Consider the following 55,635-nt stretch of genomic DNA (forward strand, 5'->3'; position numbering starts at 1 on the left):
CGGGTCACGGTGGACGGCGCGATGCTGCATGTCCGGGACACTCCGGCCACCCGGCCCGGAGCCGAGCCGGCGGTCTACGTGCACGGTCTCGGCGGCTCCTCGCAGAACTTCACGGATCTGGCCGGCCTGCTCGCCGACCGGTTCGACGGCCAGGCGGTCGATCTGCCCGGCTTCGGCTACAGCGACCCCAGCCCGCGTTACTCGATCCCGTCGTTCGCCGCGACGCTGATCGACTATCTCGACGCGTCCGGTCGTGGCCCGGTCCACCTGGTCGGCAACTCGCTCGGCGGGTCCATCTCGGTGCGGGTCGCCGCGCTGCGCCCCGACCTGGTCCGCACGCTCACGCTGATCTCCCCGGCGATGCCGTTCCTCGACCCGCGCCGCACCGCGCAGGGCCCGATGCTGCCGCTGCTGGCCCTTCCCGGCGCGGAACGCCTGATGGCCTGGGGCCTGACCCGGATCACCGCCGAGCAGATGGCCGAGCAGGTGCTCGCCGCCTGCTTCGGCGACACCAGCAAGGTGCATCCGCAGCGCCGCGTCGAGGCGATGGAGGAGATCCAGCTGCGCTACACGGTCGCGCACTATCCGCGGGCCTATCTGGGCACGCTGCGCGGCCTGGTGGGCAGTTTCCTCCGGGCCTACCTGCCGGGCGTCAACTCGCAGTGGCGGATGGCCGCCCGGGTGCAGGCGCCGACGCTGGTGATCGGCGGCCTCAACGACAAACTGGTCGATCCGCGCGTGCCGGCCCAGGTGGCCAAGACGATTCCGGACGGGCGGCTGCTGATCCTGCCCGGGGTCGGGCACGTCGCGCAGATGGAAGTGCCACGGCTGGTCGCCCGCGCGATCGTCGGGCTGCTCAAGGACGTGGGCTCGCCCGTGGCGTGACCGCCGCTCCGCCGTGGCCGGGTTGGTCAGGGCGTCGTTCGTCACGCCTGATCCGGTCGGGCACCTGTGGATCGCGCTCGTGTGCGAGGCTCGTGCGCGATGATCGCTCCTGTCACCTCGGTCCACGAACCGGAAGAACGGCCGCAGGCGAACGACCGATGGCGCCAGTGGTGGCTGGCCCTGTTCTCGATCACCCTGGTGCTGCTCGCGGTGATCACGGTGGCCTACCGCAGGTCCGCTCCGGCGGCCTCCCCGGTTGCCGCGCCGTCCACCGCTGCCCCGTCGTCGGACACCGTCTCGCCGTCTTCGCCCGCTCCGTCCGCCCCGCCGTCGGCCGCCGCGCCGATCGAGGAGCCGGCGTCCTCCGCCTCGGCTCCGCCATCGGCCACCACACCGCTGATCGACCCCGAGGCCCTGCAGATCTCCGGCGCGGTCCCGGCTCACGGTTCCGGCGATTTCGCGTACGCGACCAAGCGCGGCCCGATCCTCGGAACCAGGGGACAGCTGCGCCGCTTCCGGGTCGCCGTGGAGAAGGGCAGCGGCGAGGACCCGGACGCGTTCGCCGCCCAGGTGGTGAGCACCCTCGGCGACCGGCGCAGCTGGATCGGCAACGGAACCCTGCGCCTGCTCATGGTCGACGGGAACGAGCGGGCCGACTTCACGGTCTTCCTCGCCACCCGGGACACAGCCGGATCGAAGTGCCAGGCGGGCGGGACGAACATCCGGATCGGCGGGGTGCCGTACACCTCCTGCCGGATCCCCGGCGCGGCCATCATCAACCTGGACCGTTACCGCAAGTCGTCCAAGCCCTACCTCAACGCGAAGATCTCGTTGGCCGTCTACCGCAACTACGTGATCAACCACGAGGTCGGTCACGAGCTCGGCCATCACCACGAGGGATGCCCGAAAGCCGGCGGCCCCGCCCCGGTGATGGTCCAGCAGACCCTGACGACGCGCGGTTGCGTGCCCTATGCCTGGCCGCGCCGCGACGACAAGCCGTTCACGGGGCCGGCGCTGGCGCGCTGACCTGCGCAGTCGGCCGAACGTCACGGCCCACCCACCCTGGGGGAGCCACCGCTGATCAGTATGGCGGGAAATCGGTGACGCTCGCTGACGGCCTGTGGACAACGTGCTGGTGTGGATGACCGTGCGACCCGCGATCCGGCGTGGTGCGGGGTTCTTCCGGTGGGGAATTCGATTCTCCTGTGACGGACGGCGAGTCGTGGCAGGCTGGCCCTTGTTATGGCAAACGCGACAAATGCCTCCCCTGATCCGGCGACCGGCGCGAGCCGGTCCGCTGCCGGACGGCGTGCCCGCACCGAGCCGGCCCGGGCGAAGACGTCCGGGAAAGGCGTCGTCACGGCGCAGGCCGACGCCGCCGAGAAGCCCACCCGTACGCGGAACGCCGCGGCCGGCCAGCCCAAGCCCTCGGCCTCGCGCACGGTGGCGTCCAAGTCGGCCGCCGCCGCTGCCAAGTCCGCGGCCCCAGCCCGCCGACCGGCCGCCGCCAAGTCCGCCGCCAAGTCCGCCGCCAAGTCCGCTGCCAAGTCCGCGGCCGATGGCAGCGCCGCCGTGCGCAAGTCCGCGGCTGAGGGCAACGCCATCGTGCGCAAGTCCGCGGCTGAGGGCAGCCCTGCCGTCCGCAAGTCCGCAGCCGAGGACAGCCCTGCCGTGCGTAAGCCGTCCGTCAGCGCCGGCGGAGAGGTCTCCACAGCGCGCAAAAGCACCGCCGGCAAGACGGGAAAGGCGCTTCCCGCCCGGGAAGCGGCTGGTGGAGCCGGCAAATCGTCGTCCGGCCGGCCCGGCGGAACGGCGGAGAACCGGTCAGCCCGGCGCCGGGCCGCGGCGCAGGACACGCCGGCCGGCGGTCGGACCGCAGCGGATGCCAAGGCGACGGCGGCGCGTGCCCGTAAGAGCCTGCGCACCGGCGAGGCGGGCGGCCGTGCGGTGGCCGCCGAGTCCGGGACGGGCCCGCGCGCCCGCAAGACGATCGCCCCCGGGGAGGGTGCGCCGGCGCGGAACCGGGCCGTGGCGGCGGAGACGAGCACAGCGTCGCGACCTCGCAAGACGCTCTCCTCGGAGGTGCAGCCGGGTCAGGCCGGTACGCCGCGCAAGACGATCGGCCGTGGCGTCGACGCGCCCCGGCCGGCCATGCACGCGGCCGAGGATCGGGAAGTTTCCGGCGGCCGGCATCGGCGCAGCGTCGAGCGCTGGGATGCGAGCACCGGCCGCCACCGGATGTCGGCGGAGAACCCGTCGGCCCGGCACCGGGCCGAACAGCACCCGTCCCACGGCACGGGCGGGTCGCGACTCGGTCCGGCAGACGACCGGGAGCAGCCGCCACCCGGTGCCCCGCAGCAGAATCCGAACGACGGCCCGGCGGGTCCACCGCGGCCGGGGCCGCCCTCCGCCGCGCCGGCCCGGCATGCCCAGCCACGGCCGGCGCGTCCGCCGGTGGATCCGGAGACCGGGCTCCCGCCGGGCATGACCCGCGGGATCCTGGAGTTGGCGGCGGAACGACTGGCCGCCTCGCGGGCCGCGCAGCCCGCTGACGGCGAGGAGCCGGAAGCCGAGGAGCCGGAGCCGGCCGAGCCCGAGGCCGAGGAGACGCCTCGCCCCGCTGGCCGGCGGGGCGGTCGTTCGGCCGGCGGCTCCGGGTTTCGCGGCGCGGCTACCCCCGCGGGGGGCACCCGCCCGGGCTCTGGTTCCCGGCCGCCGCTGGCGTCCCGGCCGCCGGCCGGTCCACCCGAGGCCGTCCGCCCGCCGACCACCCCGACCGATCCGGCGCTGCGTTCTTCACCGACCGGCGCTGCCGGCGTGCCTGTCGACGTCCGGCCGGAGGACGGGCCGCAGCTCGTCCGGCCGATCCGGGCCGATCGGCAGGCGCCGCCCGGGCCCGGCCGGGCCGTCGAGGAACCGCAATGGGACGAGCCGTCCCCGGCCGGGATCGCAGGCCAGCAGGACCGGCCGAGCCGTCGCCGCCCGATCGTCCGACCAGCTCCGGCAGCGATCGCCCCGGCCGGCGTCACGCAGGGAGCAGCCGGTCTCACGCACGGAACAGCAGGACTCACGCAGGGAACAGCCGCTGCCTACCCGTCACCGCCGGTGGAGACTCCGGTCGCAACCCCCGTGGTGCCGGCTCGATCGGTGATCGCGGACGCGGGACCGGCATATGCGGCGCCGGAGCCCGCGGCGGGCGCGCTCACGACGTACACCGGAATCGATCTGCCGCAGATGCCGGCGAGCGCGCCGGACATCGTCGAGTTCACCCAGGTCACCACGGATCACGAGACCGAGGACGAGACCTGGTTCTGGTCCACGGCGGAGCATCCGGCCGGGCTTCCGGAGAGTGTCCGCCTCCCGGCCGGCATCCCGGAGGGCCTCTGGCATCCGGCCGAGCAGGAGCCGGTCCACGACGACCAGCCGACGCACGAGCAGCCGGTCCACGACGACCAGTCGACGCACGAGCAGCCGGTCCACTCCGAGGCTGTGACGACGGAGGAGGCGGAGGCGCCGGTCGAGACCCGGGAGAGCCCGGTTCCGCACCAGCCGCTGCCGATCGCCGCCGCCGGCGAGGCCCCGGTCGTCGAGATAGACCGGACCAGCCCGCCTCCGGACGTCGACGGACCCGCGGCGATCCCGGCGAGGCTGACCCCGTCCGGCCGCCGGCTGCGGCGCCGTCGCCGCCGGGTGACCTTCATGGCGTACCTGATGGTCGTCGGTCTGGTTCTGATGGTCGGTCACGAGTTGCGGGACCGGCGGCAACCGGCGGTGGTCGACCGCGCGGCCGAGCCGATCGGCGCCGCCGCGCCGCAGGTCACGCAGGTGACGGAAGAGCCGGATCAGGTGGGCTCGGTGCAGGGGGAGAGCCAGGCCGCCGAGACGTCCGGCAAGGCGGGCAATTTCCGGTACGCCGACACGCGCGGCGCGACGTTCGGAAAGTCCGGGCAACTGCGCCGGTTCCGGGTGGCCGTCGAGGAGACCGTGCCCGAGGTCGAGCCGGAGGTGTTCGCCAGGGCGATCGACAGCACCCTGAGTGACAAGCGGAGCTGGATCCGGAGTGGGAAGGTGCGGCTGCGCCGGGTGCCGGAGTCGGCCCGGGCGGAGTTCACGATCTATCTCGCCTCGGCGGGCACGTCGGAGAAGATGTGCGCCGCTGGTGGCCTGCACACCGAGGGTTTCACCTCGTGCCGCGTCCCCGGCCAGGTGATCATCAACGCCGAGCGCTGGGCGAACGCGGTCCCGGACTACGACGGCGAGCTGTGGGAGTACCGGCAGTACGCGATCAACCACGAGGTGGGTCACGAGCTCGGGCACGGGCACGAGAGCTGCCCCGGCAGGGGGAAACCGGCGCCTGTGATGCTCCAGCAGACGTACGGCCTGGACGGTTGCACCCGCAACGCCTGGCCCTACCTCGACGGGAAGCGGTACGAGGGTGAACCGCGCCCCTGAGCCTCCGCGGTTTATTCCTGGATCCCGCATGTCGGGCCCGTGGCCGACGTCATGCGCATCTCCGTGGCGAACGAGCGACAATGGGCGACGATCCTTACCACCGAACCCGGGGAGTGAACTGTGGCTCTGCCCCCGCTGGTCGAGCCGGCCGCCGAGCTGAGCGTCGACGAGATCCGCCGCTATTCGCGACACCTGATCATCCCCGATGTCGGGATGGACGGGCAGAAGCGGCTGAAGAACGCCAAGGTCCTCGCCGTGGGCGCGGGCGGCCTCGGCTCACCGGCGTTGCTCTACCTGGCCGCGGCCGGGGTGGGCACGCTCGGCATCATCGACTTCGACACCGTCGACGAGTCCAACCTGCAGCGCCAGATCATCCACGGCGTCTCCGACGTCGGCACGCCCAAGGCGGAGTCGGCGGCACGCAGCATCGCGGAGATCAACCCGCTGGTGAACGTGATCATTCACAACACCGCGCTGGACCGCGACAACGTCAAAGAGATCTTCAGCCAGTACGACCTGATCGTCGACGGCACCGACAACTTCGCGACGCGGTACATGGTGAACGACGCCGCGGTGCTGCTCGGCAAGCCGTATGTGTGGGGTTCGATCTACCGCTTCGACGGCCAGGCCTCGGTCTTCTGGGAGGAGCACGGTCCCTGCTACCGGTGCCTCTACCCGGAGCCGCCGCCGCCCGGCATGGTCCCGAGCTGCGCCGAGGGCGGCGTGCTCGGCGTGCTCTGCGCGTCGATCGGCTCGATCCAGGTCAACGAGGCGATCAAGCTGATCACCGGCATCGGGGAGCCGCTGGTCGGCCGCCTGATGGTCTACGACGCCCTGGAGATGGAGTACCGCAAGATCAAGGTCCGTAAGGACCCGAATTGCGCGCTCTGCGGGGAGAACCCGACAGTCACCGACCTGCTGGAGGACTACGAGGACTTCTGCGGCGCGGTCTCCGAGGAGGCGCAGGAGGCGATCACCGGTTCGACGATCACCGCCCGCGAGCTCAAGGACTGGCAGGACAGCGGCAAGGACATCTTCCTGGTCGACGTCCGCGAGCCGGCCGAGTGGGAGATCAACCGGATCCCCGGCGCGACGCTGATCCCCAAGGGCGAGATCCTCTCCGGCGAGGCGCTGGCGAAGTTCCCGCAGGACCGGCAGATCGTGCTGCACTGCAAGTCGGGCGTGCGCTCGGCGGAGGCGCTGGCCGCGCTCAAGGCGGCCGGCTTCAAGGACGCCGTCCACGTCCAGGGCGGCATCGTCTCCTGGGTCAACACGGTCGACCCGTCCCTGCCGTCGTACTGAGGTCCGCGGGCCGGCGCTCCTTCACGGATGCGCCGGCCCGGAAACACTCTTCGGTGTGACAAGTGCTGTCCGGATCACGGCGGCGAATCACAGAATCGGCGGGTAGCGTCTCTATCGTGGTCGATACCGATGCCGCGATCGGATACGTCGTGGCCCATGGTGACCCGGTCGAGCGTGCGCGCTTGTCGTATCTGCGGACCGGTCAGCCGGCGTCTCCGGAGATCATCGACCGGATCGCCGGCGGTCAGATGTCGGAGGGCGGCTGGCCCGCCTCGGCCGACGGGCAGGTGCCCTCGGTCGACGCCACCTGCTTCCGCCTGGGCGAGCTCGACGATCTCGGTGGCCTGCAGGCCGGCCCGGTCGCCGAGCGCGCGCTGCACTGGCTGGCCACCGCTCAGCGCCCCGACGGCACCTGGCAGGAGCACGAGTCGCTGGCCGGCGAGGCCCCGGCGTGGGCGATGCCCGGTGACCCGGAGGCCACGCTCTACCTGACCTCGGCGGCCGGTTTCTGGCTGACCGCGGCCGCCGTCGAGATCGACTCCTACCAGACCCGCGGCCGCTATCAGAACGTGCTGACCTCGGCGGCCGGGTTCGTCGCCGCCCAGATCCGGCCGGACGGGACGTGGCCGTCGTTCCTGGCGGCCGGCTGGCACGCCGCCGGCCTGTTGCACCAGCAGCAGTATTTCTACGAGTCGTCCCGGGTGCAGCTGGTCCTGGGCGAGCGGCTGCCCGACATGGCGCCGGCCGACGTCGCGCAGATGGCGGCCGCGCTGCGCCGGGTCAACCTGGGCGACGACTGGCTGCTGCGCAACGCGCGCAAGAGGCTGGCCGAGACGCAGCGCCCGGACGGCGGGTGGGACAGCAACGAGGGGCCGGTCTTCGACGTCAACATCACGCTGACCGCGTTGCGGGCCTGCCGCTGACCTCCCGGCGGGCCCGGTGGGAGCGAGCCGGCCGGCGAAACGCCCGGCGCGACCTCGCGGCGGGGCCGGTGGGAACGCGCCGACCGGCGAAACACCCGGCGGGCCGGTGAGCATGCGTCGCCCGGCGATCATCGTTGACCGGCCGGGCGAGCGCGTGCGTCAGACTTGGAAGCCGCGGTGCCGCCGCACGAGCTTGCGCAGCATGAACACGGTCTGCGCGATCGTGGCCAGGTAGAGGATCGGCCACCCCAGCGACAGGATCGCGGACTGCACGCCCACGCTCTGCTGACTCCAGGCGTAGATTCCGCCGCCCAGGATCGCGAGCAGCACGATCAGCGGCATGACGTAGGCCGAGCCCTTGCCCTTCTCGGCGTTCGCCTGCGCGGCCCAGTTGTCCTTGTCGCTCTGGGCGAGGAACTGCGTCCACGCGGACACGAAGTGGCCCATCCGGATCCACATGTACAACTCGGCCGGGAGGAACAGCGCCGCGTAGAGCAGGTCCGACGCGCTCTTGTCCTTCATCGCCAGCGCGAGCCGCAGGTTCAGCAGCATCGCGATGGCCGGCGGGATCAGCCAGATCGGGTTGAACACGAACGCGTGAATCGACAGTGCCGCCATCAGCAGCAGCAGGAAGCCGATCCGGGACCCGATGTTGAACAGCATCGCGATGTTCTCGTACCAGCGCAGGCGCAGGTTCGGGTGCAGCGGCTGACCCTTGTTGTCACCGCGCTGACCGGGCCAGAAGAGGTCGATCGCGCCGAAGTTCCACTTGACCTGCTGACCGTGCAGGGCGCGCAGGTTCGTCATCGGGCCGACGAAGGCACGGGCGGTCGCGCTGATCTTCGTACTGAATCCGGCGTCCTTGATCTGGAGGGAGAGCTTGCTGTCCTCCACCTCGCTGTCGCGCACCCACGGCGCCTGCTGGTGGTGGCGGACCATCACCATCTCCAGCGCGCGGATGCTGAACAGGCTGCACTGCCCGCCCAGCACCGCCATGTTGCGGCCGCGCAGGAGGTTGTCCATGTTGAACGCGCCGAACTGCGCCCGCTGGCCGGCCACGAGAAACCGGGCCATCAGCCCGCGGTACCGGCTCTTGTCGATCGTGTAGATGGCGCTCAGCCCGCCGATGCGCGGGTCGTCGGTCATCTCCAGCTCGAGCCGTTCCACGGTGTCGCGGGCGAGCGTCGTGTCGCCGTCGACGCCGAGGATGTAGTCGCAGCCGCGGGACAGGAAGTAGCCGTAGTTGAGCGCGCCCACCTTCTTGTCCGGGTTCACGCCCATGTCGTGGACGTGGACGGTGGTGACGAACTCCTCGCCCTTGATCGTCCGGGTGTGCCGGCCCTCGAACGAGCGGGCGATCTCCGGGGTGTCGTCGTCGGTGTTGTTGATGATGACGTGGATGACGTCCGGCAGCCGGGTCTGGGCCAGGATGCTCTTGAGGACGTCGCCGATCGTGTCCTGCTCGTTGTAGCAGGGGATGATGCAGCTGATCGTCGCGTGCCGCGGTTTGGCGGCGGCGATCTCGTCGGACACCGCCTCGGCGTGTTCCAGCAGGGCCAGCTGCGGCACGGCCGGCGGCAGCGCCAGCGGTCCCGCCTTGGTGCTGCGCGGGACGAGGATGCGGCGGTCGGTAGCTCGGCGAAGGCCGGGACTGGTCTCGGTCATCGTGTGGCGCCATTCGTGAGCAGTGGCAGCGTCAGGGTGTCCAGCGCTGTCGAGCGGTAGTACGTGTTCGCCTTGGGGGCGGTCTCCACCAGCAGGTCCAGCCGGATCGTGAGCGTGAGCGCCGTTGCTCCCGCGGTGGCCGCGGGCAGGGTCACCACGGTGTTGTAGGGGTACGGCGGCGTGACGTCGAACGTGCCCTTGTCGGTCGCGGCCACCACCCGGTTCGTGCCGTCGTCCTGGGTCACCTGGAACGTGCTGACGGTGACCCGGTGGGTGCTGTCGGCGTCCTCGATGTGGGCCGCGACGTTGATGGTCTTGACGCCGTCCGCGGTGTAGAGCTTGGCGTTGTCGGAGGTCCAGTACGTCAGCTGGACCGTGAAGTTGCCCTGTTTGACGCGGTGGACGGCGCTGCCGGTGTCGAGCGCGCCGCTGGGACGGGCCGGTTTCGCGGCCGTCGTGGCGGTGCCGGTCGCGGCCGGTGACGCCTTGGCGGCGGGGCCGCTGGTCGTCTTCGTGCCGGCCAGCGGTTTGCTGCTGCTGGTCAGCTCTTGGAGGCTGGCGCAGCCGGTGAGGCTGCCGCACAACACGGCGGCTGTGACGACAGCCGCCGCGCTTCGGGGGAGGCGCACTGGGGACCTCTTCGCTGGGGGGATCTGCTCATGGCGTACGGGGGACAAGCCCTTGATCGGTCCTTGGCGGGCCGGGACAAGGGTTCGTGCGGAATCACCCCGTCGGCATGCGGTCGTTGCGGGCCAGGGGTCGCCGGGCCAAGTCGGCGACGGGTACCGGCACTTGAGCAGTCCTGCCGCGAGAGGAGCCGTTCGGCTGCGGCACGGTGGCCGAACGGGTGCAGAGAAACGACCGCGGCGGGCTCGGGGCCTGCCGCGGTCGCTGTTCGCCGCTGTGCTGTGTTACGTGATCAGGGGCGGCCGAGCGCCCGGTACTCCCAGCCCGCGGCCCGCCACGAGGCCGGGTCGAGGGCGTGCCGCCCGTCGATGATCTTGCGGGACGTTACGACCTGGCCCATCATCTCCGGGTCGATCTCGCGGAACTCGGTCCACTCGGTCAGCAGCACCACGACGTCGGCGTCCATCGCGGCGTCGAGCGCGCTCGTGCCGTACTGCAGCTCGGGGTGTGCCTTGCGGGCGTTGTCGTTGGCGGCCGGGTCGAAGACGGTCACGATCGCGCCCATCCGGTGCAGTGTCGCGGCCACGTCGAGTGCCGGCGCGTCGCGGATGTCGTCCGAGTTCGGCTTGAACGCGGCGCCCAGCGCGGCCACCCGCTTACCGGTGACCTCCCCGCTGGTCAGCTCCAGCACCAGGTCGACGGTGCGGGCCCGGCGACGGCGGTTGATCCCGTCGATCTCGCGCAGGAAGCCGACGGCTTGACCGACGCCGAGTTCCTCGGCCCGGTGCGCGAACGCGCGGATGTCCTTGGGCAGGCAACCGCCGCCGAAACCGAGGCCGGGGCGCAGGAACTTGCCGCCGATCCGGTCGTCGTAGGCGAGCGCCTCGGCCAGGTCGGTCACGTCGGCGCCGGTCGCCTCGCAGACCTCGGCCATCGCGTTGATGTAGGAGATCTTGGTGGCCAGGAACGAGTTCGCGGCCACCTTGACCAGCTCGGCGGTCTGCAGGTCGGTCACCTTCACCGGCACCCCCTGGGCCAGCACCGGCTGGAACGCGCTGCGCAGCCGCTGCTCGGCCCACTCGGAGCCGACGCCGAAGACGAGCCGGTCCGGTTTCATGGTGTCCTCGACGGCGAAGCCCTCGCGGAGGAACTCCGGGTTCCAGGCCAGCTCCACCTGATCGCCGGCCGGGGCGGTGCGGCGGACCAGCTCGGTCAGGCGGGCCGCGGTGCCGACCGGCACCGTGGACTTCCCGACGACCAGGGCCTTGCGGCGCAGGTTCTGGGCGAGGGCGGTGACCGAGGCGTCGACGTACGTCATGTCGGCCGCCTCCGAGTCCTTGCGCTGCGGCGTGCCGACACAGATGAAGTGCACGTCGCCGAACTCGGCCGCCTCGGCGAACGAGGTGGTGAACCGCAGCCGGCCGCTGTCCAGCGCCTTGGCGAGCATCTCCGGCAGCCCGGGCTCGAAGAACGGCACCTCACCGGCGCCGAGCTTCTCGATCTTGGTGGTGTCGACGTCCACGCCGAGCACCTCGTAGCCCATGACCGCCATGCAGATCGCGTGGGTGGCGCCGAGATAGCCGGTGCCGATGACGGTGAGTCGGGGAAGCTTGCTCATATGTCTGTGCTCCTTCAGGCGCAGTCGACGTTGGCCAGGCCCTCGGCGGCACCGACGACCTTGTTGTCGCAACTCAGGCGGTTGTCCTCGACCGGGGCGAAGTGGAACCCGAATCCGGAGCCGTTCACCTGAGCGAGGTTCCCGGTGAAGGTGTTGCCGCGGCCCCAGCCCTTCGCCACCACGTGGGTCTGGAACCCGTCCACGGGGCTGTTCGTGCCGGTGTTGTCGCTGATGGTCCAGCTGTTGCCCTTGACGTCGACCCAGGAGTCGGCATCCTCGGCCAGCGCTGACCCGTCGAACGTGTTGCCGGTGACCGTTCCGCCGGTCGTGCCCTCCTTGACGTCGACGGATTCGGCGGTGGTGGCGCTGATCCGGTTGTCCCGCACGACGTTGCGGTCGCTGTTGTCGGGCGCTCCCGCGGTGATCTCGGTCCAGTTGGAGACGGCCGAGCCGATGTAGACGCCCTCGCCGTACTTCGCCCGGCGCAGCCCGGTGTTCGCGATGGTGTTCTTCTCGACCACGTTGTCGCTGGAGAACTTGCGCAGGTGGATGGCCTCGTCCCCGATGTTCGTGACGGTCAGGCCGGAGATCACGGAGTGGTTCGTGCCGTCACCCATGACCCCCTTCTGCGCGTTGCGGACGGTGAAGCCGGTGACGTGCCAGTAATCGGCGCCGTCGAGGTGCAGGGCGTACCCCTTCTTGACCCCGCCGCCGTCGAGCACCGCGGACGCCGTTCCGCAGAGCGTGATCGGCGTCTGCGCGGTGCCCTTCGCGGTCGCCGTGAAGGTGCCCTCGTAGGTGCCGTCGGCGAGCTGGATGCTCGTGCCGGGGGTCGCCTTCGCGAGCGCTTGGTCGAGCTGCTCGGCGGTGCTGACCTGCACGGTCGCCTGAGGACAACCTTGCGAGGCGGCACCGCTCGCGGGGGCCGCCGGTCCGGTCGCGAGTGGACCGGTCGGCACCGCGAGCGGGTCGCCGGAGCCGGCCGTGGTCGAAGGCCGGGCGTCCCCGTCCGGTTTCGGCTCGTCGTTCGACGAGCAGCCGCTGATCAGCACGGCGGTGACCGCACCCAGCGCGGTCCAGCTCGCCGCGCGCCGCCGGGTCCGGGCGCTCACCGTCCGGCCCCTGCTCCGACGGTCAGCCGGACGGTGACCTCGCCGGGCAGCGCCTTCTTCTCCTGGCCGCTGAGATCCTTCAAGGTCAGGGAGTTGGCGTACGGGTTCACGACGCCCCCCGACCGGCGCCGCCGGATGCCGAGGATCGCCGAGAAGATGATCAGCGCCAGGATGCCCGCCCAGAGCATCGTCATCGGGCTGGCGTAGTGCCTGAAGCGGACCCAGAACGAGCTGGTGTCGTGCCAGGCGCCGATCTGGTTGTGGTCGGTCTTGACGTCGCCCTTGGCCCGGGACGTGTCCAGGGCGCTCGGGCCGACCCCGGCCACCACGTTGTACGACATCGTCGAGCCGTCGACGTCACCGACCATCGACACGCCGTGGTTGCCGGCGTCCTGGACGGTGTTGCCGCGGACCGTCGCGACGGCGCCGTTCACGTAGATGGCGTTGTCCGTCCCGGTGATCACGTTGCCGGTCACCTCGGCCTTGTCGACCCCGGTCCGGATCGCGATGCCCTGCCGCACCTGCTCGAACAACTGGTTGCCGCTGATCGCCACGTTGGTGGCGCCCTCGCGGGCGACGATGCCCATGTCGCTGCCGTACACCCGGTTGTTCTGCACCGAGACGTTGAGGCCGCCGATCACCTCGATGCCGTACCGGCCGTTGTCGCGGGCGACGCTGTTGGACACCGAGTTGTTGCCGTAGCTGCCGACGAACTCGCCGGAGGCGGACGCGTCGGTGGCCAGCGGCAGGCCGTTCACGGTGAAGCCGTTGCCGCCGTTCTTCTCCGAGGTGCTGTCGCTGACCCGGACCTGCTGCGCGCCGCGGGACAGCACGAAACCGTCGCCGCCGTTGCCGGTGGTGGTCAGGCGGCTCACGTCGATGCCGGTGGCGAAGCGGTGCAGGACCAGACCGTCCAGGGCGCTGCCGGTCACCGAGACGTCGGTGATCGTGACGCCGTTGGCACTGGAGATGAACATGCCGTACGCGTTGCCAGTGATCTTGGAATGGGTGATCTCGGCTGACACATAGGACTGCCCGGGCACGTCGAAACGGGTGTCCGGGACGGCCAGATCGCCGCTGGGCTGCGCGAAGACGTCGCCGGCGCCGGGGTTGCTGGTGCCCGCCTTGCGCTCCTCCTTGGCCTGCTCGCGTTCGGTCTTGGAGAGGTGGTTCGGCCCGTCGACATCGCCGGTGTTCGGCCGGTCGGTGCCGGTCAGGCTGACCCCGCCGGTCCGGCCGCTCCAGAAGCCCAAGTTGCTGACCTCGGCGTACGTCATGTCGAACTGCCCGCCGATCGCCCGGATGTAGGCACGCCCGTCCTCGACGCTGGTGTCGGTCTGCTTCGTCCGCGGGTCCCAGCTCATCACCGTCGTCGGGCTCTGCGCGCTACCCGTCAGCGAGATGACGCCACCGAACGAGACGATCGACACGAACCCGTCGGACGTGCTCGCCATCCGCAGCACCAGACCGCCCGGATTGGACAGCTGGAGCTTCGCGCCCGAGTTCAGGTAGAGGTTCTCGGTCAGCAGGTAGCTTCCGTCGGTCTGCCGCGTGAACGTCTGCGGCGCGAGTTTGAGCAGATCGGTGACGGTGTACGGCTCCCGGCGCTGGGTGAGCACCAGGGTGTATCCGTCGCCGGTCGCCAGGCGGTAGGGCGTGGTCCAGCCCTGCCCGCGCATCGCCGCGACAGCGGCCACGGCGCGTACCTGGTCGAGCCGGGTGTCCTCGGCGGCGACCAGGGCGGCCTGGCGGTCCGCGGCGTCGGTGCCGGTGGTCTCGGCGGCGTGGGCCGGGGTGGCCAGGGTCAGGCCGGCGACGACGGCCGCCACGGTGCTGGTCAGGAATCGAATCTGCATGGTCAGGCCTCCGCTCCCGCGGTCGCGCGGTTCAGGGTGGCGGCGTTCTGCCCCTCGCCGCCGATGCTGTCCGCGGTACGGGTCAGCCAGCCCTGCTTGTTCATGGTCACGAACGCGTACAGCTTGATGGGCAGCGCGATGAAGATGACGACCAGCGCGGTCACCGGCAGGAGCAGGATCTCCTGCGGGTGCCGGCGCAGGTGCGAGTAACCGCGCAGGCCACGGCCGAGCAGCAGCCAGATGAGCGTCAGCGCGATCGAGTGGACGGTCAGCTCGAGCCGGCTGAAGATCAGGTAGGCGAGGGCCATGCCCATGGTGACCGGGGTCAGCAGGATCTGCAGCACGGTCAGCTTGGTGACCATCGGCACCCGCCACAGCCAGCCCTTCCAGACCGCGGTCAGATAGCAGCGGTACGAGTTCCGGCTCCACCGCACCCGCTGCTTCACGAACGCGCTGAACGAGGACGGGAACATCGACAGGGCCTTGGCCGACGACTGGTGCACGGTCTTGTAGCCCTGGGCCAGCACCAGCCAGGTGAGCCGCCCGTCGTCACCGGCGATGCAGCGCCGCCCGAGGAAGAACTCGTCCTCCAGGTGCTTGAGCACCGGCAGGATCGCCGAGCGCCGGTACGCCGCGGTCCGCCCGGAGAGGCAGGCCACCGCCCCGGCCCGGCCCATCGCCGGCACGTAGTCGTAGTACCGCAGGTTGACCAGCCAGTCCGCGATCCGCCGCCAGATGCTGGTGGTGCGCTGGTACACGTTCTGCTGGGTGCCGACCCCGCCGACCTGCGGGTCTGCGAACGGCATCTGCACCGCGTCCAGCAGCCCGGGCAGCCAGCGGGTGTCCGAGTCGACGAGCACGACGAGCTCGCTGCGGGCGGCGCGTATGCCGACGCCGAGCGCGGACCGCTTGCCCCGGTGGGCGAACGGGATGATCCTCAGCCGCGGGTCGCGGACCTCGGCGAGCCGCTGCAGCACCTCGGTGTCCTCGAGATCCGGGACGATGATGATCTCGGCGGGGTTCTGTGCCAGCCAGGTCTCGAGGCATTCGAGCAGGATCTCCGGGTCCTCGCGATAGGCCGGGACGACCACCGACACCGAGGTGCGGAAGTCGTTGACCGTCGGCCTGGCGAACCGGGACAGCACGGCGCGGTAGATCCAGAGGAACCAGACGAAGATTCCGGCGAGTCCCAGCGGCATGATGTCACGCCAGCTCAGCTCCCCGACAGTTTCCACGATTGCGGACCAGATGACATCGAAATAGTGGGACACGATTTTCCTAGGTGCCTCGAGGGGAACTGAGGGCAGCTTCCATCGACACATGTAATGCAATGGGTCGACGGTGCGGAGGCGACCGGGTGTCCCGAGCGGCAATGCTCGCGAATTCAGGTCACGGGGGTGGGGGTCTCGGTGGTCGGCATCGGCGACTGTTTCACCGATGTTTCCTGCCCGGATCGGGGAAGGGATCCGACCTGAACAGCCATTCTCGGCTGCCGCACCTAAGATCCTTGCGCTCGACTTTTCCCTGGCCATCCACCGAATGGTCGGCTTGGCACAAGATCTGTGGTCATCGTTCAGTGGGCTTTCGGGTCGCCCCGGAAATCGACCGATGCGGTTGACCAGGGCAATGACCCCCGTACGTGGACAGCTGCCTCAACCGTTCGGTGAAATGCCGCTCGGCCATTCGGGAATCGCTCCTTTGTGGAGCCGATTTCGGATGTAATCAGGGCATCAGCTTCGGGGTCGGATCGGAACGGTCATCGAGGCAGGTGACGCATATTCAGGACCGGTGACCCAGGTCGCGCCGGAAACGTGGATCCAACACATGAGAAAGGTCCGGTGACAGTCGAATGACCGTCACCGGACCGGACGTGCGGGTGCGGGGCAGCTCAGCCCCGGGTGTGACCGTTCCCGGTCACGACGTACTTCGTCGAGGTCAGCTCGGGCAGGCCCATCGGCCCGCGGGCGTGCAGCTTCTGCGTGCTGATGCCGATCTCCGCGCCGAAACCGAACTCGCCGCCGTCGGTGAACCGGGTCGACGCGTTGATCATCACGGCCGCGGCGTCGACACCGGCCGTGAAACGCCTGGTCGCGGCAATGGACTCGCTGACGATCGCCTCGGTGTGACCGGTGCCGTGCTGCCGGATGTGGTCGAGCGCGTCCTCCAGCGAGTCGACGACAGCGACCGCGATGTCGGCCGACAGGTACTCCCGGTCCCAGTCCTGCTCCGTCGCGGCGACCACGGCGTCGCTGTGGCCGGCCACCCGGGCGTCACCGTGCACGGTGACGCCCCTCGCGGCGAACTCCTCCAGGACCAGGGGCAGGAACGAGTCGGCGATCTCGGCGTGGACCAGCAGCGACTCGGCGGCGTTGCAGACCGAGTTGCGCTGGGTCTTCGAGTTGATCGTGATGGCCAGCGCCTTCTCCAGGTCGGCGGCGGCGTCCACGTACACATGGCAGTTGCCGACACCGGTCTCGATCACCGGCACCGTCGACTGCTCCACCACGGTCCGGATCAGGTCGGCGCCGCCACGCGGGATCAGCACGTCGACCAGGCCGCGGGCGCGCATCAGCTCCTTCACCGAGTCGCGCGTCGTCGCGTCCAGCAGCTGGATCGTGTTGGCCGGCAGGCCCGCGTCGGCGACCGCCTTGCGCAGCACCGAGACGATCGCCGCGTTCGACGAGAAGGCCGAGCCGGAGCCACGCAGCAGCGCCGCGTTGCCCGACTTCAGGCAGATCCCGGCGGCGTCGGCCGTCACGTTCGGCCGGCCCTCGTAGATCATGCCGACCACGCCGAACGGCACCCGGACCTGCCGCAGCTCCAACCCGTTCGCCAGGGTCGAGCCGCGCACCACGTCGCCGATCGGGTCGGGCAGCGCGGCCAGCTGGCGCAGCCCGTCGGCCATCGCGACGATCCGCGCCGGGTTCAGCGCGAGCCGGTCGATCATCGCCTCGGAGATGCCGTTCCCGCGCGCGTTCGCGACGTCGACGCCGTTCGCGTGGACGATGTCGTCGGTCCGCTCGACCAGCCGATCGGCCATCAGCAGCAGAGCCGCGTCCTTCTCCGCGCGAGTGGCCGCGGCCAGATCGATCGCGGCGACCCTGGCGGCCGCAGCCTGCTCCAGCACGCTCATGACAAGCCCTTCTTCGCTGTACGTCGTCAGAGGAGAACCAGGTCGTCGCGGTGGACGACCTCTCGTTCATATCCCGGCCCGAGCGCGGCCGCCAGTTCCGGAGTGGAGCGCCCGAGCAGCGCCGGCAACTCCACCGCGTCGTAGTTCACCAGCCCGCGCGCCACCGGGGTGCCCGAACCCGCGTCGACCAGGTCCACCGGGTCGCCGGCCGCGAACGACCCGTCCACCGCGGTGATCCCGGCTGGCAGCAGCGACTTGCGCCGGGCCACCACCGCGGTGACCGCGCCCGCGTCCAGGTGCAGGCGGCCGCGCGGCGCGGTGGCGTGCGCCAGCCAGAACAGCCGGGCCGCCGGGCGGCTCGCGGCCGCCTCGAAGAGCGTGCCCACCTCGTCACCGGCCAGCACCCGCCCGGCGAGCGGCGCGGCGGTCAGCACGACCGGGATGCCGAAGCCGGTGGCGATCCGCGCCGCCTCCACCTTGGTGACCATGCCGCCGGTGCCGACACCGGACCGGCCCGCCGAGCCGATCGCGATGCCCTCCAGATCGCTGTCGCCGCGGACCAGCGGGATCATCCGGGCGGACGGGTCGGCCGGATTGCCGGTGTAGAGCGCGTCCACATCGGAGAGCAGCACCAGCAGGTCCGCGTCGACCAGCGCGGCGACCAGCGCGGCCAGCCGGTCGTTGTCGCCGAACCGGATCTCCTCGGTGGCGACCGTGTCGTTCTCGTTCACGATCGGCAGCGCGCCCAGATCGAGCAGCTTGCGCAGCGTCCGGTACGCGTTGCGATAGTGCGACCGCCGCGTCACGTCGTCGACCGTGAGCAGCACCTGGGCGACGGTCAGGCCGTGCCGGGCGAAACCGGCCGTGTAACGCGCCATCAGCAGGCCCTGACCGACCGCGGCCGCGGCCTGCTGGGTGGCCAGGTCACGCGGTCGTCGTGGCAGATGCAGCGGGGCCAGCCCGGCGGCGATCGCGCCGCTGGAGACCAGGACCACCTCACGACCCTCGCCGGTCAGCCCGCCCAGGGTGTCGACCAGAGTGTCCAGACGCTGCTCGTCGATGCCGCCCGCCGCCGTGGTCAGCGAGGAGGACCCCACCTTGACCACGATCCGGCGCGCACCGGTCACCACTTCCCGCACCCGGCCCATTCTGCTCGGCCGCGCGGCGATGACCGGCCGCAGATCCCATATCGTGGCCGGTGATGACACCGGAGGAGTACGTCGAAGCGGTCCTCGACCTGGTCGAGCGGATCCCGGAGGGCCGGGTGATGTCGTACGGCGCGATCGCCGACGCGCTGGCCGACCGCTCCGGCCGCAACTCGCCCCGCCAGATCGGGGGCATCATGTCCCGGCACGGCGGCAGCGTCCCGTGGCACCGGGTGGTGAACAGCACCGGCCGGCTGCCACCCGGCCACGAGCGGGAAGCCCGGGCGCTGCTGCTCGCCGAGGGCGTACCGTTGCGCGGCGACCGGGTAATGATCGACAAGGCCGGGTGGAGTCCTGATGCAGACCGGACAGGCGAGTAAGACGGCGTACGCGGCGGCGCGGTATCGGGCCGCCCACCAGGTGCTGGAGCACGGCTCGATCCTCAGCGACCCGCTCGCGCTGCGGATCCTCGGGCACGAGCCGGAGGAGCTGCTCGGCGACGCGCCGCGCCGCGGGATGCGGCTGTTCATCGCGGCCCGTCACCGGTTCGCCGAGGATCACCTGGCCGCGGCGGTGGGCCGGGGCGTGCGGACAGCGGTCGTGCTCGGTGCGGGGCTGGACACGTTCGCCTACCGGAACCCGTTCCCCGAGCTCACCGTGATCGAGGTCGACCACCCGGACACGCAGGCGTGGAAGCGGGACCGGCTGGCCGCGACGGGCATCGCGATCCCGAGCAACGTGCGCCATGCCGGTGTCGACTTCGAGCGCGAGAAACTGCGGCTGGAACTCGACGGGCCGGCGTTCTTCCTGTGGATGGGCGTCGTGCCGTACCTGACGATCGAGGCGTTCACCGAGACGCTCGGCTTCATCGCCGGCCGGGCGGGCAACGAGGTGGTCTTCGACTACGCGCAGAACCCGGACCGGATGCCGGCGGACCGCCGCGCGGCGCTGGAAGCGCGCGCCGCCCGGGTCGCGAAGATCGGCGAGCCGTGGCTCACGTTCTTCGAGCCGTCCGAGATCGCGGAGCTGCTCGGCTCGCACGGCTTCGCCGACGTCGAGGATCTGGGCCCGTCCGGCCTGGCCGCGCGCTTCTTCGACCGCCCGGACGTCCCGCCGGAAACCCCCGGCGGCCACGTCCTGCACGCCCGCCGCCCGTAGACCCGGGCCGCAACGTCCACGTCCTGCACGCCCGCGCGCACGTCCTGCACGTCCTGCACGTCCGCGCGCGTATAGACGGGGCCGCGAGGTCCGCGCCGGGCCCGGCAGGCTGCGCGGGCCCCGGTTCCGGCTGGTGCTCATGGGCGTTATTCGGGACGAATAACGCCCATGAGCACCAGCCGGCAAGGCCGAGCCGCGTAGCCTCCGGGATCAACGGCGGGCATCGCGTCCGGGGTGACCGCGCCCCTCCACGGAGGCCGCCCTTGTGGGCTGAGCGTTCAGGGCGCGCCGGCGCCCTGCTCGGCCCGGAAGGGTCCCCGCGGGAGCGACGGTCTGTACCCCGGCGGAGGCAGGCAAGGAAGATCTTGAAGTTGATCTTCGGTGGGTTCCCGCGAACGCGCCGGAAACCGCGCTAGGCGAGGCCGGCGAAGGCGGCGGTGGCGCGCATCTGCCAGTCGAAGAAGCCGCGCCGATCGTCCTCGATCGTGTTGTCGAGCTGGCCGAAGAGCTCCGCGCTGATCGCGCCGCAGAGGTGGATGAACCCGGAGATCCCGCCGCCGACGAGGTAGGGCGGCACGTCCGGCCCGAACTGTTCGGCGACCGCGGCCAGCTCCTCGCCGAAACGCCCGGCGGGCTGGGGCGGGAACGTGGTGATCCGCCCACTCTCCAGACCGGATCGGATCGTCTCGGCGAGCGCCATGATCACCCGCGTGGCCGGCACGATCGTGTCCTGCGGCGCCTGGTAGCCGGGCACGGGGCTGCCGTATATCAGCGCCCACTGGTGCCGGTTCGCCAGTGCCCACTCGCGCACCGCGTGACCGATCGCGACCCAGCGCTCGGCCGGCTCCCCCTGACCCGCGGCGGCCTGCTCGGCGGCCTCGCCGACGGCGTCGTACGCGTCGATGATCAGCGCGGTCAGCAACTCGTCCCGGCTGGCGAAGTAGCGGTAGACCGCCGACGACGCCATGCCCAGATCGCGGGCGACCGCCCGTAACGAGAGGTTGGCCCCGTCGGTTGCCAGATGGCGCCGGGCCACCTGCTTGATCTCTTCGGTCATCTCGGCCCGGACGCGGGCGCGCAGGTTGGCGGCGTTCATGGATGCCAGTGTGCCACAACGAGAGCACTGCTCTTGCACGTCGGCGAAACGTGTGGAACAGTTGTCCTCAACGGAGAGCACTGCTCGCAAAGGAGAACATCATGCACGTCGTCGTCGGTTCCGGCCCGATCGGCTCGAACGTCGCCCGCATCCTCGCCGAGCAGGGCGAGCAGGTGCGGATGGTCACGCGCAGCGGCAGCGGGCCCGAGCATCCGCTGGTCGAGCGGGTCGCCGCGGACGCCTCCGACGCCACCCGCCTGACCGAGCTGACCCGGGGCGCCGAGGTGCTCTACAACTGCGCGAACCCGAAGTACACCGAGTGGGCCGACAAGTGGTTCCCGATGAACGACGCGATGATCGCCGCGACGAAGGCGGCCGGCGCGGTCTACGCGATCACCGGCAACCTGTACGGCTACGGTCCGCAGCCCGGCGGCCGGATGACCGAGGACACCCCGCTCGCGGCCACCGGTCGCAAGGGCCGGATCCGGATCAAGATGTGGAAGGACGCGCTTGCCAGTGGGGTGCGCACAGTGGAGGCGAGGGCGTCGGACTACGTCGGGGCGGGCGCGGTCAGCACGATCTCGACGGTGCTGCTGCCGGCGATCAATTCCGGTCGCGCGGCGTGGGCCCCGGGCGACGTGGACGCGCCGCACACCTTCACCTACACCGGCGACATGGCCCGGACGCTGGTCACGCTGGCGCGCGACGAGCGGGCGTACGGGAAAGCCTGGCACGTCCCCTCGGGCCCGGCTGTCAGCATGCGTGAGCTGGCCGCGCGCTACTGCACGGCGGCCGGGGTGCCGCAGGTCACGGTGCGCAGCCTGCCGCGGTTCGTGATGCGCACGGCCGGGCTGGTCGTCCCGATCGCCCGTGAGGTGGCCGAGATGGACTACCAGTTCTACGCGCCGTTCCTGATGGACAGCTCCCGCACCGAGAAGACGTTCGGCCTGGCCCCCACCGACCTGGACGTGGCGCTGCGGGAGACCGCCGACGCGGCCGAGGCGACCGCCGCCCGGCGGATGTGACCGGACCACCGCCCGGCGGAGGTGACTACAGGAGCAGGCCGACGCCGCCCCGCCTCGGATCACCGGCGGCGCCGGCCTGGCCGACCGCCGTCACCCCGCCGAAGTAGTGGTTGAGGTCCGGCCACTCGACGACCTGCCAGCCGGCCGATCGCAACGCCTCCAGCTCCTCCGGCGGGCAGCCGTGCTCGGCGTGCACGGTGTCCTCGACGGCGTGGAATCGGGGCCGGGCGATCGCGCCCGCCACGTCCAGGTCGTCGACGAGCACCCCGAGCAGCGTGTCGACCAGGGCGGTACGGATCCGCGACGCCCCCGCCGACCCGGCCGCCACCGCGAGCGTGCCGTCCGGCGCGATCACCACGAGCGGGCACATGTAGGACGACATCCGCCGCCCCGGCACCAGCTCCTCGGTGAGCAACTCGCCCTCGCCGAGCATGGAGTTCAGGTTGATGCCGAGCCCGGGCAGCCACACCCCGGCGCCCAGCCCGAGCGTCGTGGTGATCACGCAGGCGTTGCCCTCGGCGTCGACCACCGACACGTTCGTGGTGTCGCCCAGCCGTTGCGCCCCGAGGTTGCGCAGGGCGGCCGCCACCCCGACGGCCCGGCCGGGGCGGGAGAGGTCGGCCGGCAGCGCGCCGATCGTGTCCACGGTCCGGTTCAGGTCGTGCCGGGCGCAGACCCGGTGACCGGCGAGGGTGGCGTGGTCGACCGGGACCTCGTTGACGCGGTAGCCCGCCAGGTCGGCCGGGCCGATCGTGCCCCCGGCCGCGCGGACCGTGGAGACCAGCAGGTCGGCGTGCTCCCCGGTGTAGAACACGCCGGGCCCATCGGCCGCCAGCGCGTCCATCGCGGTCGCCAGGCCCTGGTGGAAGAGCAGCTCGTCGCTCTCCAGCAGGCGCCCCTCCGGCTGGTAGGAGGCCGCGCCCTCGCCGTAGGCCAGCGCCGGCGCGCACGACTTCAGTGTGCGGGCGTGCGCGGCCGGCAGCAGCACCCCGGTCCGGGCCAGGCCGGCCGCCGGGGCGACCACCTCCTGCCAGGGCAGCCGCCCCCAGCGCTGGTGCACCTCGCCGAGACCGGCCGGGACGCCCGGCACGGCCACGCTGGCCCCGCCGATCGAGTAGATCTGTGGCAGCCCGCCGAAGAACACGTCGACCGCGACCATCGGCTCCGGTTTCCGGTCGCCGTCCAGGCCCGGCACCGCCACGAAGAAGTCCAGGCAGGTGACCTCGCCGGTGCGCGCGTCGAAGTAGGTGGCGAACCCGCCGCCGCCCAGCCCGGTGTAGATCGTCTCGGCGACACAGCAGGCCAGGACCGCGGCGACCGCCGCATCGGCGGCGCTTCCGCCCGCCTCGAGAATCCGCACTCCGGTGCGGGTGGTCGCCGGATGGCTCGCGGCGACGCCGGCCGCAACGCTTCCCATGCGAGCGAGCGTAGGCGGCAAGACCCGATCATGGTTACGATGCGCGTCGATGACCCCCATCGGTCCCCCTCCCGTGGTAACCCGGCCGAGTGTCCTGCCCCGGGGGGTTTTGGCTGGTTATGCCCTCGGATCGCTGGTCACCGGGGCTTTCGGGACAGTGCCCGGTTTGCTTCTTCTGCCCTATCTGACGGACACGCTCGGTGTCGCGGCGGGCGTGTCGGGCCTGCTCGTGCTGCTGCCGAAGGCGTGGGACGTGCTGGTCAACCCCCTGGCCGGCCGGATCTCTGACCGGCGCGGCTCCCGGCGCCCGTTCCTGCTGGTGGCGGGCGTGCTGCTGAGCGTCCTGTTCGCCGCCGTCTTCGCGGCGCCGTTCGCCGGCGAGGGCGTCTCCGCGGCGTACGTGGCCGTTGCCTTCCTGCTGGCCGCGACCGCCTACGCGTTCTTCCAGGTGCCCTACGTCGCGATGCCGGCCGAGCTGACCGACGGATACGCCGAGCGGACCCGCCTCATGACCTGGCGCGTCGCCGTCCTGGCCTGCGCGATCCTGATCTCCGGCGCCGTCGCGCCCCTGGTCGTCGACGCGACCGGCGGCGGCCGCGCCGGCCACCGGTGGTCCGGCCTGTTCGTCGGCCTGCTCATCGCTGTGGGCACGCTTGCGACCTTCGCCGGTACGAGGAAAGCCCCGTCCCGCACCGCGCAGGCCGCCGAGCCGAGCCTCTCCGCCCAGCTGCGCGTCGCCTCCGGGAACGCGCCGTTCCGTGCGCTGCTGCTCTGCTGGATCGTGCAGGCCGCCGGGATCGGCACGATGCTGGCCGGCGTGCAGTACTTCGCCGACCACGTGATCCACCAGAAGGCCGGCGGCACGTTCCTGTTCGCCGCGTTCGTCGGCCCGGCTCTGCTCGTCATGCCGCTCTGGACCCGGGTCGGCAGGCGGCACGGCAAACTGCGGTCGCTGATCGCCGGCTCGCTGCTGTTCGCCGCCGGCGCGCTCACCCTGCTCGCCTCCCCGGCCGTGCCCCCGGTCGTGGTCTACCTGCTCGTCGCCGTGGTCGGCGCCGGATACGCCGGCCAGCAGGTGTTCGCGATGGCGATGCTGCCGGACTGCATCGCCCACGACACCGCGCGCACCGGCCGCCGCCAGGCCGGCGTGTTCACCGGCCTGTGGACCGCGGGGGAGACGCTCGGGTTGGCGCTCGGACCCGGCATCTACGCCGTTGTCCTGCAGCTTTCCGGGTACGTCTCCTCGGCCACCGGGGAGGCCGCCGCGCAGGACTCCACGGCCCGGCTCGGCGTGCTCCTCGGCTTCACCGTCCTGCCGGCCATGCTGGTGGGCGTGGCTGTCCTACTTCTGCGTGGTTACCGCGAGGCAGGCGTTCCGCTACCGTCCGAACCATGATCGATGCGCTGCCGGAGAACGGCGTTCCCGGCGACCGGATCCTGGCCGAGCTCCACGCCCTGCGAGCCGGTGACCTGCCGACACACGGCGGGCGGCTCTTCGCTTACGTCTACGACCCGGCCGTGGACGGTCTCGACGAGCTGGCCCGGCAGGCGTACGCCGTCTCCGCCTCGGTCAACGGCCTCGACCCGACCGCCTTCCCGTCGCTGCTCGCCATGGAGAACGCCCTGGTCGGCGCCGCCGCCCGGCTGCTCGGCGGGGACCGTGCGACGGTCGGCAGCGTGACCAGTGGCGGCACCGAGTCGCTGATCCTCGCGGTGAAGACCGCACGCGACGCGCACCCGTCGATCCAGCATCCGCGCCTCGTGGTCCCGTCCACGGCGCACGCCGCGTTCGCCAAGGCGGCCCACTATCTGCGGGTGGGGCTCGACGTCGTACCGGTGAAGGATCTTCGTGCCGACCCGTCGGCAATGGCCGCGGCGATCGGCCCGGACACCGTGCTCGTCGCGGCGTCCGCCCCCTCCTACGCGCACGGTGTCGTCGACCCGATCCCCGCGCTGGCCGCACTCTGCGCGGAGCGAGGCGTCCGGTTCCACGTCGACGCCTGCTTCGGCGGCTGGATTCTGCCCTACCTGCGCCGGCTCGGCGCCGACCTGCCGTCGTTCGACCTTTCCGTGCCCGGCGTCACCAGCATCTCGGTCGACCTGCACAAGTACGCGTACGCGCCGAAGGGCGTCTCGATCCTGCTGCACCGCACCGAGGAGTTGCGCCGCCCGCAGTACTTCGCCTACGCCGACTGGCCCGGCTACCCGATGATCAACCCGGTCATCTCGTCCACCCGCTCCGGCGGCCCGATCGCCGCGGCCCTGGCCACGCTGCGCTCCATCGGCGACAACGGCTATCTCGACCTGGCCGCCTCGACCCGGTCGGCGGTCCAGATCCTTTCGGACGCGGTCAAGAACACTTCCGGCGTACGTCTTTTCGCCCCGCCCGAGACCAGCGTCGTCTGCCTCGCCTCCGACGGCGTCGACCTGTTCGTCCTCGCCGACGAGTTGGCCGCGCGCGGCTGGCACACCCAGCCGCAGATGGCGTACCGCTCGCTGGAACCGACGATCCACCTGACGGTGACCGCCGCGGTCCGCGACACGGCACCGTCGTTCGCCGCCGACCTGTCCGCCGCGGTCGCCGCCGCTCGGGCCCGTGGGCCGGTCGAGGTCCCGCCGCTGCCCCCGCTCACCCCGGAGATGATCACCCCGGAGTTCGTCGCGGGCCTGGCCGAGGCTCTGGGCCTGGGCGCCGGCGACTTCAGCCGGATGGCTCAGGTCAACGCTCTGCTCAACGCCGCCCCGCCGCAGTTGCGCGAGGCCCTCCTGACCGGCTTCCTCAGCCATCTCCAGCGCCCTTCGTCCGAGTGACGCAATGACGCGATATTGCGTCATTGCGACCGTCGACGCTCTGCGGCCGCCGGGGAAAGCGAGTCAAGCACCCGGGCGCGCTGCCACCCAGCCGGACTGAGACCTTCGGGAGGCGTTCGGGCCGGCGCGCACGCCGATGAGTCCGACCGAGCAGAATGCGGATGCAGTAGGTTGACGAAATGGCCCTACCTGGAGTGCTCGGTGAACCCATCCGGTTCGTGCTGAACTGGGGCCGCCGCTACTCATTGTGGGTGTTCAACTTCGGCCTGGCCTGCTGCGCGATCGAGTTCATCGCGTCGAGCATGAGCCGGCACGACTTCATGCGGCTCGGGGTGATCCCGTTCGCGCACGGCCCGCGCCAGGCCGACCTGATGGTGGTCTCCGGCACGGTCACCGACAAGATGGCCCCGGCCATCAAGCGCCTCTACGACCAGATGCCCGAGCCGAAGTACGTCATCTCGTTCGGCTCCTGCTCGAACTGCGGCGGGCCGTACTGGGACTCGTACTCGGTCACCAAGGGCGTGGACCAGATCATCCCGGTCGACGTCTACGTCCCGGGCTGCCCGCCCCGTCCCGAGGCCCTGCTCCACGGCATCCTGCGGCTGCAGGAGAAGATCGCCGCCGAGCAGTCCGGCCCCGGCGGCGTCGCCCGCCCCGACCCGCTGGCGAAGGACGCTGCCGCGTTAACCGCTCCCGTGGTGGCCCGCCCCCACTAGCGTGATCGGCATGAGCCAAGCGTCTCGTGCCGATGTGATCGTCGAGGTGCTCGCCCGGGAGTTCGGGGAGCTGATGGCGATCGATCCTGCGGCGTTCCGTCGCAAGTTCCGGAAGATGGCGGCGTCGCCGTTCGCGTTCTACCGGGGCAGCGCCTCCCTGTTCTACGCCGACCAGGTCGGCGACTACCGCGACGACAACTATCTCGACGAGCGGACCAGCCGGGTCTGGATCCACGGCGATCTGCACGCCGAGAACTTCGGGACGTACATGAGCTCGTCGGGGCGGCTGGTCTTCAACGTCAACGACTTCGACGAGGCGTACGTCGGGCCCTTCTCCTGGGATCTGAAACGCTTCTCGGCGAGCGTCGCGCTGATCGGCTACTCCAAGGCCCTGTCCGACGACAACATCACGACGCTGGTGACCACGTTCGCGCAGTCGTATCTGACCGAGCTGCGGGCGATCGCGCACGGCGGTGACGACGCGATCGGCTCGATCACGCTGGAGAACGCGGACGGCGTGCTGCGCCGGGTGTTGCAGCAGGCGCGGCTGAACACGCGGGTGGACCTGCTGAACAGGCAGACGACCGTCGACGACTACGAGCGCCGGTTCTCGCTGGGCGACGGTGTCTACGACGTCGACGACGACACCGCCGCGCGGGTGACGCAGGCGTTCGAGCGCTACCTGGACACGCTGCCGGAGGCGGGGCGGCCGATCTCCACGCACATCAAGGACATCAAGCTGCGCAAGGGCGTGGGGATCGGGTCGGCCGGGCTGCCGTCCTACAACCTGCTGCTGGAGGGCCACACCGAGGCGCTCGAGAACGACGTGATCATCTACATGAAGCAGGCGCAGACCCCGGCCGTGGCGCGCTGGGTCGACGACGAGCGGGTCAGGGCGTACTTCAAGCATCAGGGTCACCGCACCGCGGAGTCGCAGCGGGCGCTGCAGGCGCACGCCGACCCGTGGCTGGGCTTCACCGAGCTGAACGGGGTCGGTCAGCTCGTGGCCGAGGTGTCGCCCTACGCCGCGGACCTGGACTGGTCGGACGTCAACGAGCCGGAGAAGCTCGCCGGGGTGATCGCCGACCTGGGCCGCGCGGTGGCCCGGATGCACTCGGTCGCCGACGACGAGTCGAGCCACGACCTGGTCGACTTCTCCACCGAGGAGGCGATCGTCGCGGTCGTCGACAAGGACGAGGCGGGCTTCGTGCGGCACCTGGTCGAGTTCGCGCACAAGTACGGTGACCAGGCCCGCGAGGACCACCAGGACTTCGTCGACGTCTTCCGCAACGGCCGCATCCCCGGCCTGTGACAGGTCAGCGGCGATCCCAGCGCCAGGCCACCGCGGCCTGGTTCTCCGCGTAGGGCGACGGCGTCACCATGACGGTCCCGATCGTCCCGGCGGGCAGGGTGACGTCGAATCCGGTGGCTTTCCCGTCACAATCCTTCTGGTAGCTCTTGATCACGCGGGTCATGTCCGAGTTGCCGATCTTGACCTTCACCCAGCCCTCACCGGCGCAGCTGAACGTGAACGTGTACTTCCCGGCTTTGATCCGCTCGTCCCGGACGTCGAGGTCGGCGGCGAGGAAGCCGCCACCACTGCCGAACTCGTCGCTGCTCCCGACCACGGCATCGGCGTCGTACATCAACTGTTTCTGATCGTCCTCGGACAACTGCATCGAGTAGGCCAGCGCGTAACGACCCCGGGCCGTCGCGTCCGGAGTGGCATCCAGGGTGATCTCGGGATCAGCCGCGGTCAGGGTCATGGTCAGGTGCACAGGGGCCGGCTTCGGACCGCACTGCAGCGTCCACTTGTTGCCGGACACGTTCACGGCCACGTTGCCCGCCTCGCCGCCGCAGGCCATGACGATCTCGTAGGTTCCGGGCACGCGTTTGAGCGTGATCACGCGGCCGGCGGGCGCGGTGGCGGTGCCGCCGTACCGGTCGCCGTCGTGCAGCCCGATCTGGGTGGCCGCGCTCTTCGCCAGGACGTCCAGTTCCGCCTGAGGCAGCGGCGCCGCCGCGGGCGCCGGCTGCCGGAGATGCGACGGGGCGCCGAAGCCGATCCCGGCCGCGACGACCACGGCCAGCCCCGCGCCGGCCATCGCGGTCCGCCGGATCCGGCGGCTACGGACGGTGCCGCGGGCGGCGGCCGAGCCGGGCGGGACGATCCGCGGCATCGTGTCGGCGCGCAGGTCCTCGAAAAGGCGCTCGATCTGATCGGTCATCGCGGGCCTCCGGTGTGCTCGGGCAGGTTCAGGCGGGCGGCCAGCGCGGCGCGACCGCGGTGCAGCCAGGACTTCACGGTCCCCTCGGCGACCCCTTCGCGGTCGGCCACCTCGGCGATCGGCATGTCGGCCAGGTAGTGCAGGACCAGCGCGCGGCGATGGTTGTCCGGCAGCTCGGCCAGCGCGGCGACCAGCGCCACCCGGTCCGGGCTCGGCCCGTCGGCGTGCAACTCGACCGGGGACTGCCGGTGCAGGAAGCCGAGCGCGGTCCGGGCGCGGCGCCAGCGGCTCACCGCCAGATTCCAGGCGACCCGGCGGATCCAGGCGACCGGATCGTCGTACCGGGAGACTTTCCGCCATCGGGCCAAGGCCCGGCAGAAGGCTTCCTGTACGACGTCCTGCGCCTCCTGCCGATCGCCGAAGTAGGCGTACAACTGCACGGTCAGGTCCGCGTAGTGGGCGGCGTACACCTCGTCGAACGTCGGTGGATCGGGGTGCACGGCGCTCGGCGGCTCCGATCGGTGCTCGGCAATGACTGTCACGGCGACTACACGCCCGTGCCCGGCGGCAGGTTGCACTCCGATCCTGGCCCATAGGATGACGCCATGACGCCGGAAGAGGTCGGAGAGCGACTGGTCCACCTGATGGCCACCGACGATCCCGCCCTGGGCGCCGTCACCGCCGAGGTGTCCGGCGGTGGTCCAGGTCACGCCCGGGCGGTGGTCGACGTGCCGGTCGCCCGCTGGTGGCACGCGGCCGAGATCGCGCGGGACCCCGGCGCGCTGAGTTGCGACTTCTTCGACTGGGTCTCCGCGGTCGACGAGCTCGACGGCGGGTTCGCGGTGATCGCCCACCTCTGGTCCACCCGGCGCCGGCACGGCGTGCTGTTGCGCACCCGGGTGCCGCGCGTGGACCCCGAGGTGGAGTCCCTGGTGGATCTCTATCCGGGCGCCGCGTGGCACGAGCGGGAGACGTACGAGATGTTCGGCATCGTCTTCGCCCGCCATCCCGACCTGCGGCCGCTGCTGCTGCCGCCGGAGTTCGAGGGGCATCCGCTGCGCAAGGAGTTCGTGCTGGCCGCGCGGGTGGCGAAGCCGTGGCCCGGCGCCAAGGAGCCGGGGGAGTCCGAGGCGGGGACCGCGAAGCGCGCGCCGATGCGCCCGCCCGGGGTGCCCGACCCGAACGAGTGGGGCCCGATGAAGGGCAAGATCCCGCCGCCAGAGACCCCGGTCCGCCCGGCTCGCCCGGTTCGTCCCGCGGGGGAGCGCCCGGCGCGCCCGCCCCGCGTAACACCGGCCGAGGTGAAGCCGGCCGAAGAAACGGCTGAGGGGGAGGGCAACTGATGCCGCTGTGGCTGGACCTCCTCGTCCGCGTCGTCGCCGTCATGGTCGCCTTCCTGGTGCTGCCGCTCGTCGTCGGCCAGGCCGAGCACAAGGTCATGGCCCACATGCAGGGGCGCGTCGGGCCGATGTACGCCGGCGCCTTCCACGGCTGGGCGCAGCTCGTCGCGGACGGGGTCAAGTTCGTACAGAAGGAAGATGTTCATCCCGACGGCTCGGACCGCACCGTTTTCCGGCTCGCTCCGATCGTCGCCCTGTTCCCGTACCTGATCGTCATCCTGACGATTCCGCTGGGCCCGAACGGCCTGGTCGCGCAGCGTCTCGACATCGGCCTGTTCCTGGTCCTGGCGATCCTGGGTTTCGGCGTGGTCGCGGTGCTGATGTCGGCCTGGGCCTCGGCGAACAAGTACAGCCTGCTCGGCGGCCTGCGCGGCGCCGCCCAGCTGCTCGGTTACGAGCTTCCGCTGGTGCTGGCCGCGGCCAGCGTCGCGATGGCGGCCGGCACGCTGAGCCTGCCCGGCATCGTCGAGGCGTGGAAGCCGTGGTGGCTGATCTGGCAGGCCCCGGCCGGCCTGGTCTTCTTCATCGCCGGCCTGGCCGAGATCCGGCGCCCGCCGTTCGACATGCCGATCGCGGATTCGGAGCTGGTCTTCGGCTACATGACCGAGTACACCGGCCTGCGGTTCGCGTTCTTCCTGCTGGCGGAGTACGTCGGGATCATCGTCATCGCCGGCCTGACCACGGTCCTGTTCCTGGGCGGCTGGCACGGCCCGTTCGCCGATCAGCTCGGCTGGCTGTGGACGCTGCTGAAGGTCTTCGCCGTGTCCTTCGTGATCATCTGGTTCCGGGTGACGTATCCGCGGCTGCGCGAGGACCAGCTCCAGCGCCTCTGCTGGCTGATCCTGGTCCCGGTCTCCCTGGCCCAGCTCGTGCTCACCGTGGCCGTGAAGTCCCTGCTCTGATCAGAGGGCGCGCGGACGCAGGCGGGCGATGGGGATCCCGATGTCCCATGGCTCGTTCAGCTCGATCGTTTCGGTGAACGTCTCCACGGGCTTGTAGACCTCTTCGCCGGGTATCAGCCTGTGCGCGTGCACCGTCACGCCGCCACTCTGTTCAACCAGCCAGTAGAACGGGATCCCCGCCTTCGCGTACAGCGCGGGCTTCAAAACCCGATCGATGCTCTGCGAGCCAGGGGACACGATCTCGACGGCGAGCACGACCTCATCCGCGAAGAACTTCCCGTTCCTACGGGCCGCCTCGGCTGTCGTCACGAGCACATCCGGGATGAAGAGCCGCTGCGTCGAGAGAACGACGTCATTGGCCTGGCTGACGTACAGGTGCTCCGGACAGCTCTCTTCCAGGGCCACCAGAAGGCGGGCGGCGAGAACCTGATGGGTCGGCGCCGGGGAGGGGGTCACGTGCAGAACTCCATCGATCAGCTCACGCCGCGCGCCGTCCTCGGGAAGCGCGTCGAGATCGTCAACCGTCCAACCGTCTGTTGGCGTGTCGCTCAAGTGGGCGAACATTCGGGCCTCCACAGCGGGCTCGCTCTCCCGTCCGTCAACTCTACCGGAAGATCAGGCAGGGGCGAGGTCGCGTCACCCGTCCGAAGCGGGCAGGATATGCCCTTGTGACTGATGACGGGGAGCGGAGCATGCCCGGCAAGGGCTTGATCAATGGCCTTGCCGTCACGCTCAAAACGATGATCAAGCCGACCATCACCCAGCAGTATCCCGATGTCGAGCCCGAGCTGCCCCCGCGCTCGCGCGGCGTGATCGCGCTGCTCGAGGAGAACTGCACGGTCTGCATGCTCTGCGCCCGGGAGTGCCCGGACTGGTGCATCTACATCGACTCGCACAAGGAGGAGGTCGTCGTCCCGGGCGCCGCACGGGCCCGCCAGCGCAACGTGCTGGACAAGTTCGACATCGACTTCTCCCTCTGCATGTACTGCGGGATCTGCATCGAGGTCTGCCCGTTCGACGCCCTGCACTGGACCCCCGAGTTCGAGTACGCGGAGACCGACGTCCTCTCCCTGCTGCACGACAAGGACCGGCTCGGCGAGTGGATGCGCACGGTTCCGCCGCCCCCGGCCCACGACGTGCTCGGCGAGCCCTCCAAGGAGGAGGCGACCGCCGCGCGCAAGGCCGCCGGTCCCGGTGCGGCGACCGCCGCCAAAACGGCAAGGCCCGCTGCCGTACGGCGTGAGCAGGCCCCGGAGTGACCATCGCGGATGTGCTGCTGCTCGCCCTCGGCGCCGTCGCCGTCGGTGCCGGCGCCCTCGTCGTGACCAGCACCCACCTGGTCCGCTCCGGCCTCTACCTGGTGATCAGCCTGGGTGCGATCGCCGGGCTGTACCTGGTTCTCGGCGCGGAGCTCGTCGCCTGGGTGCAGATCCTGGTCTACGTCGGCGCGGTGGTCGTGCTGCTGCTGTTCGCGGTGATGCTGACCCGCGCCCCGATCGGCCCGAGCCCCGACCTGGACCGTCCGATCGGCCCGTCCGCCCTGATCGGTGCCGGGGTCGGGCTGGGCCTGGCCGCGCTCTTCGCCGACGCGTTCCGCTGGATCGAGTTCCCGCGGGGCGACCCGGGCACCGCCGAGCGGGTCGGCGAGCAGATCTTCGGCACCTGGGTGCTGCCGTTCGAGGTGCTCTCGATCCTGCTGCTGTCCGCCCTGGTCGGAGCGATCGTGCTGTCCCGCCCGGACATCGGCCGGCAGCCCGCGCCTCCCGCCGAGGAGGAGGTGCCGGTCTGATGCACGTGACCATTGCGTACGTGATCGCCGCCGCCCTCTTCGGCCTGGGCGTCTACGGCGTCGTCCGCCGCCGCAACGCGATCCTGGCCCTGATGGCGGTCGAGCTGATGCTCAACGCCGTGAACCTGGTCCTGGTCACCGCCGACGTGTCGCTGCGCTCGGCGTTGCGGGGCGTCCCGGGCGAGGCGTGGGCCAATCCGAGCTCGCAGCCCGGCTCGGGCGGTGTCTTCGCGCTGTTCGTGATCGTGCTGGCCGCCGCCGAGGTGGGGGTGGGCCTGGCGATCATCCTGCAGTTCTACCGGATGCGCGGGGCGGTCGCGCTCGACGAGGTGCCGCTCGACCAGGAACGGGTGAGCGAGTGAACGCCCGCGTGGCCGTGGGGCTGCTCCCCGCCGTACCGCTGCTGCTGGGTCTGCTCGGTCTTGCCCTTCCTCCGGGTGACGGCGGGCCGCGCCGGGTCGCCGCCGCGCTCGGCATCACCGGCGCGGCGCTCGCGCTGATCGACGCGATCGTGCTGCTCGCGGTCGTGACGAGTCGTGGTGAGCCGCTCGCGGCGAGCACCCGCTGGGTGAGCTTCGGCGACCTGGAGATCACGCTCGGGTTCTCGGCCGGCGCCGCCGCGTTCTACGTCGCGCTCGCCGTCTGCGCGGTGGCCCTGTGCGTCCAGGTCTACTCGGTGACCTACCTGCACGACGATCCGCGCTATGCGCCCTACGCGGCCCAGGTCAGCCTCTTCACCGGCGCGATGCTCCTGGTCGTGACGTCCGGCGACCTGATCGGCCTGCTGATCGGGTGGGAGGTGATGGGCGCCTGCTCGTACCTTCTGATCGGTCATGACCGCCGGCTGCCCGAGGCGCCGGCCGCCGCGGTGAAGGCGTTCCTGGTCACCCGGGTGGGTGACGTCGGTTTCCTGCTCGGCATCGCGGTGCTGATCGCCGACGCCGGCACGTCGCGGATCAGCGACGTCCTCGCCCACGACTACTCCAGCGGCACCCTGACCGCCGCGTTGCTGCTGCTCCTGGCCGGGGTCGCCGGCAAGAGCGCGCAGTTCCCGCTGCACACCTGGCTGCCGGACGCGATGGCCGGCCCCACCCCGATCTCCGCGCTGATCCACGCCGCGACGATGGTCGCGGCCGGGGTCTACGTCGTCTTCCGCACGTTCCCGCTCTTCCAGCGGTCCCCGGCCGCCCTCGCGGTCCTCGCCGTGATGGCGTCGATCACGATCCTGCTCGGCGCGCTGTCCGCGACCGCCCAGGACGACCTGAAGCGCGTGCTCGCCTGGTCCACGGTCTCGCAGATCGGCTACATGACCGGCGCGCTGGCTGTCGGCTCGCCCGCCGCCGCGCTGTTCCACCTGCTCACCCACGCCGCGTTCAAGGCGCTGCTGTTCCTCGCCGCGGGCGCGGTGATCCACACGGTCGGCACCAACCACCTGTCCCGGATGGGCGGGCTGCGCGAGCACATGCCGGTCACGTTCTGGTCGTTCGTGGTCGGCCTCGGCGCGCTCGCCGGCGTGCCGCCGCTGGCCGGCTTCTGGTCGAAGGAGAACGTGCTGACCGCCGCCGCGCACGCCACCGACGGCGGCGAGCCGGTGCCGGTCTGGGCCGCCTGGCTCGTCTGGGTCTCCGCGCTGCTCGCGGTCGGCGTGACGGCGTGGTATGCGACGCGGCTGCTGCTCAGGGCATTCTTCGGCCCTTCGCGGCAGCACGGGCCGGACGGGCCGGATTGGGAGATCGGCTTCGATGACGCGCGCTATCACGTGCCGGCCGTCCCGCACGACCCGCCGGGCCTGATGCGCTGGCCGATCATGCTGCTCGCGATCCCGGCCGCGCTACTCGGCCTGGCCGCGTTCGCCCCCGGTTTCCGGCACGCGCTGGAGCTGGAGGACCCGCACTTGGGCGTCGCGATCCTGCTGCCGTTGCTGCTGCTCGCGGCCGGCGCCGGGACGGCCTGGTGGCTGTGGTGGGCGGTGCCCGGCGTCGACCCGGTCCTCGCGCTGGGCCGGGCCGGGCCGCTGTTCGCTTCCGGCTTCCATCTGGACCACATTCAAAGCCTGCTTGTCGTACGGCCGGTGAAGGCGCTCGCCCGGCTGGCGACAGCCGCGGACGAGCACGTCGTCGACGCCACCGTCGAGGGCACCGGGAAAGCCACCCGCGGCCTGGGCGGCCTGTTCGCCGACGCGCATCGGGTCGCCCTGCCCGGCGCCGCGGTCCTGGTCCTGTTCGGCGCCCTGATCCTGAGCGTCGTCGCGTGGCTGGGAGCCCTGTCCTGATGAACTACGACTACCTGCTCACCGGGCCCACGTGGACCACCGCGTCCGTCCTGCTCCTGGCCCTGCTCGTGGTGCCCGCGCTGGGTGCCGCCGTGGTCGCCGTGCTGCCGGCCCGGCGTGACCGGCAGGCCCGGATCGTCGCCACCGGCTTCGCCGCCGTCACGTTCGTGCTCTCGCTCGTCCCGTTCTTCGCGGGGGAGCGTGGCCAGGGCTGGGTCGCGTTCGGCGGGCCCCGCGACACCGCGCCACTGACCCCCTGGGTGAACCTGGACCTGCCCTGGGTCCCCGCTCTCGGCCTGCGTTTCCACCTCGGGATCGACGGGATCTCCTACCCGCTGGTGGTGCTCACCGGGCTGCTCACGCTGCTGTGCTGCGCTTACACGGTGCGCAAGGTGCCGAAGGACGGCGGCCCCGGCCGTACGCTCAGCGCGCTTCTCCTGATCCTGGAAGTCGGCGTCCTCGGGACTTTCCTGTCGCTGGACCTGATCCTGTTCTTCGTCTTCTTCGAGGTCGTCCTGCTCCCCATGTACGCCGTGATCGCCGGCTGGGGTGGCAGCGAGCGCCGAGCGGCCGCGCGCAAGTTCGTGCTCTACACGCTCTTCGGCTCGGTCCTGCTGCTGCTCGGCGTGGTCCTGGTCGTCACGAAGGCCGGCACCGGCAACCTGATCGCGCTGACCGGTGCGCCCGGTCTCACCCGCACCACGCAGTACGTCGTGTTCGCCCTGCTCGCTGTCGCGTTCGCGGTGAAGGCGCCGCTCTGGCCGCTGCACACCTGGCTGCCGGACGCGCACACCGAGGCGCCCACCGTCGGCTCGGTGATCCTGGCCGGCGTCCTGCTGAAGATGGGCACCTACGGCCTGATCCGCGTCGGGGTCGGCGTCGCCCCGCTCGGCGCCGAGTGGGCCGCTCCCGCGCTGGGCATCCTCGCCGTGATCGCGATCCTCGCCGGCTCGCTGATCTGCCTGCGCCAGCGCGAGCTGAAACGGCTGATCGCCTACTCCAGCGTCGGTCACATGGGGTTCGTGCTGCTCGGCATCGCCACGCTCACGATCACCGGTCTGCAGGCCGCCCTGCTCGGCAACGTCGCGCACGGCCTGATCACCGGCCTGCTGTTCTTCCTGGCCGGAACGATCAAGGACCGCGCCGGCACGGGCTCGCTGGATCAGCTGAGCGGCCTGCGGGAGACCGCGCCACGGCTGGCCGGTCTCTTCGGTTTCGCCGCGATCGCGTCGCTCGGCCTGCCCGGGCTGGCCGGCTTCTGGGGCGAGGCGTTCGCGGTGGTCGCCGCTGTCCGCCGGGGCGGCCCGTTCTGGCTCACGCTGGCGATCCTCGGGGCCGTGGGCGGTGCGCTGACCGCGGCGTACTTCCTGCGGCTGCTGCGCCGCCTGACGCACGGCCCGACCACGCCGACGGTCCATGCGCTGCGCTCGTCGACGGCGGCCGTCGAGTGGTTCGCCTGGACCCCGCTGATCCTGCTGACCCTGGCCGTCGGCGTGATTCCCGCCCTGGTCCTCGCCGAGACGGCGCTGCCGCTGACCACCCTGCTGGGAGGCCACCCGTGAGCCTGTTCGTTCTCCCCGGGGGTCACCGGTGAGCCAGTCGATCGACCACTTCGCGCTGCTCCCGCTCTACGCGGCGGCCGGCACCGCGATCCTCGCGTTCCTCGCCGACCTGTTCGTCGCCAAGCGCGCCGCGACCGTCGCCGTCACCGCGCTCGGCGCCCTGGCGACCGCGGTCCTGGCCCTGGTGGTGGGCCCGGAGGCGGGCACGTTCTGCACGACCGGCGCGTGCTCCTGGGTCGCGACCTGGCCGGCCGCGGTCACCGCCGCGCTGTTCGCCGCCCTGACCGCCGGTGTCCTGGCCCTCTCGGTTCCCGCGCTGCGCCTGGGCATCGCGCCGGCCGGCGAGTTCTGCTTCCTGCTGGCCTGCTCGATGACCGGCGGCGTCGTCATCGCCTACGCCGGTGACCTGATCACCCTGATCGTCGGCCTGGAGACCCTGACCCTTCCGCTGTACGTCCTGGTCGGCCTCCGCCGATCCGGGCCGGCCGGGCGGGCGGCCGCCGCGTCCGTGACGTTCTTCCTGATCAGCATCGTCTCGACCGCCGTGACCCTGCTGGGCGCCGCGCTGAACTACGCCGCGACGGGCGCCGTCCACCTCGCGCTGCTGCACGCCGCGTCCGGCCCTTTCGCCCCGCTCGCCGGCGTGGGCGTGGCCCTGCTGGTGATCGGCCTGGCCTTCAAGGTCGCCGCGGTCCCGTTGCACGCGTGGGCCCCGGCCACCTACGACGGCGCTCCCCTCCCGATCGCGGCCTACCTGTCCACGGCCTCCAAGCTGGGCGGTGTCCTGGCCCTCGCCGCTGTCGTCTCCCGCGTGGACGCGCGCGCCGTGACGGCGGTCCTGGCCGTCCTGACGATGACCATCGGCAACCTGGTCGCGCTGCGCCAGACCCGGATGGTCCGCCTGCTGGCCTGGTCGTCGATCGCGCAGGCCGGTTACGTCCTGGCGGCGCTGGCGCTCGGGGCCGCGGGTGTCCCGGCCGCCCTGGCGTACGCCGTCCTCTTCATGGTCCTGGAGTTCGTGGCCTTCACCGTCGTGGTGGCCCTGCGCCGCCCGGGCGCCGACGGTGGCGCCCTGCTCGACCACCGCGGGGCCGGCCGTCGCAGTCCCTGGCTGGGCGCCGCGCTGGTGCTGGCCCTGGCCGGGCTGGCCGGACTGCCGCCTGGTCTGGCCGGCCTGTTCGCCAAGCTCTCGGTCGTGAACGTCCTGGTCCAGCAGAACTGGTCCTGGCTCGCCGCGGTCGTGGTCCTGAACGCGGTGATCGCCCTGGCGTACTACGTGCGGGTCGCCGCGTCCCTCTACTCGCTGCCCCCGCGCATCGGCCGCAGCGTCGCCGACCCGGTCCTGGTGGACGCCGCGCTGCACCCCCGGCTGCCGGTCTCCCGGCCGGTCGCCGCAGCCCTGGCCGTATCGGTGACGGTGGCCGTGATCCTGGGTTTCGCCCCGCAGCTGCTGTTCGACGCCCTGACCTGATCCGTGGGCGGCGCTGTTCGGGCTTCTCGGCGAGGCCCTGACCGCGGTCTGCCTACTTGACGCGGCGGGTGTTGCGGGCGACCAGCGATTCGTACTCCGCGTGCTTCTCCAGCCACTCGGAGACGAACGGGCACATCGGGACCACCGTCCGCCCCTTCGCCCGGGCGTCGTCCATCGCGAAGCGCACCAGCGCCGAGCCCACGCCCTGCCGCTCGAAGGCCGGGTCGACCTCGGTGTGCGTGTAGACGACGATCGGCCCGGTCAACTGGTAGGTGAGCACCCCGGCGAGAGCGCCCCCCTCGTCATGAGCCTCGAATCGGCCCTTCTCCGGAACCTCGGTCACCGCGAACTCCATCAGGCCATCAAACCACGGAGATCAGGCGAGGCGTTCCGCCACCTCGGCGAGCATCTTCGGCGGCAGTTCGGGTGCTTCGAGGAGCCGGGCCAGCCGGGTGTGGTCGTGCAGGTAGATCTCGTACGACTCGGCGAGCGTCAGCCCGTGCGCCGGCCGGTCCACCACCGTGATCCGGTCACCGGGGACCAGCGTGCCGGGCGTGACCACCCGCAGGTAGGCGCCGGTCCGGTTCACCGCCGCGAAGCGTTTCACCCAGCGCGGCTCGCCCATCCGGTTCTGGAACGTCAGGCACGGGATCCGGCCGAAGGTCACCTGCAGGACCAGGCCCGAGCCGAACTCCCACTTCTCGCCGATCACGCCGCCGATCAGGTCGAGCCCGGACGTCGTCAGGTTCTCCCCGAACAGTCCCGGCGGCAGGTCACGGCCCAGCGACGCCGCCCACCACGCGTAGTCCTCCACGGCGTACGCGTAGATCGCCTGGTCGTCGCCCCCGTGATGCCGGGTGTCGCCGATATGGTCGCCGACCACTCCGCTGTGCAGGCCGGTCGTCTTGGGCCCGGGAGCGCGCACCGTCACCGGCTCCGTCACGGGTTTCTTGATGATCCCCGTGGTCGGCGCGTCCTTGCCCATGCTGGGCTCCGGCGAACCGACGTTGATCGACTTCGCGATTCCGTTCATGAGAATGCCACCATCGCTCGATCCTCCACCGGGCGATAGCCGAGCCGGTGGTAAAGCGCGTTGCTCGTCGGATTGTTCAGGTCGGTGTAGAGCACGACCTCGTCCGCGCCGTCGTCGAGCGCGGCCCGCGTGGCGGCCGTCGTCGCGCCGGCGGCATAACCACGGCGGCGCAGAGCGGGCGGCGTCCACACGCGCAGAATCCGGATCATGCCGGCCGAAAGACGCGATCGGACCGCCATCGCGACCGGCGCATTCCCATCGATCCAGAGCGTGATGCCGGCATGCGCGAGATGGTCGTCCACGACCGCTGCCACGTCGCCGGTGGGCTCGCCGAGGAACGCCTGGAAGTCGCCCATCCAGCCGATCAGCAGCTCGCGGTCGGCCCCGGTGGCGGGCCGTGCCGAGCCCGGCGGGGCCGGATCCGGCCGGGTCAGCGTGCCGAGACGGTGAAGCCGGGTACGCATCCCCGGCGCGACTTCCCGGTCACCGACGAAGGCGGCGAGATCGCCGTCCACCATGTTGACCCCGGAAACGGCCCGGCCCGCGAGAGCGGAGACGGCCGCGGGCACCGCTTCCGGCGGCAGCGCGCTGAACAGCACGGGATGCGGGGGAGTGTGCAGAAGAACTCCCGCCACCTCGCCGCCCGGCGGCCGCCACCAGCCGAAACAGGGGTCCTCCGGCCCGTACGCGTGTGATCCCCGCGACCGCAGGGTGCCGATCAGCGTGAGGAAGAGGGTGTGCCGGACCGGCGACGATCGAAGAAAGGCGTCCGCGACCGACGCGAACTCCTCCACATCGGACGTGATCTCCCAGGCCATTTCGCCATCCTAGGCGGGGTTACATGCCCCACGCCTTCGCAATTCGCGCGAGGCTGTCCCGCCGCGTCTCCGGGTCGTAGACGGTGCCGGCCAGGATCAGCTCGTTCGCCCCGGTCCGCTCGATCAGGGCGTCCAGCCCCGCGACGACCTCGTCGGCCGTGCCCGCGTACTGCGTTCCCGGCAGCGAGTTCAGCATCTGCAGATCCAGATCGGACAGCTCCCGCTCGGCGGCGGCCTCCGGCGAGATGATCGGCCCGAGCCGCCCGGTGCGCAGGCTCAGCGCCATGATGCGGCTCGGCCCGGCCAGGAACTGCGCCGCCTCGGTCGTCTCCGCCGCGATCACCGACGCGCTGACCATCACGTGCGGCTCCGGGAACCGTGCCGACGGCTTGAACCCCGACCGGTACAACTGCAGGGCGCTGTCCACATCGGAGGCGATCGCGAAGTGGTACGCATAGCAGAACGGCAGGCCCAGGGCGGCCGCGATCTGCGCCCCGTACGTCGACGAGCCCAGAATCCAGACCTCCGGGAACGTCTCCGGAGCCGGCGTCGCGTGCAACCGCCCCGCTTTCCCGGCCGCCCGCTCGTCGCCCAGCAGCCCCAGCACCGTCTGCAGGTGCTCGGGGAACTGCTCCACCGTCAGATACGGCGAAACGCCGCGCAGCGCCGCCGCGGTGGCCTGATCCGTTCCCGGCGCGCGCCCGATCCCCAGGTCGATCCGCTCCGGGTAGAGCGCCTCCAGGAGCGCGAACTGCTCCGCCACGACGAACGGCATGTGGTTGGGCAGCATCACCCCGCCGGACCCCACCTTGATCCGTTTCGTCTGCGCGGCCACGGCCCCGATCAGCACCGGCGGAGTGGTCGAGGCCACCGCCGGCATGTTGTGGTGCTCGGCGACCCAGAAGCGGGAGAACCCCAGCTCATCGGCCGTCTTGGCGATCTCGATCGTGCCGCGCAGCGCATCGGCGCTGCCGTGCCCCTCGCGCACGGTGGCCAGATCCAGGACGGAAAGCGGTACACGGGTCATGATGTCGTCCATTCCGGAGATTGCAGAAGGGTGAAGCCCTCGTCGATCAGCCGATGCAGCCCGGCGATGCCGGTGTCCACGTCCCACCGCGGCAGCACCGTGTTCAGAACGGTCTGCGCGGTGTTGATGAGAAGGTCCAGCTGAAGCTCGGTCGAATCGGCATTGCGTTGCGACGCCCAGGCGCGGACCGCGTCCCAGAACCGGTCGCACACCTTTCGCGAGCAGGCTGCCAATTCCGGCGAGGCGCGCAGCACGAGCCGCTGCCGGATCATCCGTTCCGCGGCCGCCGTCGTATATGCGCGAATCAATTGGTGAAGCGCGGTCCAGAGCGGCTCACCGGCAGGCCGCGCGGCGATCAGCTCGGCCCACAGCAGCGGATCCTCCGGGTCCGGGTCGAACAGCACGGATTCCTTGCCGGCGAAGTAGTTGAAATAGGTCCGCCGGGAGATCCCCGCCTCGGCCACGATGTCGTCCACCGACACCGCGTCGAACCCGCGCTCCGCCATCAGGCCGACGGCCGAGTCCCGGATCTGCCGCCATGTCTCGGGGCTGCGTTGTCGCACCTCTCGACCCTAGCGCGGCGTGCACTGAGTGCAAGTTAGATGTGCTCCACGCCCCAGGAACGACTTCTCCGGGTCCGAACTCCGCCGGCGATCAGTAGCGACGCCGCTGTCGGCGGATCACCTGAACGCCCACCGTGACCGCGGTCAGCGCCGCCCCCGGCACCAGCATCCAGGCCGGCCACGGGTAGACCCAATCGTTGACGGTCGCGCGCACCAGCGCGTAGACCACCAGGTTGACCGCGGCCACCGCGGCCCAGACGGTCCACAGCACCACCATGGCGGTCGGCAGGCGACTCGACTCGCGGCGCGCCTCGGCGGCCCGGCGGGCGTGGATCTCGGCGGCGCTGACCCCGGGGCGCGGCAGGTCCTGCACGATCACGAGAAGCTCGGCGTAGGTGCGCGCCGCGTACGCCGCGGCCACCCGATCGTCGTACTCGTGAAGGGAGAGCCGCCCCTCGTCGAGCGCGCCTTTCAGCTGATCGGCGATCTGCTGCCGGTCGGTGTCGGCCGCCCGCAGGGTCTCGAACTGCTCGGAGCGCCGACCGGGACCGGTGACCTCTTTCGCCATGGCCGAGCTCCCTCGCAGACGCCGGTTCTCGGCGTCAGGCTATCGAAACTTCGCAACTCAGTGGTGATGGTGCTGATGCACCACGGCGTGTCCCTTTCCGCGGGCGATCATCCACCGGTTCACCGGAACGGTCAGCACGAACGCGATCGCCAGCGACCCGGCCAGGCTCGCCCAGAACAGCCAGTCGCCCAGCCCGGCGTCCATCGCGCCGGGGATGGCGAGCAGGCCGGCGTTGTCGATCACCTCCATCGACGCGATCGACACGGTGTCGGCGGCCAGCGCGACCCCGATCGCCTGGCGCAGCGGAACCCCGGCGGCGAGCACCGGCCGCATCGTCAACGCGTATCCGAAGAGGAACGCGAGCGCGACGGAGATCGCGATGGTCGCGGTGTTGTGCCAGCCCAGTGCGGTGCTGATGACCATGCCGAGGACCTCGCCGACGGCGCAGCCGGTCAGGCAGTGCAGCGTGGCGGAAACGGCGGTGCGAGTCAGCGCATTCATGCGGACAGAGTACCCCCGGGGGGTATATGCATCGACAACGTTCCGCGTGTTCCGGGCCACACAGCCGGCGTCGGCACCCCGGCTGTCTGCCCAGCGAACTCACAGCGCGCTCCAGGATGAACACGCAGGGTTCTCGCGTTCTCTGGAGTGCGGGTCACGAGCCCGCATGCTGAAGGAGTCGAACGTGCACAGCCATCACAACGGACTCAAGACGGCCGCCCTCCTCGGGCTGCTCACCGGCCTGATCCTGGCCGTGGGCTACTGGCTCGGCGGCAGCACCGGCCTGGTCATCGCGGTGATCTTCTCGCTGGTCACCAACGCGGTCAGCTACTTCTTCTCGGACAAGATCGCGCTGCGGGCGATGGGCGCCCAGCCGGTCAGCGAGGCCGAGTTCCCGGCTCTGTACCAGATCGTGCGCGAGCTGGCCCACCAGGCGGGGCAGCCGATGCCACGCCTCTACGTCTCCCCGTCGACGCAGCCGAACGCGTTCGCGACCGGCCGTGACCCGGAGCACGCGGCGGTCGCCGTCACGGTCGGCATCACGCGCATCCTCGACACGCGTGAACTGCGCGGCGTCATCGGCCACGAGTTGTCACACGTCTACAACCGGGACATCCTGATCTCCAGCGTGGCGGGCGCGCTCGCCGGGATCATCACGATGTTCGCCCAGCTGGCGATCTTCCTGCCGTTCGGCGGCTCCGACGACGAGGACGGGCCGAACCCGGCGTCCCTGCTGCTCATGCTGATCCTCGGCCCGCTGGCCGCGTCGGTCGTCCAGCTGGCGATCAGCCGCAACCGCGAGTTCCAGGCGGACGCGTCCGGCGCGACACTGACCGGCGACCCGCTGGCCCTCGCCAGCGCGCTGGAGAAGATCCACTACGGCACGCAGCGGGCGCCGTTGCCGGCCGACGGGCAGCTCACCAGTGCGGCGCACTTGATGATCGCCAACCCGTTCCGGAGCGAAGGGATCGCGGCACTGTTCTCGACCCACCCGCCGATGGCCGAGCGGATCCGCCGCCTCCACGAGCAGGCGTCGCTGACCGGTGGCGCCGCCCGGCCGTACCTCCGCTGATCGCTCTTTCTCATCGACGGCCGCGCCGATCGGCGCGGCCGTCCGCCGTGCGGCCGAAGATCACATTCCGATTTCCGGCGTACGCCGTGAGCCGCACGACACCCGTCCCTTCTCTCAGGTTGGCAGCGTTAGGGTCGAAAGCCGATACGCCCGTTACCGAAGACTCTGGGGGACCTGCTCGTGACCGCGTTGCGTCAATACCTTGGCGTGTGGCAGCTCCCGGGCGGACGAACCCTGCTGGCCGTCGGCATCCTGGCCCGGCTCGGCATCGGGATGACCCCGCTCGCCCTGCTCCTGCTCGTCGAGCAGGCCACCGGGCGATACGCGGCGGCCGGTCTCGCGGGCGGCGTCTACGCCCTGGCCGGGGCAGCGCTGAGCCCGGTCGCGGGCCGCTTCGCCGACCGGATCGGCCCGGCGCCGATCCTGCTCGTCACCGCGATCCTGCACCCGCTCGCGCTGGGCGGCCTGCTGCTCGCCAGCCGGGGCGGCGCGGACGCCCTCGTGTGGATCTTCGTGGCGTCGGCCGCGGCCGGTGCGACGTACCCGCCGCTGACCGCCGCGATCCGCCGCGCCTGGAACGACATGACCGCTCCCGGCACCGGCCGGCAGAGTCTGCGGTCCGCCGCGATCGCCGCCGAGACCTCCCTCTTCGAGCTGGTGTTCGTGCTCGGCCCGATGCTGGTCGCCGCGTTCATGGTGGCCACCGGCCGGCCGGCGACCGCGCTCGCCAGCTCCGCCGTCGCAACCCTGATCGGCACCGCGGTCATCGCCCGCCTGCCCGTGATGCGCCGGCGTGGCACCCACCCCGCCGAACACGCCGCGCGCGGCCTCGGCCCCCTGCGGTCCGGCGGCTTCCCGGCGCTGCTGCTCTGCGTCACCGCGCTCGGCGTCGCCTTCGGAGCCGCCGGCGTGATCGTCCCCGCCTACGCCGCACAGCACGGCGGCGGTGAGGCCCTCGGCGGCGTCCTGCTCGGCGTCTGGGGCGTCGGCAGCGCCATCGGCGGCATCTGGTTCGGCACCCGCCGCTGGAGCATCCCGCTGTCCCGCCAGTTCGCCTGGCTGCTCGGCGCCGTCGCGGTCAGCTTCCTGATCCTCGCGCTCATGCCCGGCCCGCTCCACCTCGGCATCGCCCTCGTCCTCGGCGGCGCCACCATCGCCCCGGCCCTGACCGTGGAGAACAACCTGGTCGGCCGCCTGGCCCCGGCCGCCATGCTGAACGAGGCGTACACCTGGATGGTCACCGTCTCCGTCGCCGGAAGCGCCGCCGGCGGCGCCCTGGCCGGCATCATCGTCGACCAGCCCGGCGGCCTCCCCTGGTCGTTCGTCTTCGCCGGCGTCGTCCTCCTGCTGGCCGCCGCGGTCGCCGCCATCCCCGAGGGCTCCATGGCCCGAGCCGACCGCCAGGCCACCCCCGCCGAAGCCTGACCCCGGCCCGAGCCCGGCTATGCGATTCCCGCGGTCGGTAGCCGGGCGCGCCCGTCCCTATGGGATGACCCTTGGGAACTCGGCACGAGCACACCCGCGACCGCCGCTGACGACGTATGGATTCGGGGGAGCGTGTTCCCGTAGAAAGCCGGATCTTGCCGGACTCTCCAGGCCACAACGAGAACAGCCCCGGAGCGCGTTTCCGCAGCTCCTGGGGCTGTTTTGTGTGCTTGTGGCGGGTAGAGGATTCGAACCTCTGTAGCTTTCGCGACGGATTTACAGTCCGCTCCCATTGGCCGCTCGGGCAACCCGCCTGGGCACTAACCGCAGTCTCCCGCGGTTGCGAACAAGAGCATAGCCGTACCGCAGGGCCGTCCCGCAACCGGGTACGGTCGGCATGTCGCGGACCTGTGAGGGCCCATCGGCGACATCGACAAGCATCCAGCCCAGGAGTCTGATCATGGCAGCCAACCCGTCGTTCGACATCGTCAGCAAGGTCGACCGGCAGGAGGTGGACAACGCTTACAACCAGGCGGAGAAGGAGCTGAGCACCCGGTTCGACTTCCGGGGCACGGGCACCGAGCTCGCCAAGTCGGGCGAGGCCTTCACCATCACGTCGGAGACCGAGGAGCGGGCCGTCGCCGCGCTCGACGTCTTCAAGGAGAAGCTGGTGAAGCGGAACATCTCCCTGAAGTCGCTGGACGCGGGGGAGCCCCGGCAGTCCGGCAAGACCTTCAAGATCGATCTCAAGGTGGTCGAGGGGATCGAGACCGACAAGGCGAAGGTGATCAGCAAGAAGATCCGCGACGAGGGCCCGAAGGGTGTGCAGGCGCAGATCCAGGGCGACTCGCTGCGGGTCACCGGCAAGAAGCGCGACGACCTGCAGGCCGTGATCGCCCTGCTCAAGGCCGAGGATTTCGGCGTCGCCCTGCAGTTCACCAATTACCGTTAAAGAGCTGAACACCGTCTGCCCCGGTCGCACACTGGGGCAATGAGTACCGAGGTGCTGGGCGGCCTGGCTGGTCTGGCGCTGTTCATCTTCGGGATGCGGATGCTGGTCCTGGGCCGGGCGCCGGGCATGATCGCGCGCTCGTTCCGGTCGTTGCGGGACGCCGGCTGCTACCACTTGCTCTTCGGCCTCGCACTGCTGATCTATGTGGGCGGCCTGCACCTGCCCGGCGCGATGACCGGGCAGGTGGCCGCAGTGCTCGCGGTGGCCCTGGTCGGTGTGGCCCTGGTCCGTTTCCGCCCGCGCGGCGGCCGGGGCCCGACCCGCAAGGCCTGAACGCCGGCGGCCGGCCCGACCCGCAAGGCGTGAACGCGCACGCCGGCTCGATTCGTGAGGCTTGTGAGAGCCGGCGGCCCGGCGGGTAAGGCGTGAGATCCGGTTGGCCACGGTGCCGGGAACCGGCTATGAACGGGGCCATGGACCTGACCCACGCCGTCCTCTCCTTCGCGGTGCTCGGCGCCCTGCTCACGATCACCCCGGGCCTCGACACCGCCCTGGTGCTCCGTTCCGCGGTGACGATGGGCCGGGGTGCGGCCTTCGCTACTGCCCTGGGCGTCAACACCGGCGCGCTGGTCTGGGGCGCCGCTGCCGCCGTCGGCGTGTCCGCCCTGCTCACCGCGTCGACCACGGCCTACACCGTGCTGCGGGTCGCGGGTGCCGCGTACATGCTCTTTCTCGGCGTACGGATGATGTGGTCCGCTCTGAAGAAGAACGGTCAGGCCGTCGAGCTCGCCGAGCCGGCGGCGCCGACCTGGTGGAGCACGTTCGGCCGGGGCCTGTTGACGAACCTGCTGAATCCGAAGGTCGGCGCGTTCTACCTGGCGGTCCTTCCGCAGTTCATCCCGGCTGACTCGTCGCCGCTCGGGGTCGGGCTGCTGCTCGCTCTGGTGCACGATCTGGAGGCGCTGGTCTGGTTCTCGTTGCTCATTTTCGGGGCGCAGGCCGCGCGTGGTCTCCTGGCCCGCCGTTCGGTGCGGCGTAGCGTCGATGCCGGAACCGGCGCTGTCCTGATCGGGTTCGGACTTCGGCTGGGGCTGTCGAGTCGATAGGAGAGGTGGCGCGATGATCGACCCCGTGGTGGACCTGGACTGGCTGCGGGCCCACGCCGATGACGTGGTCCTCGCCGACGTCCGGTGGTATCTGGACGGGCGGTCGGGGCGTGCCGCGTACGAGAAAGGTCATCTGCCCGGAGCGGTCTTCATCGACGTGGACACCGCGCTGGCCGGTCCGGCGTCGCCGGCCGAGGGCCGCCATCCGCTGCCGGATCCGGAGGTTTTCGCCGCGGCGATGTCCGCCGCCGGCATCGGGGACGCGAGCACCGTCGTTGCCTACGACGACGCGGGCGGCGTCATCGCCGCTCGTCTTGTCTGGTTGCTGCGGGCGGTCGGGCGCGAGGCCGCTCTTCTCGATGGAGGCTTGCCGGCGTACGACGGTGAGCTCACGACCGAGTCCACGCCACCGCCCCCGGCGGTCTTCTCGGTGCGGGAGTGGCCCGCCGAGCGTCTGGCGTCCCTGGATGACGCGGCCGGTGGTGGCCATGTGGTGCTCGACGCCCGTGACGCGCCGCGCTTCCGCGGCGACATCGAGCCGGTCGACCCGCGCGCCGGTCACATCCCGGGTGCCCGCAACGTGCCCTGCCGGGAGAACGTCGCCGCCGACGGTCGCTTCCTGCCGGTCGCGGAGCTGCGCGAGCGCTTCGCCGCGGCGGGCGTTGCCGACGGCGCCGAGGTGATCTCCTACTGCGGCTCGGGTGTGACCGCGTGCCACAACCTGCTCGCGCTCGAGCATGCCGGCCTCGGTCAGGGCAGGCTCTACCCCGGCTCGTGGTCGCAGTACAGCGCCACCGACCGGCCCGCGGCCACCGGCGCCTGACAGCTCAGTCGGGGCGGGCGGTGCGGCTGTTCGCGCTGTCCGCCTCCGGCTCGCGCTGGCGGTTCTGTTCCTCGATCCAGCGCTGATGCGCTTCCCAGGCGGCCTGCTTGCTGGTGCCGAGCGCGGCGCCGATCTGCGTCCAGGAGACGCCGGCCGCGCGTGCCGAACGGACCGTCGCCTGCCGCCCGTACCCCGCCTTGCGGATCACCACCTCGCTGAGCGCCAGCATCTCCAGCGTCTCGGCGGGGGAGAGAGCGGCACTGTCGTTCGGGTTCACGACGGCGAGGGCGTCACGCATCCGGAGGTCGTCGTAACGCCGCGTAGCCGTGATCAGCGTGTGCTGCCGTTCCAGTTGGTCCGGAGTCGTCACGCACCCCAGGGTCGCTGTCAGGTCACCTTGACGTCAAGAGTGCCTGACGTCGATTGGTGAATTGCCCTCATTTGTTCCGTTAAATCGCCCATAAAGCTGCCAATCCCTCAGGGTGGACAGTCAGGTCCGACTCAGCCGTTCGGCCAGGATTCGCCGTTGGGTCGTGGCGACCCGCCCATGAACACTCCCTGTCGCACAAGCGGTGTGGCACCATCATGGAACGCCGGTAAAGCGCCACTCCGAAAGAGGGAGAACCACGATGTTCGCAAGGAAGCTGGGCCGATTGGCAGGCTTGGTCTTCGTGCTTGCCGCGATCGTCGGAGGCTCTGCCGCAAGCGTCGCGAGCACCGCCGACACTTCCGCGGTGAGCTACTCGACTCTCGAATTCGTCTGGGACTGACAAGCTCTTCCTCGGATGCCTGCCAGGACGTGATTGACAAGGAGCGCGATGGCCAGGCGTGCGGATCCCCGGCGACGCTCTGACCAATACGCATGGTTCGTCACAGGTCCGCTGGCCCTCTTCGCCGTCGTCTGCACGACCGCCTTCTGGCTTTCTGAGCCGCGTTGGTACGAAGCGTGGGCCATCGGGCTGCTAATCTTCGCGCTCTACTCGATCGCCGTGCGCGCGGTTTTCCACATCGTGATCCGGCACAGTTCCTTCGCGGTGGTGGTGACCGAGGTCCCGCTGATCCTGGGGCTGTTCTATCTGCCACCGGTGCTGATGATCCTGGTGATCATCGGCGGCCAGCTGGTGATGCATCTGCAGGGCACGTTCACGCCCGTCAAGGTCTGGTTCAACATCGCCCGCGCGACGGCCAGCGTCTGCGCCTCGCTGCTGCTGATCGACTACTTCCGGCCCCTTGTCGCGGCCAGCCCCTCCACCTGGGCCGTCCTCTTCGCCGCGACGCTGATCAACCTGCTCGTGCAGTTGGCCAGCCTGGCCGGCGTGATGGGCCTGGTGCAGGGTCTGCAGGCGGCCCGCAACGTCGTCGGGGCCAGCCTGCCGGGTCTGGTCATTCCCAGCATCAACGTGACCATCGGCCTCCTCTTCCTGATTGCGCTCGAGGTGACCCCGTGGTCGGTGGTCCTCCTGGCGGTCATGGTCGTCGCGCTGGTCTACATGCTCCGGTCCTACGCTGGGTTCTTCCGGCAGCACCGCACCCTCGCCGACGTGTACGAGATCACCCAAGCGGTCCGCAACGAGTCGTCCGACAGCAGCCTCCCGGACGTGCTGCTCGGCCGCGTTCGCAGCCTGATGCGCTCGGAGTACGCGACGCTCTGGCTGGCGCCCCAGGGCCGCTATCCCGAGGTGCTGCTCACCGCGCAGGTCGACAACGAAGGTCTGCTGGATCTGTCACCGGTGCCGGCCGTGGTACGCGACAAGGCGCTCCAGGACCGGGCGCCGGTCGCGGTCGGCGCGCAGTTCCGGGAGACCGAATCGCTGCGTGAGTCGCTCCGCGCCGCCCGGGTGAAGGACACGGTGGTGGTGCCGCTGCGCTCGGGCCAGGCGGTGATCGGCACCCTCGAGGTGGTCAACCGGCTCGGCGAGAGCCGGAGTTTCCGCGAGGCGGATGTGCAGGTTCTGGCGACGATCGCGGTGCACGCCGCGGTCGCCGTGGAGAATTCGCGCCTGGTCGACCGGTTGAGGTACGACGCCTACCACGACCGCCTGACGGCCATGCCGAACCGGCGCCGGATGCTCGACGCCCTGGCCGAGGCGGTGACCGTGCGCGCCGAGGACGAGGTGGTCGCGGTTCTGCTCTTCGACGTCGACGGTCAGCGCAACGTGAACGAGTCGATGGGCCACGCCGCCGGCGACAAACTTCTCGCCGAGGTCGCCGAGCGCCTTCGCGGCATCGCCGGCTCGGGCGCGCTCGTCGGGCGGGTCGGCGGCGACGAGTTCATGGTCACCCTGCGGACCGAGGGCATCGAGGCGACGATCGAGCTGGCCACCCAGATGCGCGAGCAACTGCGCGGCCCGATGGCGGTCGGCTCGCTCACCCTGGACGTGGACACCGCGGTCGGGGTGTCGGTCTATCCCGACCATGGCAGCGATCCGGAGACCCTGCTGCAGAGGGCCGAGCTCGCGGCCAATGCCGCCAAGGTCCTGCCGTACGGGGTTCAGCCGTTCCACCCCGCGCTGGAGTCCCGCGCGGTCCGCCGTCTGGGCATCGCCGCTGACCTGCGCCGCGCGATCGACAGTGACCAGCTCGACGTCTACTTCCAGCCCAAGGTGACCCTGACCGACCGGCACGTGCTCGGCGTCGAGTGCCTGGCGCGCTGGGTGCACCCGACGCACGGCGAGGTCGCCCCGGAGGACTTCGTGGCGGTCGCCGAGCACACCGGTCAGCTGGCCCGGCTCACCGAGGTGGTGCTCACCGCCGGCCTGCGGCACTGCCGGGCCTGGGCGGACGCGGACCGCCCGCTGTCGATAGCGGTCAACCTCTCCGCCCGGACCCTGCTCGACTCCCGCTTCCCGGGCCTGGTCCAGGAGCTGCTGGAGGAATACCGGGTCGATCCCGGCCAGGTGACGTTCGAGATCTCCGAGCCGGGCATGCTCCACGACATCGAGCGGGTCCTGCCCACTCTCTACCGGCTGCGTGACCTCGGGGTCCGGCTGAGCGTCGACGACTTCGGCACCGGCGCCTCCTCCCTCGGCTATCTGCGGCAGTGGCCGGTCCACGAGGTGAAGATCGACGACACGTTCGTCCAGGGGATGGCGACCGACTCCGGTGACCTGGCCATCGTCCGGGCGATCGTGAGCCTGGCCCGTGAGTTCGGCCTCACGGTCGTCGCCGAGGGCGTGGAGAGCGAGCTCACCCTCGAACTGTTGGAGGAGATGGGCTGCGAGATCGGTCAGGGCTACCTGTTCAGCCGGCCTCTGCCGTTCGAACGGCTGGAGGCGTGGCTGAGCGCGCAGACCGAGCCGGAGTCCACCCCGACCGGTGAGGTCCGAAGGCTTCGAGCCGTGGTCTGACCTGCGGTTATGCGTTGTGGGGGATACCGATTTCACCCCTGATGGAGGGCCGTGTAGTCTTATCCACGCAGCGAGCGAGTGATCGCAAGCAGCGCCCCCTTAGCTCAGTCGGCAGAGCGTCTCCATGGTAAGGAGAAGGTCTACGGTTCGATTCCGTAAGGGGGCTCTACCGGGTTCGTTCCCGCCCAGCCGGCGATGGACGTGAGCCTGGCTCGGCGGTGTAGCTCAGATGGCAGAGCAAGCGGCTCATAATCGCTGTGTCGCCGGTTCAAGTCCGGCCACCGCTACTCTTCAGTGAGGTCTCAAATCCGAGGCCGCTTTGCAGAGTGACCGACCGAGCGTCTACGCTGGTTCGTCGTCAGTTAGATTCCGTTAGCAGGAAGGCACCCCGCCGTGGCCAAGGCGACCGACGTACGTCCGAAGATCACCCTGGCGTGCACGGAGTGCAAGGACCGGAACTACATCACCAAGAAGAACCGGCGCAACGACCCGGACCGCGTGGAGCTGAAGAAGTTCTGCCCGCGCGACGGGAAGCACACCCTGCACCGCGAGACCCGCTGAGTCTCCGCCCCGAAGGTTTTACGATGCGCCGCCCGGAGTTACTCCGGGCGGCGCATTGTAGTTTGTGGGTTATGCCCCTGGATCAGACGTTTGCCGGCCGCACCTGGCCGCCCACCGACACGTATCTCGTCGGGCGGGAGAAGATCCGCGAGTTCGCCCGTGCGATCGGCGCGACCGAAGCGGAGTATCACGAGCCCGAGGCTGCTCGGGCGCTCGGTTACCCGGATGTGGTCGCGCCGCCGACCTTCCCGGTGACCATCACGATGGCGGCCAGCCGGCAGGTGGTCAACGACCCCGGGCTCGGGCTGGACTACAGCCGTGTGGTGCACGGCGACCAGAAGTTCACCTACACCCGGCCGATGGTGGCCGGCGACGCGGTGGTCTGCGTGAACACGGTGGACGAGATCACCACCCGGGGCGGCCACTGGTTCATTACGGTGCGCACCGAGGTGCGTACCGAGGCCGGCGAACCGGTCGTCACGGCGTGGTCGAAGCTGGTCCAGCGCGGCGAGGAGGGCCACTGATGAGCGAGCTTGCGAGCGGGCGGCGAAACGTGGCGGGGGCGGCGGCATGACCGACACGTTCGAGCCGCAGACCTTCCGGGTGACCCGGGCCGACCTGGTGCGCTATGCGGGCGCCTCCGGCGACTTCAACCCGATCCACTGGAGCGAGCGCGTCGCCACCGGCGTCGGGCTGCCCGGCGTGATCGCCCACGGCATGTTCACGATGGCGCTGGTCGGCCGCGCGGTGACCGCCTGGGCCGGCGCCGGCGACACGGTGAAGGAGTTCGCCGTCCGGTTCAGCCGCCCGGTTCCGGTGCCGGACACCGACGAGGGCACCGAAGTCGTGGTCACGGCCACGGTGAAGGAGGTCACCGAGGACGGGGACACCCGCCTCGCCCTGACTGCCACATGCAACGGAGACAAGGTACTGTCTCTGGCACAGGCGCTTGTCGGTAAGCGGTAGGCCCGGGTTGGGATAACCAGGGGCGTACCCGTACACTGGTGCGCCGTGGGACTGTGAGTCGCAAGACGCGCGGTCCCGCAAAGGGGTGTAGCTCAATTGGCAGAGCAGCGGTCTCCAAAACCGCAGGCTGCAGGTTCAAGTCCTGTCACCCCTGCGCAATCCTCGTCGACGTGCCCGCCCGGTGCGCGGTTTGCACAGTCCGCGTCCGGTCGAGTGCTGACGGGAATCAACACCACCGACGACGGAAGTAGGGCGAAGTGGCCGACAAGGACCGGCCCGGTGACGACGTCCCGGGCGACGACGAGCTGCTCGCCGCCGACGGTGACGATGCCGATGAGGCCGCTGACGCCCCGGTGAGCCGTGGTGGCGGGACTGCGGTCGCCGAGCGCACGAAGGACGACGAGGCGCCGAAGGCCAAGAAGGAGCGCAAGCGTTCCGGCTTCGGGCGGATCGGTGGGTTCTTCCGCGAGGTCATCAGCGAGCTCCGTAAGGTCATCTGGCCCACGCGCAAGGAGCTCCTGACCTACACCGGCGTCGTGATCGTGTTCGTCACGGTGATGACGGCGATCGTGGCGGTGCTGGACTACGGATTCGGTAAGGGCATCCTCTTCGCGCTCGGCGGTAAGTGAGCCGTCGCCAGTCGGATTCCGAACCGAAGAGTGACTTGATCTGGAAGTGAGCGAGCGTGCCTGAGTACGACGACGAGACCGCAGAGTTTGCTGACGAGCAGTCGTCGCCGCTCACCGACGAGTCGGTCGAGGAGACCGACGAGGCTGCGGTGGCGGTCCAGGCGCCCGAGGCCGACGAGGAGTATGACCCCGTCAAGGAGCTGCGGCAGAAGCTGCGGTATGCGCCGGGCGACTGGTACGTGGTGCACTCCTACGCCGGCTACGAGAACAAGGTCAAGACGAACCTCGAGACCCGGATCACGAGCCTCGACATGGAGGACTTCATCTTCCAGGTCGAGGTGCCGACCCGCGAAGAGGTCGAGGTCAAGAACGGCAAGCGCAACCAGGTGCAGGCCAAGGTCTTCCCCGGCTACATCCTGGTCCGGATGGACCTGACGCCGGAGTCCTACTCCTGCGTCCGGAACACCCCCGGTGTCACCGGCTTCGTCGGCGCCACCGACCGGGTCGACCGGCCGGCTCCGCTCTCCCTCGACGAGGTGCTGAAGTGGCTGGCCCCGGCCGTGCAGGCCGAGGAGAAGAAGGCCAAGCCCGAGATCAAGGTTCTGGACTTCGAGGTGGGCGACTCGGTCACGGTCACCGACGGCGCGTTCGCCTCGCTGCCGGCGTCGATCAGCGAGATCAACGCCGACCAGCAGAAGCTGAAGGTCCTGGTGTCGATCTTCGGCCGGGAGACCCCGGTCGAGCTGAACTTCAACCAGGTCACCAAGATCTGATCGCCGGATCCCCGGCGAGATCAGTGGGAGGGGCCGACACATGCGCGGTCCCGCCAACAACCACAGGAGTAATGAGTAATGGCACAGCGCAGCAAGATCTACCGCGCCGCGGCAGAGAAGATCGACGCCGACAAGCTCTACGAGCCGAAGGAAGCGGTCGTCCTGACCAAGGAGACCAGCTCCAAGAAGTTCGACGCCACCGTCGAGGTCGCCATGCGTCTCGGTGTCGACCCGCGTAAGGCGGACCAGATGGTCCGCGGCACGGTCAACCTGCCGCACGGCACCGGTAAGACCGCCCGCGTCATCGTCTTCGCCCAGGGCGCGAAGGCCGAGGAGGCCGTCGCGGCCGGCGCCGACGAGGTCGGCACGGACGAGCTCGTCGCCCGCATCCAGGGTGGCTGGCTGGAGTTCGACGCCGCGATCGCGACGCCGGACCAGATGGCCAAGATCGGCCGCATCGCCCGGATCCTCGGCCCGCGTGGCCTCATGCCGAACCCGAAGACCGGCACCGTCACCATGGACGTGACCAAGGCCGTCAACGAGATCAAGGGCGGCAAGATCACCTTCCGGGTGGACAAGCACTCGAACCTGCACCTGATCATCGGCAAGGCGTCGTTCACCGACGAGCAGCTGGTGGAGAACTACGCCTCGGTGCTCGACGAGGTCCTGCGGTCCAAGCCGTCGGCGGCGAAGGGCAAGTACCTGAGGAAGGTCACCTTCAGCACCACCACCGGCCCGGGTGTCCCGGTCGACCCGAACGTGGTCAAGAACCTGCGCGGCGACGCCCAGGCCTGATCGCCAGTTCGCTGAACAACGAAACCCCCGGGGACTTCCCCCGGGGGTTTTTCGTGGAATCCTTGCGGCCATGCTTTTCGACGGGGTCTGGTTCCGGTACGCCCGGAGGGC

At 70.7% G+C, this 55,635-nt stretch carries 55 protein-coding genes and 4 tRNA genes (2 of these 59 only partly in view); 37 read left to right on the forward strand and 22 right to left on the reverse strand.

Annotated features, from left to right (window positions below):
* The 5 genes from Acy02nite_RS09020 to Acy02nite_RS09040 form a co-directional block, all read left to right on the forward strand.
* Positions 1-885: the 3' portion of an alpha/beta fold hydrolase gene (locus Acy02nite_RS09020; protein WP_203739386.1), read on the forward strand. It extends 75 nt beyond the left edge of the window; the window shows 885 of its 960 coding nt (coding positions 76-960); its start codon lies off the left edge, out of view; its stop codon occupies positions 883-885.
* A 99-nt stretch (positions 886-984) separates the two neighbouring features.
* Positions 985-1,911, forward strand: a complete 927-nt coding sequence (locus tag Acy02nite_RS09025; RefSeq protein ID WP_203739387.1) for a DUF3152 domain-containing protein — start codon at positions 985-987, stop codon at positions 1,909-1,911.
* A 216-nt stretch (positions 1,912-2,127) separates the two neighbouring features.
* Positions 2,128-5,337 carry a DUF3152 domain-containing protein gene (locus tag Acy02nite_RS47170; RefSeq protein ID WP_275407293.1) on the forward strand — a complete coding sequence of 1,070 codons (3,210 nt, stop codon included), beginning with the start codon at positions 2,128-2,130 and terminating at the stop codon, positions 5,335-5,337.
* 120 nt (positions 5,338-5,457) lie between these two features.
* Positions 5,458-6,639 (forward strand): adenylyltransferase/sulfurtransferase MoeZ, encoded by a 1,182-nt coding sequence (moeZ, locus tag Acy02nite_RS09035; RefSeq protein WP_203739388.1) that lies wholly within the window; start codon positions 5,458-5,460, stop codon positions 6,637-6,639.
* A 116-nt stretch (positions 6,640-6,755) separates the two neighbouring features.
* Complete coding sequence (locus Acy02nite_RS09040) at positions 6,756-7,562, forward strand: prenyltransferase/squalene oxidase repeat-containing protein (RefSeq protein ID WP_203739389.1); 807 nt, start codon at positions 6,756-6,758, stop codon at positions 7,560-7,562.
* A 159-nt stretch (positions 7,563-7,721) separates the two neighbouring features.
* Here the strand turns inward: Acy02nite_RS09040 and Acy02nite_RS09045 are convergent, their stop codons facing one another.
* The 8 genes from Acy02nite_RS09045 to proB all read right to left on the reverse strand — a co-directional run bounded on the left by Acy02nite_RS09045 (position 7,722) and on the right by proB (position 18,712).
* Entirely contained in the window at positions 7,722-9,227 is a 1,506-nt protein-coding gene (locus Acy02nite_RS09045) for a glycosyltransferase family 2 protein (RefSeq protein ID WP_203739390.1), read from the reverse strand.
* The gene (locus Acy02nite_RS09050; protein WP_203739391.1) at positions 9,224-9,856 is read right to left on the reverse strand and encodes a hypothetical protein; all 633 of its coding nucleotides are present in this window, start codon (positions 9,854-9,856) and stop codon (positions 9,224-9,226) included. The genes Acy02nite_RS09045 and Acy02nite_RS09050 overlap by 4 nt, the downstream gene beginning before the upstream one ends.
* A gap of 290 nt (positions 9,857-10,146) precedes the next feature.
* Positions 10,147-11,472 (reverse strand): UDP-glucose dehydrogenase family protein, encoded by a 1,326-nt coding sequence (locus Acy02nite_RS09055; RefSeq protein ID WP_203739392.1) that lies wholly within the window; start codon positions 11,470-11,472, stop codon positions 10,147-10,149.
* 14 nt (positions 11,473-11,486) lie between these two features.
* Positions 11,487-12,584: a right-handed parallel beta-helix repeat-containing protein gene (locus Acy02nite_RS09060; protein ID WP_203739393.1), complete on the reverse strand. Its 1,098-nt coding sequence runs from the start codon at positions 12,582-12,584 to the stop codon at positions 11,487-11,489.
* Positions 12,581-14,440 (reverse strand): right-handed parallel beta-helix repeat-containing protein, encoded by a 1,860-nt coding sequence (locus Acy02nite_RS09065; RefSeq protein WP_203739394.1) that lies wholly within the window; start codon positions 14,438-14,440, stop codon positions 12,581-12,583. The genes Acy02nite_RS09060 and Acy02nite_RS09065 overlap by 4 nt, the downstream gene beginning before the upstream one ends.
* Before the next feature lie 2 nt (positions 14,441-14,442).
* Positions 14,443-15,675, reverse strand: coding sequence for a glycosyltransferase family 2 protein (locus Acy02nite_RS09070; RefSeq protein ID WP_239174497.1), 1,233 nt, complete (start codon positions 15,673-15,675; stop codon positions 14,443-14,445).
* A gap of 653 nt (positions 15,676-16,328) precedes the next feature.
* Entirely contained in the window at positions 16,329-17,573 is a 1,245-nt protein-coding gene (locus tag Acy02nite_RS09075) for a glutamate-5-semialdehyde dehydrogenase (RefSeq protein ID WP_203739396.1), read from the reverse strand.
* 26 nt (positions 17,574-17,599) lie between these two features.
* Positions 17,600-18,712 carry a glutamate 5-kinase gene (gene proB / locus Acy02nite_RS09080; protein WP_203739397.1) on the reverse strand — a complete coding sequence of 371 codons (1,113 nt, stop codon included), beginning with the start codon at positions 18,710-18,712 and terminating at the stop codon, positions 17,600-17,602.
* Between the two features lie 62 nt (positions 18,713-18,774).
* On the opposite strand from proB, the gene Acy02nite_RS09085 reads away from it, so the two are divergent.
* Together Acy02nite_RS09085 and Acy02nite_RS09090 are read left to right on the forward strand one after the other, a co-directional pair.
* The gene (locus Acy02nite_RS09085; RefSeq protein ID WP_203739398.1) at positions 18,775-19,098 is read left to right on the forward strand and encodes an MGMT family protein; all 324 of its coding nucleotides are present in this window, start codon (positions 18,775-18,777) and stop codon (positions 19,096-19,098) included.
* Positions 19,076-19,876, forward strand: coding sequence for a class I SAM-dependent methyltransferase (locus tag Acy02nite_RS09090; protein ID WP_203739399.1), 801 nt, complete (start codon positions 19,076-19,078; stop codon positions 19,874-19,876). Before Acy02nite_RS09085 ends, Acy02nite_RS09090 begins: the two co-directional genes overlap by 23 nt.
* Before the next feature lie 412 nt (positions 19,877-20,288).
* Here the strand turns inward: Acy02nite_RS09090 and Acy02nite_RS09095 are convergent, their stop codons facing one another.
* Positions 20,289-20,972, reverse strand: coding sequence for a TetR/AcrR family transcriptional regulator (locus Acy02nite_RS09095; RefSeq protein WP_203739400.1), 684 nt, complete (start codon positions 20,970-20,972; stop codon positions 20,289-20,291).
* A 101-nt stretch (positions 20,973-21,073) separates the two neighbouring features.
* Between Acy02nite_RS09095 and Acy02nite_RS09100 the strand changes: the two genes are divergently transcribed.
* Positions 21,074-21,997, forward strand: coding sequence for an NAD-dependent epimerase/dehydratase family protein (locus Acy02nite_RS09100; protein ID WP_203739401.1), 924 nt, complete (start codon positions 21,074-21,076; stop codon positions 21,995-21,997).
* 25 nt (positions 21,998-22,022) lie between these two features.
* Here the strand turns inward: Acy02nite_RS09100 and Acy02nite_RS09105 are convergent, their stop codons facing one another.
* On the reverse strand, positions 22,023-23,414 hold the full coding sequence (locus Acy02nite_RS09105) for a gamma-glutamyltransferase (protein ID WP_203739402.1): 1,392 nt from the start codon (positions 23,412-23,414) through the stop codon (positions 22,023-22,025).
* Here Acy02nite_RS09105 and Acy02nite_RS09110 point away from each other — a divergent pair.
* The 4 genes from Acy02nite_RS09110 to Acy02nite_RS09125 all read left to right on the forward strand — a co-directional run bounded on the left by Acy02nite_RS09110 (position 23,413) and on the right by Acy02nite_RS09125 (position 28,253).
* Complete coding sequence (locus tag Acy02nite_RS09110) at positions 23,413-24,810, forward strand: MFS transporter (protein ID WP_203739403.1); 1,398 nt, start codon at positions 23,413-23,415, stop codon at positions 24,808-24,810. The two genes, Acy02nite_RS09105 and Acy02nite_RS09110, sit on opposite strands and share 2 nt — an antisense overlap.
* Positions 24,807-26,225, forward strand: a complete 1,419-nt coding sequence (locus Acy02nite_RS09115) for a pyridoxal phosphate-dependent decarboxylase family protein (RefSeq protein ID WP_203739404.1) — start codon at positions 24,807-24,809, stop codon at positions 26,223-26,225. Before Acy02nite_RS09110 ends, Acy02nite_RS09115 begins: the two co-directional genes overlap by 4 nt.
* A gap of 179 nt (positions 26,226-26,404) precedes the next feature.
* On the forward strand, positions 26,405-26,941 hold the full coding sequence (locus tag Acy02nite_RS09120) for an NADH-quinone oxidoreductase subunit B (RefSeq protein WP_203739405.1): 537 nt from the start codon (positions 26,405-26,407) through the stop codon (positions 26,939-26,941).
* A gap of 10 nt (positions 26,942-26,951) precedes the next feature.
* Positions 26,952-28,253: a DUF2252 domain-containing protein gene (locus Acy02nite_RS09125; RefSeq protein ID WP_203739406.1), complete on the forward strand. Its 1,302-nt coding sequence runs from the start codon at positions 26,952-26,954 to the stop codon at positions 28,251-28,253.
* Positions 28,254-28,257: 4 nt separating this feature from the next.
* On the opposite strand, the gene Acy02nite_RS09130 is transcribed toward Acy02nite_RS09125, so the two are convergent.
* Positions 28,258-29,169, reverse strand: a complete 912-nt coding sequence (locus Acy02nite_RS09130; protein WP_203739407.1) for a hypothetical protein — start codon at positions 29,167-29,169, stop codon at positions 28,258-28,260.
* Positions 29,166-29,711, reverse strand: a complete 546-nt coding sequence (locus Acy02nite_RS09135; RefSeq protein ID WP_425548157.1) for an RNA polymerase sigma factor — start codon at positions 29,709-29,711, stop codon at positions 29,166-29,168. Before Acy02nite_RS09135 ends, Acy02nite_RS09130 begins: the two co-directional genes overlap by 4 nt.
* Positions 29,712-29,774: 63 nt before the next feature.
* On the opposite strand from Acy02nite_RS09135, the gene Acy02nite_RS09140 reads away from it, so the two are divergent.
* The gene (locus tag Acy02nite_RS09140; RefSeq protein WP_239174501.1) at positions 29,775-30,512 is read left to right on the forward strand and encodes an NADH-quinone oxidoreductase subunit C; all 738 of its coding nucleotides are present in this window, start codon (positions 29,775-29,777) and stop codon (positions 30,510-30,512) included.
* Entirely contained in the window at positions 30,512-31,471 is a 960-nt protein-coding gene (locus Acy02nite_RS09145) for a complex I subunit 1/NuoH family protein (RefSeq protein WP_203739408.1), read from the forward strand. The genes Acy02nite_RS09140 and Acy02nite_RS09145 overlap by 1 nt, the downstream gene beginning before the upstream one ends.
* On the opposite strand, the gene Acy02nite_RS09150 is transcribed toward Acy02nite_RS09145, so the two are convergent.
* The gene (locus Acy02nite_RS09150) at positions 31,472-32,035 is read right to left on the reverse strand and encodes a Uma2 family endonuclease (protein WP_203739409.1); all 564 of its coding nucleotides are present in this window, start codon (positions 32,033-32,035) and stop codon (positions 31,472-31,474) included.
* Positions 32,036-32,211: 176 nt separating this feature from the next.
* On the opposite strand from Acy02nite_RS09150, the gene Acy02nite_RS09155 reads away from it, so the two are divergent.
* The 6 genes from Acy02nite_RS09155 to Acy02nite_RS09180 are packed head-to-tail and all read left to right on the forward strand — an operon-like array spanning position 32,212 to position 38,565.
* Positions 32,212-32,730 (forward strand): 4Fe-4S binding protein, encoded by a 519-nt coding sequence (locus Acy02nite_RS09155; RefSeq protein WP_425548158.1) that lies wholly within the window; start codon positions 32,212-32,214, stop codon positions 32,728-32,730.
* Positions 32,727-33,260, forward strand: a complete 534-nt coding sequence (locus Acy02nite_RS09160) for an NADH-quinone oxidoreductase subunit J family protein (RefSeq protein ID WP_203739411.1) — start codon at positions 32,727-32,729, stop codon at positions 33,258-33,260. Before Acy02nite_RS09155 ends, Acy02nite_RS09160 begins: the two co-directional genes overlap by 4 nt.
* Positions 33,260-33,622 (forward strand): NADH-quinone oxidoreductase subunit NuoK, encoded by a 363-nt coding sequence (gene nuoK / locus Acy02nite_RS09165; RefSeq protein WP_203739412.1) that lies wholly within the window; start codon positions 33,260-33,262, stop codon positions 33,620-33,622. Before Acy02nite_RS09160 ends, nuoK begins: the two co-directional genes overlap by 1 nt.
* Entirely contained in the window at positions 33,619-35,532 is a 1,914-nt protein-coding gene (locus Acy02nite_RS09170) for an NADH-quinone oxidoreductase subunit 5 family protein (protein ID WP_203739413.1), read from the forward strand. The genes nuoK and Acy02nite_RS09170 overlap by 4 nt, the downstream gene beginning before the upstream one ends.
* Positions 35,532-37,094, forward strand: a complete 1,563-nt coding sequence (locus Acy02nite_RS09175) for a complex I subunit 4 family protein (RefSeq protein WP_203739537.1) — start codon at positions 35,532-35,534, stop codon at positions 37,092-37,094. Before Acy02nite_RS09170 ends, Acy02nite_RS09175 begins: the two co-directional genes overlap by 1 nt.
* 28 nt (positions 37,095-37,122) lie before the next feature.
* Positions 37,123-38,565, forward strand: coding sequence for an NADH-quinone oxidoreductase subunit N (locus Acy02nite_RS09180; protein ID WP_203739414.1), 1,443 nt, complete (start codon positions 37,123-37,125; stop codon positions 38,563-38,565).
* 52 nt (positions 38,566-38,617) lie between these two features.
* Here the strand turns inward: Acy02nite_RS09180 and Acy02nite_RS09185 are convergent, their stop codons facing one another.
* The 7 genes from Acy02nite_RS09185 to Acy02nite_RS09215 all read right to left on the reverse strand — a co-directional run bounded on the left by Acy02nite_RS09185 (position 38,618) and on the right by Acy02nite_RS09215 (position 43,075).
* Entirely contained in the window at positions 38,618-38,920 is a 303-nt protein-coding gene (locus tag Acy02nite_RS09185; RefSeq protein ID WP_203739415.1) for a GNAT family N-acetyltransferase, read from the reverse strand.
* Positions 38,921-38,941: 21 nt separating this feature from the next.
* On the reverse strand, positions 38,942-39,598 hold the full coding sequence (locus tag Acy02nite_RS09190) for an MOSC domain-containing protein (RefSeq protein WP_425548159.1): 657 nt from the start codon (positions 39,596-39,598) through the stop codon (positions 38,942-38,944).
* Positions 39,595-40,416, reverse strand: coding sequence for a GNAT family N-acetyltransferase (locus Acy02nite_RS09195; RefSeq protein ID WP_203739416.1), 822 nt, complete (start codon positions 40,414-40,416; stop codon positions 39,595-39,597). Before Acy02nite_RS09195 ends, Acy02nite_RS09190 begins: the two co-directional genes overlap by 4 nt.
* Before the next feature lie 19 nt (positions 40,417-40,435).
* Positions 40,436-41,443, reverse strand: coding sequence for an LLM class flavin-dependent oxidoreductase (locus tag Acy02nite_RS09200; protein WP_203739417.1), 1,008 nt, complete (start codon positions 41,441-41,443; stop codon positions 40,436-40,438).
* Entirely contained in the window at positions 41,440-42,006 is a 567-nt protein-coding gene (locus tag Acy02nite_RS09205; RefSeq protein ID WP_264653251.1) for a TetR family transcriptional regulator, read from the reverse strand. Before Acy02nite_RS09205 ends, Acy02nite_RS09200 begins: the two co-directional genes overlap by 4 nt.
* 91 nt (positions 42,007-42,097) lie before the next feature.
* Positions 42,098-42,574, reverse strand: a complete 477-nt coding sequence (locus Acy02nite_RS09210) for a DUF1707 SHOCT-like domain-containing protein (RefSeq protein WP_203739419.1) — start codon at positions 42,572-42,574, stop codon at positions 42,098-42,100.
* Between the two features lie 57 nt (positions 42,575-42,631).
* Positions 42,632-43,075 (reverse strand): DUF4396 domain-containing protein, encoded by a 444-nt coding sequence (locus Acy02nite_RS09215; RefSeq protein WP_203739420.1) that lies wholly within the window; start codon positions 43,073-43,075, stop codon positions 42,632-42,634.
* 166 nt (positions 43,076-43,241) lie between these two features.
* On the opposite strand from Acy02nite_RS09215, the gene htpX reads away from it, so the two are divergent.
* Both htpX and Acy02nite_RS09225 read left to right on the forward strand, forming a co-directional pair.
* Positions 43,242-44,147 (forward strand): zinc metalloprotease HtpX, encoded by a 906-nt coding sequence (gene htpX, locus Acy02nite_RS09220; protein WP_203739421.1) that lies wholly within the window; start codon positions 43,242-43,244, stop codon positions 44,145-44,147.
* A 180-nt stretch (positions 44,148-44,327) separates the two neighbouring features.
* On the forward strand, positions 44,328-45,572 hold the full coding sequence (locus Acy02nite_RS09225; RefSeq protein ID WP_203739422.1) for an MFS transporter: 1,245 nt from the start codon (positions 44,328-44,330) through the stop codon (positions 45,570-45,572).
* 233 nt (positions 45,573-45,805) lie between these two features.
* Here Acy02nite_RS09225 and Acy02nite_RS09230 read toward each other — a convergent pair.
* A tRNA-Tyr gene (locus Acy02nite_RS09230) sits at positions 45,806-45,886 on the reverse strand.
* Between the two features lie 146 nt (positions 45,887-46,032).
* Here Acy02nite_RS09230 and Acy02nite_RS09235 point away from each other — a divergent pair.
* The 4 genes from Acy02nite_RS09235 to Acy02nite_RS09250 all read left to right on the forward strand — a co-directional run bounded on the left by Acy02nite_RS09235 (position 46,033) and on the right by Acy02nite_RS09250 (position 48,453).
* Positions 46,033-46,524 (forward strand): YajQ family cyclic di-GMP-binding protein, encoded by a 492-nt coding sequence (locus tag Acy02nite_RS09235; RefSeq protein WP_203739423.1) that lies wholly within the window; start codon positions 46,033-46,035, stop codon positions 46,522-46,524.
* A 39-nt stretch (positions 46,525-46,563) separates the two neighbouring features.
* A complete protein-coding gene (locus Acy02nite_RS09240) occupies positions 46,564-46,857 on the forward strand; it encodes a hypothetical protein (RefSeq protein WP_203739424.1) in 294 nt (97 codons plus the stop codon).
* 140 nt (positions 46,858-46,997) lie between these two features.
* Positions 46,998-47,630 carry a LysE family translocator gene (locus Acy02nite_RS09245; protein ID WP_239174504.1) on the forward strand — a complete coding sequence of 211 codons (633 nt, stop codon included), beginning with the start codon at positions 46,998-47,000 and terminating at the stop codon, positions 47,628-47,630.
* 13 nt (positions 47,631-47,643) lie between these two features.
* Entirely contained in the window at positions 47,644-48,453 is an 810-nt protein-coding gene (locus Acy02nite_RS09250; RefSeq protein WP_203739425.1) for a sulfurtransferase, read from the forward strand.
* A gap of 4 nt (positions 48,454-48,457) precedes the next feature.
* On the opposite strand, the gene Acy02nite_RS09255 is transcribed toward Acy02nite_RS09250, so the two are convergent.
* The gene (locus Acy02nite_RS09255; protein WP_203739426.1) at positions 48,458-48,823 is read right to left on the reverse strand and encodes a hypothetical protein; all 366 of its coding nucleotides are present in this window, start codon (positions 48,821-48,823) and stop codon (positions 48,458-48,460) included.
* 448 nt (positions 48,824-49,271) lie between these two features.
* Between Acy02nite_RS09255 and Acy02nite_RS09260 the strand changes: the two genes are divergently transcribed.
* From Acy02nite_RS09260 to Acy02nite_RS09310, 11 genes are all read left to right on the forward strand, one after another.
* Complete coding sequence (locus Acy02nite_RS09260; protein ID WP_203739427.1) at positions 49,272-51,800, forward strand: putative bifunctional diguanylate cyclase/phosphodiesterase; 2,529 nt, start codon at positions 49,272-49,274, stop codon at positions 51,798-51,800.
* A 93-nt stretch (positions 51,801-51,893) separates the two neighbouring features.
* Positions 51,894-51,966 (forward strand) — tRNA-Thr (locus Acy02nite_RS09265).
* A gap of 48 nt (positions 51,967-52,014) precedes the next feature.
* Positions 52,015-52,087 (forward strand) — tRNA-Met (locus tag Acy02nite_RS09270).
* Positions 52,088-52,193: 106 nt separating this feature from the next.
* Positions 52,194-52,361: a 50S ribosomal protein L33 gene (gene rpmG / locus Acy02nite_RS09275; protein ID WP_014687739.1), complete on the forward strand. Its 168-nt coding sequence runs from the start codon at positions 52,194-52,196 to the stop codon at positions 52,359-52,361.
* A gap of 71 nt (positions 52,362-52,432) precedes the next feature.
* Positions 52,433-52,885: a MaoC family dehydratase N-terminal domain-containing protein gene (locus Acy02nite_RS09280; protein WP_203739428.1), complete on the forward strand. Its 453-nt coding sequence runs from the start codon at positions 52,433-52,435 to the stop codon at positions 52,883-52,885.
* Positions 52,886-52,931: 46 nt separating this feature from the next.
* Entirely contained in the window at positions 52,932-53,327 is a 396-nt protein-coding gene (locus tag Acy02nite_RS09285; protein WP_203739429.1) for a MaoC/PaaZ C-terminal domain-containing protein, read from the forward strand.
* An 81-nt stretch (positions 53,328-53,408) separates the two neighbouring features.
* Positions 53,409-53,481: transfer RNA gene (locus Acy02nite_RS09290), tRNA-Trp, on the forward strand.
* 103 nt (positions 53,482-53,584) lie between these two features.
* On the forward strand, positions 53,585-53,956 hold the full coding sequence (gene secE, locus Acy02nite_RS09295) for a preprotein translocase subunit SecE (protein ID WP_203739430.1): 372 nt from the start codon (positions 53,585-53,587) through the stop codon (positions 53,954-53,956).
* A gap of 56 nt (positions 53,957-54,012) precedes the next feature.
* Positions 54,013-54,729, forward strand: a complete 717-nt coding sequence (nusG, locus tag Acy02nite_RS09300; protein WP_203739431.1) for a transcription termination/antitermination protein NusG — start codon at positions 54,013-54,015, stop codon at positions 54,727-54,729.
* Between the two features lie 78 nt (positions 54,730-54,807).
* On the forward strand, positions 54,808-55,524 hold the full coding sequence (gene rplA, locus Acy02nite_RS09305) for a 50S ribosomal protein L1 (RefSeq protein WP_203739432.1): 717 nt from the start codon (positions 54,808-54,810) through the stop codon (positions 55,522-55,524).
* A 70-nt stretch (positions 55,525-55,594) separates the two neighbouring features.
* Positions 55,595-55,635 carry the 5' end (the start) of an ATP-binding cassette domain-containing protein gene (locus tag Acy02nite_RS09310; RefSeq protein WP_203739436.1) on the forward strand. Its footprint extends 772 nt past the window's final position, so the window shows 41 of its 813 coding nt (coding positions 1-41); its start codon is at positions 55,595-55,597; its stop codon lies beyond the right edge, outside the window.

The sequence above is a fragment of the Actinoplanes cyaneus genome, assembly GCF_016862095.1.
Taxonomy (GTDB): domain Bacteria; phylum Actinomycetota; class Actinomycetes; order Mycobacteriales; family Micromonosporaceae; genus Actinoplanes; species Actinoplanes cyaneus.

Coding starts and splice junctions, on each gene's coding strand:
- Acy02nite_RS09090 (WP_203739399.1), top strand. CDS start 19,076: ATGCAGACCGGACAGGCGAGTAAGACGGCGTACGCGGCGGCGCGGTAT.
- Acy02nite_RS09195 (WP_203739416.1), bottom strand. CDS start 40,416: ATGGCCTGGGAGATCACGTCCGATGTGGAGGAGTTCGCGTCGGTCGCG.
- Acy02nite_RS09175 (WP_203739537.1), top strand. CDS start 35,532: ATGAACTACGACTACCTGCTCACCGGGCCCACGTGGACCACCGCGTCC.
- Acy02nite_RS09100 (WP_203739401.1), top strand. CDS start 21,074: ATGCACGTCGTCGTCGGTTCCGGCCCGATCGGCTCGAACGTCGCCCGC.
- Acy02nite_RS09075 (WP_203739396.1), bottom strand. CDS start 17,573: ATGAGCGTGCTGGAGCAGGCTGCGGCCGCCAGGGTCGCCGCGATCGAT.
- Acy02nite_RS09055 (WP_203739392.1), bottom strand. CDS start 11,472: ATGAGCAAGCTTCCCCGACTCACCGTCATCGGCACCGGCTATCTCGGC.
- Acy02nite_RS09260 (WP_203739427.1), top strand. CDS start 49,272: ATGGCCAGGCGTGCGGATCCCCGGCGACGCTCTGACCAATACGCATGG.
- Acy02nite_RS09025 (WP_203739387.1), top strand. CDS start 985: ATGATCGCTCCTGTCACCTCGGTCCACGAACCGGAAGAACGGCCGCAG.
- Acy02nite_RS09085 (WP_203739398.1), top strand. CDS start 18,775: ATGACACCGGAGGAGTACGTCGAAGCGGTCCTCGACCTGGTCGAGCGG.
- Acy02nite_RS09185 (WP_203739415.1), bottom strand. CDS start 38,920: ATGGAGTTCGCGGTGACCGAGGTTCCGGAGAAGGGCCGATTCGAGGCT.
- Acy02nite_RS09280 (WP_203739428.1), top strand. CDS start 52,433: ATGCCCCTGGATCAGACGTTTGCCGGCCGCACCTGGCCGCCCACCGAC.
- Acy02nite_RS09285 (WP_203739429.1), top strand. CDS start 52,932: ATGACCGACACGTTCGAGCCGCAGACCTTCCGGGTGACCCGGGCCGAC.
- Acy02nite_RS09210 (WP_203739419.1), bottom strand. CDS start 42,574: ATGGCGAAAGAGGTCACCGGTCCCGGTCGGCGCTCCGAGCAGTTCGAG.
- Acy02nite_RS09045 (WP_203739390.1), bottom strand. CDS start 9,227: ATGACCGAGACCAGTCCCGGCCTTCGCCGAGCTACCGACCGCCGCATC.
- Acy02nite_RS09095 (WP_203739400.1), bottom strand. CDS start 20,972: ATGAACGCCGCCAACCTGCGCGCCCGCGTCCGGGCCGAGATGACCGAA.
- rplA (WP_203739432.1), top strand. CDS start 54,808: ATGGCACAGCGCAGCAAGATCTACCGCGCCGCGGCAGAGAAGATCGAC.
- Acy02nite_RS09155 (WP_425548158.1), top strand. CDS start 32,212: ATGATCAAGCCGACCATCACCCAGCAGTATCCCGATGTCGAGCCCGAG.
- Acy02nite_RS47170 (WP_275407293.1), top strand. CDS start 2,128: ATGGCAAACGCGACAAATGCCTCCCCTGATCCGGCGACCGGCGCGAGC.
- Acy02nite_RS09120 (WP_203739405.1), top strand. CDS start 26,405: ATGGCCCTACCTGGAGTGCTCGGTGAACCCATCCGGTTCGTGCTGAAC.
- htpX (WP_203739421.1), top strand. CDS start 43,242: ATGCTGAAGGAGTCGAACGTGCACAGCCATCACAACGGACTCAAGACG.
- Acy02nite_RS09105 (WP_203739402.1), bottom strand. CDS start 23,414: ATGGGAAGCGTTGCGGCCGGCGTCGCCGCGAGCCATCCGGCGACCACC.
- Acy02nite_RS09235 (WP_203739423.1), top strand. CDS start 46,033: ATGGCAGCCAACCCGTCGTTCGACATCGTCAGCAAGGTCGACCGGCAG.
- Acy02nite_RS09240 (WP_203739424.1), top strand. CDS start 46,564: ATGAGTACCGAGGTGCTGGGCGGCCTGGCTGGTCTGGCGCTGTTCATC.
- Acy02nite_RS09065 (WP_203739394.1), bottom strand. CDS start 14,440: ATGCAGATTCGATTCCTGACCAGCACCGTGGCGGCCGTCGTCGCCGGC.
- Acy02nite_RS09115 (WP_203739404.1), top strand. CDS start 24,807: ATGATCGATGCGCTGCCGGAGAACGGCGTTCCCGGCGACCGGATCCTG.
- Acy02nite_RS09130 (WP_203739407.1), bottom strand. CDS start 29,169: ATGACCGATCAGATCGAGCGCCTTTTCGAGGACCTGCGCGCCGACACG.
- Acy02nite_RS09110 (WP_203739403.1), top strand. CDS start 23,413: ATGCGAGCGAGCGTAGGCGGCAAGACCCGATCATGGTTACGATGCGCG.
- Acy02nite_RS09200 (WP_203739417.1), bottom strand. CDS start 41,443: ATGACCCGTGTACCGCTTTCCGTCCTGGATCTGGCCACCGTGCGCGAG.
- Acy02nite_RS09190 (WP_425548159.1), bottom strand. CDS start 39,598: ATGAACGGAATCGCGAAGTCGATCAACGTCGGTTCGCCGGAGCCCAGC.
- Acy02nite_RS09215 (WP_203739420.1), bottom strand. CDS start 43,075: ATGAATGCGCTGACTCGCACCGCCGTTTCCGCCACGCTGCACTGCCTG.
- nuoK (WP_203739412.1), top strand. CDS start 33,260: ATGCACGTGACCATTGCGTACGTGATCGCCGCCGCCCTCTTCGGCCTG.
- Acy02nite_RS09250 (WP_203739425.1), top strand. CDS start 47,644: ATGATCGACCCCGTGGTGGACCTGGACTGGCTGCGGGCCCACGCCGAT.
- Acy02nite_RS09140 (WP_239174501.1), top strand. CDS start 29,775: ATGACGCCGGAAGAGGTCGGAGAGCGACTGGTCCACCTGATGGCCACC.
- Acy02nite_RS09150 (WP_203739409.1), bottom strand. CDS start 32,035: ATGTTCGCCCACTTGAGCGACACGCCAACAGACGGTTGGACGGTTGAC.
- Acy02nite_RS09125 (WP_203739406.1), top strand. CDS start 26,952: ATGAGCCAAGCGTCTCGTGCCGATGTGATCGTCGAGGTGCTCGCCCGG.
- Acy02nite_RS09145 (WP_203739408.1), top strand. CDS start 30,512: ATGCCGCTGTGGCTGGACCTCCTCGTCCGCGTCGTCGCCGTCATGGTC.
- Acy02nite_RS09245 (WP_239174504.1), top strand. CDS start 46,998: ATGGACCTGACCCACGCCGTCCTCTCCTTCGCGGTGCTCGGCGCCCTG.